Annotated in this window: 57 protein-coding genes and 1 riboswitch (1 of these 58 only partly in view); of the genes, 31 read left to right on the forward strand and 26 right to left on the reverse strand. The window is 35.6% G+C overall.

Annotated features, from left to right (window positions below):
- Window positions 1–208: 208 nt before the first annotated feature.
- Entirely contained in the window at window positions 209–3,109 is a 2,901-nt protein-coding gene (locus MOC86_RS01480; protein WP_268582432.1) for a type 2 lanthipeptide synthetase LanM family protein, read from the forward strand.
- A gap of 13 nt (window positions 3,110–3,122) precedes the next feature.
- The gene (locus MOC86_RS01485) at window positions 3,123–4,490 is read left to right on the forward strand and encodes a S8 family peptidase (protein WP_268582433.1); all 1,368 of its coding nucleotides are present in this window, start codon (window positions 3,123–3,125) and stop codon (window positions 4,488–4,490) included.
- A 31-nt stretch (window positions 4,491–4,521) separates the two neighbouring features.
- On the opposite strand, the gene MOC86_RS01490 is transcribed toward MOC86_RS01485, so the two are convergent.
- The 3 genes from MOC86_RS01490 to MOC86_RS01500 form a co-directional block, all read right to left on the reverse strand.
- Window positions 4,522–5,496, reverse strand: coding sequence for a metal ABC transporter solute-binding protein, Zn/Mn family (locus MOC86_RS01490; protein ID WP_268582434.1), 975 nt, complete (start codon window positions 5,494–5,496; stop codon window positions 4,522–4,524).
- A gap of 14 nt (window positions 5,497–5,510) precedes the next feature.
- A complete protein-coding gene (locus tag MOC86_RS01495) occupies window positions 5,511–6,677 on the reverse strand; it encodes a GTP-binding protein (protein ID WP_268582435.1) in 1,167 nt (388 codons plus the stop codon).
- A 102-nt stretch (window positions 6,678–6,779) separates the two neighbouring features.
- Entirely contained in the window at window positions 6,780–7,940 is a 1,161-nt protein-coding gene (locus MOC86_RS01500; protein ID WP_268582436.1) for an NAD(P)-binding domain-containing protein, read from the reverse strand.
- A gap of 243 nt (window positions 7,941–8,183) precedes the next feature.
- Here MOC86_RS01500 and MOC86_RS01505 point away from each other — a divergent pair, with 243 nt between their 5' ends.
- The gene (locus MOC86_RS01505) at window positions 8,184–9,161 is read left to right on the forward strand and encodes a permease (protein ID WP_268582437.1); all 978 of its coding nucleotides are present in this window, start codon (window positions 8,184–8,186) and stop codon (window positions 9,159–9,161) included.
- Between the two features lie 10 nt (window positions 9,162–9,171).
- Entirely contained in the window at window positions 9,172–10,122 is a 951-nt protein-coding gene (locus tag MOC86_RS01510) for a TIGR03943 family putative permease subunit (protein WP_268582438.1), read from the forward strand.
- 7 nt (window positions 10,123–10,129) lie between these two features.
- On the opposite strand, the gene MOC86_RS01515 is transcribed toward MOC86_RS01510, so the two are convergent.
- A complete protein-coding gene (locus MOC86_RS01515) occupies window positions 10,130–10,426 on the reverse strand; it encodes a hypothetical protein (protein ID WP_268582439.1) in 297 nt (98 codons plus the stop codon).
- A 287-nt stretch (window positions 10,427–10,713) separates the two neighbouring features.
- Window positions 10,714–11,358: a PAQR family membrane homeostasis protein TrhA gene (trhA, locus tag MOC86_RS01520; protein WP_268582440.1), complete on the reverse strand. Its 645-nt coding sequence runs from the start codon at window positions 11,356–11,358 to the stop codon at window positions 10,714–10,716.
- A gap of 231 nt (window positions 11,359–11,589) precedes the next feature.
- On the opposite strand from trhA, the gene MOC86_RS01525 reads away from it, so the two are divergent.
- From MOC86_RS01525 to rpiA, 3 genes are all read left to right on the forward strand, one after another.
- Window positions 11,590–12,114 (forward strand): DUF1643 domain-containing protein, encoded by a 525-nt coding sequence (locus tag MOC86_RS01525; protein WP_243514156.1) that lies wholly within the window; start codon window positions 11,590–11,592, stop codon window positions 12,112–12,114.
- A gap of 88 nt (window positions 12,115–12,202) precedes the next feature.
- On the forward strand, window positions 12,203–12,637 hold the full coding sequence (locus tag MOC86_RS01530) for a hypothetical protein (RefSeq protein WP_243514155.1): 435 nt from the start codon (window positions 12,203–12,205) through the stop codon (window positions 12,635–12,637).
- Window positions 12,638–12,789: 152 nt separating this feature from the next.
- On the forward strand, window positions 12,790–13,455 hold the full coding sequence (gene rpiA / locus MOC86_RS01535) for a ribose-5-phosphate isomerase RpiA (RefSeq protein ID WP_268582852.1): 666 nt from the start codon (window positions 12,790–12,792) through the stop codon (window positions 13,453–13,455).
- An 84-nt stretch (window positions 13,456–13,539) separates the two neighbouring features.
- Here rpiA and MOC86_RS01540 read toward each other — a convergent pair whose 3' ends face one another.
- The 4 genes from MOC86_RS01540 to MOC86_RS01555 all read right to left on the reverse strand — a co-directional run bounded on the left by MOC86_RS01540 (window position 13,540) and on the right by MOC86_RS01555 (window position 16,986).
- Window positions 13,540–14,034 carry a hypothetical protein gene (locus tag MOC86_RS01540; protein WP_061803402.1) on the reverse strand — a complete coding sequence of 165 codons (495 nt, stop codon included), beginning with the start codon at window positions 14,032–14,034 and terminating at the stop codon, window positions 13,540–13,542.
- A 164-nt stretch (window positions 14,035–14,198) separates the two neighbouring features.
- On the reverse strand, window positions 14,199–15,293 hold the full coding sequence (locus tag MOC86_RS01545) for a glycosyltransferase (protein WP_268582441.1): 1,095 nt from the start codon (window positions 15,291–15,293) through the stop codon (window positions 14,199–14,201).
- A 148-nt stretch (window positions 15,294–15,441) separates the two neighbouring features.
- The gene (locus MOC86_RS01550; protein ID WP_326847698.1) at window positions 15,442–16,158 is read right to left on the reverse strand and encodes a BclA C-terminal domain-containing protein; all 717 of its coding nucleotides are present in this window, start codon (window positions 16,156–16,158) and stop codon (window positions 15,442–15,444) included.
- Between the two features lie 192 nt (window positions 16,159–16,350).
- The gene (locus MOC86_RS01555) at window positions 16,351–16,986 is read right to left on the reverse strand and encodes a hypothetical protein (protein WP_268582442.1); all 636 of its coding nucleotides are present in this window, start codon (window positions 16,984–16,986) and stop codon (window positions 16,351–16,353) included.
- Between the two features lie 241 nt (window positions 16,987–17,227).
- Here MOC86_RS01555 and MOC86_RS01560 point away from each other — a divergent pair, with 241 nt between their 5' ends.
- On the forward strand, window positions 17,228–17,431 hold the full coding sequence (locus MOC86_RS01560; protein WP_026009588.1) for an alpha/beta-type small acid-soluble spore protein: 204 nt from the start codon (window positions 17,228–17,230) through the stop codon (window positions 17,429–17,431).
- A 75-nt stretch (window positions 17,432–17,506) separates the two neighbouring features.
- On the opposite strand, the gene MOC86_RS01565 is transcribed toward MOC86_RS01560, so the two are convergent.
- Window positions 17,507–18,097 (reverse strand): DUF4937 domain-containing protein, encoded by a 591-nt coding sequence (locus tag MOC86_RS01565; RefSeq protein WP_268582443.1) that lies wholly within the window; start codon window positions 18,095–18,097, stop codon window positions 17,507–17,509.
- Window positions 18,098–18,301: 204 nt separating this feature from the next.
- Here MOC86_RS01565 and MOC86_RS01570 point away from each other — a divergent pair, with 204 nt between their 5' ends.
- From MOC86_RS01570 to MOC86_RS01585, 4 genes are all read left to right on the forward strand, one after another.
- A complete protein-coding gene (locus MOC86_RS01570; protein WP_268582444.1) occupies window positions 18,302–19,369 on the forward strand; it encodes an MHYT domain-containing protein in 1,068 nt (355 codons plus the stop codon).
- Window positions 19,303–20,865: an EAL domain-containing protein gene (locus MOC86_RS01575; RefSeq protein ID WP_268582853.1), complete on the forward strand. Its 1,563-nt coding sequence runs from the start codon at window positions 19,303–19,305 to the stop codon at window positions 20,863–20,865. The genes MOC86_RS01570 and MOC86_RS01575 overlap by 67 nt, the downstream gene beginning before the upstream one ends.
- Before the next feature lie 509 nt (window positions 20,866–21,374).
- A complete protein-coding gene (locus tag MOC86_RS01580) occupies window positions 21,375–22,673 on the forward strand; it encodes a glycosyltransferase family 2 protein (RefSeq protein WP_268582445.1) in 1,299 nt (432 codons plus the stop codon).
- A 16-nt stretch (window positions 22,674–22,689) separates the two neighbouring features.
- On the forward strand, window positions 22,690–24,039 hold the full coding sequence (locus MOC86_RS01585) for a nucleotide sugar dehydrogenase (RefSeq protein WP_268582446.1): 1,350 nt from the start codon (window positions 22,690–22,692) through the stop codon (window positions 24,037–24,039).
- A gap of 370 nt (window positions 24,040–24,409) precedes the next feature.
- Here MOC86_RS01585 and MOC86_RS01590 read toward each other — a convergent pair whose 3' ends face one another.
- Window positions 24,410–24,877 (reverse strand): VanZ family protein, encoded by a 468-nt coding sequence (locus MOC86_RS01590; RefSeq protein WP_268582447.1) that lies wholly within the window; start codon window positions 24,875–24,877, stop codon window positions 24,410–24,412.
- A 171-nt stretch (window positions 24,878–25,048) separates the two neighbouring features.
- On the opposite strand from MOC86_RS01590, the gene MOC86_RS01595 reads away from it, so the two are divergent.
- From MOC86_RS01595 to qoxD, 11 genes are all read left to right on the forward strand, one after another.
- A complete protein-coding gene (locus MOC86_RS01595; RefSeq protein ID WP_268582854.1) occupies window positions 25,049–25,777 on the forward strand; it encodes a CpsB/CapC family capsule biosynthesis tyrosine phosphatase in 729 nt (242 codons plus the stop codon).
- A 354-nt stretch (window positions 25,778–26,131) separates the two neighbouring features.
- Complete coding sequence (gene galU / locus MOC86_RS01600) at window positions 26,132–27,022, forward strand: UTP--glucose-1-phosphate uridylyltransferase GalU (RefSeq protein WP_243514118.1); 891 nt, start codon at window positions 26,132–26,134, stop codon at window positions 27,020–27,022.
- A 485-nt stretch (window positions 27,023–27,507) separates the two neighbouring features.
- Complete coding sequence (locus tag MOC86_RS01605; protein WP_268582448.1) at window positions 27,508–28,236, forward strand: YveK family protein; 729 nt, start codon at window positions 27,508–27,510, stop codon at window positions 28,234–28,236.
- On the forward strand, window positions 28,229–28,927 hold the full coding sequence (locus tag MOC86_RS01610) for a CpsD/CapB family tyrosine-protein kinase (RefSeq protein ID WP_326847699.1): 699 nt from the start codon (window positions 28,229–28,231) through the stop codon (window positions 28,925–28,927). The genes MOC86_RS01605 and MOC86_RS01610 overlap by 8 nt, the downstream gene beginning before the upstream one ends.
- 97 nt (window positions 28,928–29,024) lie before the next feature.
- Window positions 29,025–30,782, forward strand: a complete 1,758-nt coding sequence (locus MOC86_RS01615) for a sensor histidine kinase (RefSeq protein ID WP_268582449.1) — start codon at window positions 29,025–29,027, stop codon at window positions 30,780–30,782.
- On the forward strand, window positions 30,757–31,494 hold the full coding sequence (locus MOC86_RS01620) for a LytR/AlgR family response regulator transcription factor (protein WP_268582450.1): 738 nt from the start codon (window positions 30,757–30,759) through the stop codon (window positions 31,492–31,494). Before MOC86_RS01615 ends, MOC86_RS01620 begins: the two co-directional genes overlap by 26 nt.
- A 132-nt stretch (window positions 31,495–31,626) precedes the next feature.
- Complete coding sequence (gene cstA / locus MOC86_RS01625; protein WP_268582451.1) at window positions 31,627–33,423, forward strand: carbon starvation protein CstA; 1,797 nt, start codon at window positions 31,627–31,629, stop codon at window positions 33,421–33,423.
- A 288-nt stretch (window positions 33,424–33,711) separates the two neighbouring features.
- Window positions 33,712–34,617, forward strand: a complete 906-nt coding sequence (gene qoxA, locus MOC86_RS01630; RefSeq protein ID WP_268582452.1) for a cytochrome aa3 quinol oxidase subunit II — start codon at window positions 33,712–33,714, stop codon at window positions 34,615–34,617.
- 57 nt (window positions 34,618–34,674) lie between these two features.
- The gene (qoxB, locus tag MOC86_RS01635) at window positions 34,675–36,627 is read left to right on the forward strand and encodes a cytochrome aa3 quinol oxidase subunit I (RefSeq protein WP_268582453.1); all 1,953 of its coding nucleotides are present in this window, start codon (window positions 34,675–34,677) and stop codon (window positions 36,625–36,627) included.
- Window positions 36,628–36,630: 3 nt separating this feature from the next.
- Window positions 36,631–37,248: a cytochrome aa3 quinol oxidase subunit III gene (gene qoxC / locus MOC86_RS01640; protein ID WP_268582454.1), complete on the forward strand. Its 618-nt coding sequence runs from the start codon at window positions 36,631–36,633 to the stop codon at window positions 37,246–37,248.
- Between the two features lie 2 nt (window positions 37,249–37,250).
- Window positions 37,251–37,568 (forward strand): cytochrome aa3 quinol oxidase subunit IV, encoded by a 318-nt coding sequence (qoxD, locus tag MOC86_RS01645; protein WP_268582455.1) that lies wholly within the window; start codon window positions 37,251–37,253, stop codon window positions 37,566–37,568.
- A gap of 238 nt (window positions 37,569–37,806) precedes the next feature.
- On the opposite strand, the gene MOC86_RS01650 is transcribed toward qoxD, so the two are convergent.
- Both MOC86_RS01650 and MOC86_RS01655 read right to left on the reverse strand, forming a co-directional pair.
- Window positions 37,807–38,280 (reverse strand): MarR family winged helix-turn-helix transcriptional regulator, encoded by a 474-nt coding sequence (locus tag MOC86_RS01650; RefSeq protein ID WP_268582456.1) that lies wholly within the window; start codon window positions 38,278–38,280, stop codon window positions 37,807–37,809.
- Window positions 38,281–38,452: 172 nt separating this feature from the next.
- The gene (locus tag MOC86_RS01655; protein ID WP_268582457.1) at window positions 38,453–39,394 is read right to left on the reverse strand and encodes a LytR family transcriptional regulator; all 942 of its coding nucleotides are present in this window, start codon (window positions 39,392–39,394) and stop codon (window positions 38,453–38,455) included.
- Window positions 39,395–39,720: 326 nt separating this feature from the next.
- Between MOC86_RS01655 and MOC86_RS01660 the strand changes: the two genes are divergently transcribed.
- Together MOC86_RS01660 and MOC86_RS01665 are read left to right on the forward strand one after the other, a co-directional pair.
- Window positions 39,721–40,110: a tautomerase family protein gene (locus tag MOC86_RS01660; protein ID WP_268582458.1), complete on the forward strand. Its 390-nt coding sequence runs from the start codon at window positions 39,721–39,723 to the stop codon at window positions 40,108–40,110.
- A gap of 111 nt (window positions 40,111–40,221) precedes the next feature.
- Window positions 40,222–40,986 (forward strand): MerR family transcriptional regulator, encoded by a 765-nt coding sequence (locus MOC86_RS01665; protein ID WP_268582459.1) that lies wholly within the window; start codon window positions 40,222–40,224, stop codon window positions 40,984–40,986.
- A 38-nt stretch (window positions 40,987–41,024) separates the two neighbouring features.
- Here the strand turns inward: MOC86_RS01665 and MOC86_RS01670 are convergent, their stop codons facing one another.
- The 6 genes from MOC86_RS01670 to kynU all read right to left on the reverse strand — a co-directional run bounded on the left by MOC86_RS01670 (window position 41,025) and on the right by kynU (window position 48,038).
- Window positions 41,025–42,425 carry a right-handed parallel beta-helix repeat-containing protein gene (locus tag MOC86_RS01670; RefSeq protein ID WP_268582460.1) on the reverse strand — a complete coding sequence of 467 codons (1,401 nt, stop codon included), beginning with the start codon at window positions 42,423–42,425 and terminating at the stop codon, window positions 41,025–41,027.
- A 118-nt stretch (window positions 42,426–42,543) separates the two neighbouring features.
- Window positions 42,544–43,899: a M20/M25/M40 family metallo-hydrolase gene (locus MOC86_RS01675; RefSeq protein ID WP_268582461.1), complete on the reverse strand. Its 1,356-nt coding sequence runs from the start codon at window positions 43,897–43,899 to the stop codon at window positions 42,544–42,546.
- Window positions 43,900–43,914: 15 nt separating this feature from the next.
- Complete coding sequence (locus MOC86_RS01680) at window positions 43,915–45,099, reverse strand: hypothetical protein (RefSeq protein ID WP_268582462.1); 1,185 nt, start codon at window positions 45,097–45,099, stop codon at window positions 43,915–43,917.
- 147 nt (window positions 45,100–45,246) lie between these two features.
- Complete coding sequence (gene kynB / locus MOC86_RS01685; RefSeq protein WP_268582463.1) at window positions 45,247–45,858, reverse strand: arylformamidase; 612 nt, start codon at window positions 45,856–45,858, stop codon at window positions 45,247–45,249.
- Between the two features lie 17 nt (window positions 45,859–45,875).
- A complete protein-coding gene (kynA, locus tag MOC86_RS01690; RefSeq protein WP_419146595.1) occupies window positions 45,876–46,715 on the reverse strand; it encodes a tryptophan 2,3-dioxygenase in 840 nt (279 codons plus the stop codon).
- A gap of 36 nt (window positions 46,716–46,751) precedes the next feature.
- Entirely contained in the window at window positions 46,752–48,038 is a 1,287-nt protein-coding gene (kynU, locus tag MOC86_RS01695; RefSeq protein ID WP_268582465.1) for a kynureninase, read from the reverse strand.
- Window positions 48,039–48,197: 159 nt separating this feature from the next.
- Between kynU and MOC86_RS01700 the strand changes: the two genes are divergently transcribed.
- Both MOC86_RS01700 and MOC86_RS01705 read left to right on the forward strand, forming a co-directional pair.
- Complete coding sequence (locus tag MOC86_RS01700; protein WP_268582466.1) at window positions 48,198–48,830, forward strand: TetR/AcrR family transcriptional regulator; 633 nt, start codon at window positions 48,198–48,200, stop codon at window positions 48,828–48,830.
- Complete coding sequence (locus tag MOC86_RS01705; RefSeq protein WP_268582467.1) at window positions 48,827–49,345, forward strand: hypothetical protein; 519 nt, start codon at window positions 48,827–48,829, stop codon at window positions 49,343–49,345. Before MOC86_RS01700 ends, MOC86_RS01705 begins: the two co-directional genes overlap by 4 nt.
- A gap of 22 nt (window positions 49,346–49,367) precedes the next feature.
- Here the strand turns inward: MOC86_RS01705 and MOC86_RS01710 are convergent, their stop codons facing one another.
- Window positions 49,368–49,856 carry a sigma-70 family RNA polymerase sigma factor gene (locus tag MOC86_RS01710; protein ID WP_268582468.1) on the reverse strand — a complete coding sequence of 163 codons (489 nt, stop codon included), beginning with the start codon at window positions 49,854–49,856 and terminating at the stop codon, window positions 49,368–49,370.
- Window positions 49,857–50,347: 491 nt separating this feature from the next.
- Between MOC86_RS01710 and MOC86_RS01715 the strand changes: the two genes are divergently transcribed.
- Window positions 50,348–50,902: a potassium channel family protein gene (locus MOC86_RS01715; protein ID WP_268582469.1), complete on the forward strand. Its 555-nt coding sequence runs from the start codon at window positions 50,348–50,350 to the stop codon at window positions 50,900–50,902.
- A gap of 99 nt (window positions 50,903–51,001) precedes the next feature.
- Window positions 51,002–51,820 carry a phytoene/squalene synthase family protein gene (locus MOC86_RS01720; protein ID WP_268582470.1) on the forward strand — a complete coding sequence of 273 codons (819 nt, stop codon included), beginning with the start codon at window positions 51,002–51,004 and terminating at the stop codon, window positions 51,818–51,820.
- A 29-nt stretch (window positions 51,821–51,849) separates the two neighbouring features.
- On the opposite strand, the gene MOC86_RS01725 is transcribed toward MOC86_RS01720, so the two are convergent.
- The 6 genes from MOC86_RS01725 to MOC86_RS01750 all read right to left on the reverse strand — a co-directional run bounded on the left by MOC86_RS01725 (window position 51,850) and on the right by MOC86_RS01750 (window position 56,406).
- A complete protein-coding gene (locus MOC86_RS01725) occupies window positions 51,850–53,124 on the reverse strand; it encodes an MFS transporter (RefSeq protein WP_268582471.1) in 1,275 nt (424 codons plus the stop codon).
- A 90-nt stretch (window positions 53,125–53,214) separates the two neighbouring features.
- The gene (locus MOC86_RS01730) at window positions 53,215–53,586 is read right to left on the reverse strand and encodes a PilZ domain-containing protein (protein WP_268582472.1); all 372 of its coding nucleotides are present in this window, start codon (window positions 53,584–53,586) and stop codon (window positions 53,215–53,217) included.
- Between the two features lie 74 nt (window positions 53,587–53,660).
- The gene (locus MOC86_RS01735) at window positions 53,661–54,242 is read right to left on the reverse strand and encodes a YiiX/YebB-like N1pC/P60 family cysteine hydrolase (protein ID WP_268582473.1); all 582 of its coding nucleotides are present in this window, start codon (window positions 54,240–54,242) and stop codon (window positions 53,661–53,663) included.
- 333 nt (window positions 54,243–54,575) lie between these two features.
- On the reverse strand, window positions 54,576–55,139 hold the full coding sequence (gene lepB, locus MOC86_RS01740) for a signal peptidase I (protein WP_268582474.1): 564 nt from the start codon (window positions 55,137–55,139) through the stop codon (window positions 54,576–54,578).
- 90 nt (window positions 55,140–55,229) lie between these two features.
- Window positions 55,230–55,586 (reverse strand): LapA family protein, encoded by a 357-nt coding sequence (locus MOC86_RS01745; protein ID WP_268582475.1) that lies wholly within the window; start codon window positions 55,584–55,586, stop codon window positions 55,230–55,232.
- Window positions 55,587–55,680: 94 nt separating this feature from the next.
- Complete coding sequence (locus MOC86_RS01750; RefSeq protein WP_268582476.1) at window positions 55,681–56,406, reverse strand: YgjP-like metallopeptidase domain-containing protein; 726 nt, start codon at window positions 56,404–56,406, stop codon at window positions 55,681–55,683.
- 237 nt (window positions 56,407–56,643) lie between these two features.
- A riboswitch (SAM riboswitch) is annotated at window positions 56,644–56,745 on the forward strand.
- 86 nt (window positions 56,746–56,831) lie between these two features.
- On the opposite strand from MOC86_RS01750, the gene MOC86_RS01755 reads away from it, so the two are divergent.
- Both MOC86_RS01755 and MOC86_RS01760 read left to right on the forward strand, forming a co-directional pair.
- Window positions 56,832–57,077 (forward strand): hypothetical protein, encoded by a 246-nt coding sequence (locus tag MOC86_RS01755; protein ID WP_268582477.1) that lies wholly within the window; start codon window positions 56,832–56,834, stop codon window positions 57,075–57,077.
- A 426-nt stretch (window positions 57,078–57,503) separates the two neighbouring features.
- Window positions 57,504–57,671 carry the 5' end (the start) of a M20/M25/M40 family metallo-hydrolase gene (locus tag MOC86_RS01760; RefSeq protein WP_268582478.1) on the forward strand. The gene runs 1,458 nt beyond the window's last position, so only the first 168 of its 1,626 coding nucleotides appear in the window; it begins with the start codon at window positions 57,504–57,506; its stop codon lies off the right edge, out of view.

Consider the following 57,671-nt stretch of genomic DNA (forward strand, 5'->3'; position numbering starts at 1 on the left):
AGAAAGAGCAATTTGGACAGTTACAATTCCCATTTCTCTAGCAGCATGCCCAACAACACAATGTGCATCAATCGTATCACCGTGCAACGACTAAAAAGCTAAAAATATGTATGGCCGTACATATCTTTAGCTTTGTCGCCTAAAATACGAAAACAGAATCGGGTGCCTTGATGCACCCGATTATTATGATAAATAGGATGTGATAGCTATGAAGTTGTTTTATAAATCTAAATTTTATCCCCCCCACTTTAACACAGTTTTCCTTGGAAATCAAAAATTTCAATTTACCCCCTTTACTGAAGAAGATGAATTCCCTTCATTTTATACTCATTTTACAGAGCGCTTTTCGGAAAAGTTAATGAAAGAGCTAGGACGGTTGAATCAGAGTTTTTTTGATTTAAAATCGTTATTGTATTCTCTAACCATTCAATATAAGAAGATGTTGTATAAATTGGCAAGAAAAACAGTTATATATGAATTTCACGAAATGTTTGATGAATTCCATAGAGAAGAAGATTTTTTCTATCGTCACTTTAATGACGCTTTCTCTAATTACAGTGCTGTGGAGAACATACTAAAGAAGTATCCTGTACTTAGTGAAATGATGGATAGGACTTCTAATCAATTTATCCAATACAGCTTATCCATTATAAAAGCATACATAGCTCATTATGAAGAAATAGCTGAAACATTTTATCAACAACTTGGTCGGCTCTTATCTATAAAAGTAGACGCAGGCGATTCTCATTGTGAAGGGAAAAGCGTAGCTATTTTAACATGTGAATGCGGAAAAATTGTTTATAAACCTCGTTCATTAGAAGGAGATCAATTATATCAAAAGATGATTAAATATTTTAATCATCAATATGACACCAAGCTGAAAACGCCTATTATGATAAGCAAAAATAACTATGGTTTCCAAGAGTATATAGAATCAACCTCTTGTCAGACACTTGATGAGGTATCAAATTATTATTATGAATTAGGAATGCATCTAGCGTTTATTTATGCTTTTCAAGGATCTGATTTTCATTATGAAAATATTATATGTAATGGCTTACATCCTGTCTTAATTGATCTTGAAACTCTTTTCCAAAGTACTCTTTACTTTACAGAGGAATCAAAGAAAGACTCTGTATTAAAAGTTTCATCTTCTATTAATCGTACAGTTTATAAATCTACTTTCTTTACTCATACAAGCTATCCGGAAGAAAACCATGTGTTAGATGTAAGTGGATTAACAAATATTGAACTTCACACTTTCAATAAGGAAGTCGTTGTGAACAATAAGACAGATAAGATTGCCGTGGAGTTTCAAAAAACTAAACTTGGAAGAGGAACGAACTTACCAATTTATAAAGATAATGGAATAGAGATATTCGGGTATGAACATGCTTTTGTAAAAGGATTTACGAAAGCCTATCAAGTTATAAAAGATGACAAGTTAATTTTACAGATGATTGAAGAACATTCTTCTTTTCCTGTCCGAATTATTGTACGTCCAACATATATATATGCTAAATTTTTAAGTTCATTGCTGCACCCTAAATATTTAAAGGAAAAAGAGGAAAGGAAAAGAATTCTTTCTCTTTTTCAAGGGTCACCGGAGAGTTTTGAAGCTTTTAAATTCCTCCATATGTTTGAAATGGATGACATGTATAAAGGGGATGTTCCTTACTTTTATACAAATTTTGATAAAGAGCAAGTCTACAGTAGTAGTGGAGAGAAGATTTCTTATAATCTCCTGCATTGTTGCCCTAAGCAAGAAGTAATCAATAAAATAAACTCTTTATCAACAAAAGATATGGAATATCAAATTCAACTTGTCAATATGGCATTAAGCAGTACAGAAGGAAATAGGAAAGGAAATCCAGAATTTTCTTGCTATCATCATGTTCATACAATACGTCGAGAAATATCGTGCAACACATTACTTCAGCAAGAGACAAATCGTATTTTGGAAAGAGCCATAATTCACGATCGATATATACAGTGGGTTTCTCCCCATCTTAGTCCAAACGGAAAGCTTGTATCAGGTCCTCTGAATTTTAATATTTATGACGGTCTCGGTGGAATAGCGATTTACTTGGCTTCATATGCTCAGACATTTTCTGATTCACGAGTTGATATAATACTTCCTCAAGTTCATAGTACAATCAACAAGTTAGTAGAAAAGAGTGTATATAGGGGGAACGCTTCTGCGTATTATGGTTTGCCTTCTTACTATTATTATAGTCACTATATGAAGAAGACAGGTAATCTATCTTGTGATTCTATAAAGGAGTATGAAGACTTTGCTGAAAAAGTAGTTAGAGACATTGAATCCTATAAAAGTTTAGATTTTATTGGAGGACTAGCCGGTTTATTAAAAGTGCTCGTGAACCTTTACAACGTAGAAAAGAGTGAAGTTGTAAAAAAAGCAGCGGAAGTTGTGAAGAATACTATTGTAAATAAAGCAATCACAAAGGATCAGCACCTTTATTGGGAAGCTGATCATAATCGTAATCTTACCTTAAGCGGGTTTTCACATGGAATAACAGGTATATGCTATGCATTGAGTGAATATGTAACGAAAGTGAATCATGATCCTTCGCTTATCTCGATCATTCAACAGGCTCTTCTTTATGAAGATCGTTTTTATGATGAGTCACAACATGCGTGGAAAGACAATAGGGAGAATTATTCTACTCATTCCGCTCCTCTATGGTGTCATGGATCAGCGGGAATTCTACTTGGAAGAGGTAAGATTAAGGATAACTTAGGAAATGAAGTGGAAGTCAACTACCTAGAAAAATCTTTGCAGAACACGCTCCATAGTGGAAATAAACATAATCAAGGCTATTCTCTTTGTCATGGCACATTGGGGAACTTAGATATCTTGAACGAAATTAGAAGCCTTGAGTCTTTTCGTCATAAAGAAGACGAGATTACTAGCACAATAGAGAAATGGCTTGTAGACTTCCGAAGGGATTTAGAAATGTACAATTTCCAAAATGGCATTAAGAATGATTTTTCGGGAGTAGGCTTTATGCTTGGAATCACAGGTCAGCTTTATGCGCTGCTCAGATTGAAAAATCCATCCCTTCCATCATTACTACTACTTGATTAAGGAGCGGAAAACAGTGAGAAAAAAGGATCTTATATCACTTCTTTTTTGTAGTATTCTCTTTTTATGTATAAATGCAAAAGTACAAGCAGATGGAACTTCTTACTATAGCGTATTATTAAGTAAACCAGAATATACAGAAGAGTTTCTAAGAGAAGCCCAACAGCACAATATGAAAATAACGTATGTGGTAAAGGAAATCGGATTAATCCAAATAAAGGCAAGTGAAGCTGAGATCCAGATGTTAAATGGAAATAAAATGGTCCGGACGTATAACTATTCTCTAAAAGCTTCGACATCTGCATTTTCTGCTAAACAGTCAGATGTCGTGGGAGCACCGAGCTCGCTTTGGGACAGACAGTGGGATATGAAAGAGATTACAAACAATGGAAAGAGTTATACCATTTCTGAAGGTTCTAAGGAAGTGGTAGTGGGAATTATTGATTCTGGAATTGATGAAGATCATCCTGCTCTTCAAAATAATATAACAAAGGGATCCAAAAATCTGGTTCCTCAAGGTGGGTTTCGTGAAACCGAACAGTCTGAAAAAGGCATAATAAATAATATTGAAGATTTAACAGGACATGGAACACATGTCGCAGGGCAAGTGGCTGCAAATGGAGTAGTGAGAGGAGTAGCACCGCAAACTAGCCTTAAATCATACCGAGTATTTGGTACTTCTTCTGCTGAATCTATTTGGATTATTAAAGGAATTATTGAAGCTGCAAAAGATGATGTAGATGTTATTAATCTTAGTTTAGGAGAGTATCTAACTTCTGAACATATGAATGAAGAAGGTGGAAGTTCGAAAAGTCAAATTGCTGAAATCATGGCTTATGAAAAAGCAGTTATGTTTGCAGAAGGAAAGGGAAGTGTAGTTGTAGCTTCTGTTGGTAATGATTCAGTTAATTTTAATAACAAGAACGAAGTATCTTCCTTCATGAAATCGCATTTTCAACTTAATGATGTTAAAGTGAAAGGACATCTTTTAGATGTACCTGCTCATATTAGCGGTGTAGTTGCAGTAACTTCAACAGGCCCTGCTAAAGATCTGTCTGTTTTTTCTAATAAAGGTCGTTATGTTGATTTATCAGCACCAGGAGGGGATATTAAGCTCCTTCAAGCATATGGAGTTGAGCAATGGAGGAAAATGGAGCTTTTTACGAAAGAACAAGTGCTTAGCACGTCTCCAAAGGGAGGATATATTTATATGGCAGGTACTTCTTCAGCAGCTCCAAAAGTATCTGGAACATTGGCGCTTATCATTGATCAATACAACTTAAAGGACAACCCTAAAAAAGCAAAGCAAAAACTCCTTCAAAAAAGCAAAAGATCTGCGGAAACAAATATAAAAGCTTTAAACACTTATAAAGCAATAAAATAAAACCCCAAGGATATATCCTTGGGGTTTTCCTTTATTTACTGTTCAGCGCCTTTTTCAAAGCTTCCAAGTTTTTATTCATTAGACTAAAGTAATCTTCCCCGTTTTCACGGTCTTGGTCTCTAAGTGTTTCCATATTATTTAATGTAAGAGACTCTGCACCGATTTCCTTACGAACAAGAGTGGCAATTTTATTTGTTACGTTTGCATCAAAGATAACGTATTTGATATTGTGCTCTTCTGCTGTTTCTACAATCTCCTTTAGTTCCTTTTGTGAAGGTTCTTGAGTTGGAGAAAGTCCAGAAACGCTTATTTGTTCAATACCATAGCGATCTTCCCAGTAGCCATATGCAGCATGTGAAACTAGAATTTCTTTTGAAGGAGCATTTTTAATAGCTTCTTCATATTTCTTATCAAGTTCTTCTAAATCAGTTTTTACTTGTTTAAAGTTCTTTTCAAACTCATCTTTTTTGCTTGGCTCTAGTTCAGATAATGCATTTTTAATATTCTCAGCCATAACGATGGAACGCTGTGGATCAAGCCAGAAATGAGGATCAAGGTCGCCATGCTCATGTTCATGCTCATGTTCATCACCATGTTCTTCTCCATGCTCGTGGTCATGATCATCATGACCAGCAATAAGGTCCGCTCCCTCAGTTGCTTTAATCATTTTCACATTTTCATCTTTTAGCGTTTTATTAGCTGCATCAGCAAAACCTTCAGCACCTGCTCCAGAGTAGATGAACGCATCAGCTTTAGCGATTTTTAGCATATCTTTTGTTGTTGGCTCAAAAGAATGAGCATCAACACCGTTAGGGATGACGCTTTTTACAGTAACATTATCTCCACCAATTTTCTTTGTGAAATCCTCAATCGGATAAATTGTTGTATAAATGGTTAGTTTTCCGTCGCTTTTCTTCTCAGAAGAACTGCTGTCTTCGTTTCCGCAACCTGCTAGAAATACAGCAGATAAAAGCATAACACTGCATAACATCATTAATTTTTTCATTGTATCTTCTCCTTTTATTGAATCAAGAATGAAGGAAGTGGATCATTGAAAGTAGACCAGTCCTTTTTCATTTCTTCATTTGTTAGTAAGCATGCGTCTAAAGTATTTATAATTTTGTTTTTGTTCATTTTGATTCCGATAAATACAAGCTCTGTCAGTCTGTCTCCATAAGTAGGGTGAAATCTCCTCGACAGTTCTATGTCTTCTTTATCTTCATCTGAAAGAGTATTTATCCATTTTCCTGCTTCACTAATTGTCATCGAACCGCCTGCTTGTGAGAGGAGACAGGCAACATCATTTCTTGTAGCAACCCAGAAAAAACCTTTAGAACGCGATATTTCATTAGGAAATGTTTCAAAGAAGTTCATCAGACGCTGAGCGTGAAATGGACGTCTTTTTTCATATATAAAGGAAGTAATTCCGTATTCCTCAGTTTCAGGAGTATGTTCATCGTTAAGTTCTTTTACCCATCCAGGAGAAAGGCTCATTTTGTCAAAATCAAAAGAACGAGTGTTTATAATATCTTCAAGAGAAACAGAGCATTGAACAGCTTCAATAATCTTAGCCTCTCCATTAAGCTTACGTAGTAGTGCTTTCAACTCGTCTTTTTTTTCTACTGATAGCAAATCGGTTTTATTTAGGATAAGAACATTTGCATATTCAATTTGCTCAATGAGAAGCTCAGAAATACCTCTATCGTCTGTACTATCCGATCCTTGATTTCGGTCGGAAAGATCTTCATCTGAACGATAATCTTTCATGAAATTTAATCCATCCACAACTGTAACAAGCGTATCTAAAAATGTCTTCACTGTAAGATCTATTCCTGTTTCTTCATCCTCATAAGAAAAAGTTTGAGCAACAGGCAGAGGCTCACTAATACCTGAGGATTCAATAATGATATAATCTAAATCCTGAATTTTAGTGAGATTTTCCACCTCATAAAGCAAATCTTCTCGAAGTGTACAGCAAATACATCCGTTTTGCATTTCCACTAGTGTCTCTTTCGTATGAGAGAAGTATTTTTTTTTTACAAGAGATCCATCAATATTAAGAGAGCTCATGTCATTGACAATAACTCCTAGTTTTAGAGAGGATTCATTATGTAAAATATGGTGCAATAATGTGGTCTTACCAGCTCCTAGATATCCACTTAAGACGGTGACTCCAATTTTTTTCATTTACGATTCTCCTTTTATAGAAAAATCGTAATTATTACGATTTGAACATTACAATAATACCCTTGCTACATGAAATTATCAAGGGGAAAAGATAAAAAAGTTTTATAGAGATTGTACAATTTGCTCTGCTGCTTGCCTTGCTCCTGAAATATTTCGAGAGATTGGACCGATTTCAAGCTCTGCCAATGCTCCTACAACATATAAGTTATGACTCCACTGTAGAGATGAACTAACAATAGGGTATCCACAGTCACTGCACTGTAAATTTTCTGTGTTTATTAGAGGAGTTAACCATTCTTTTCCTGGAAGAGAAGAAGAAAACCCAGTAGCTAATACAATTGTTCCTGTTTCATATTGAGCTGTTTTTCCATATAAAATGATTTTTGTTTCTTTTATGTTTGCCTCTTGAATTTCATCTTTACTAATTATTAAGTTGTTTTTTCGAGTTTGCTCCATTAATTTGATATAAATATCTCGGGGCATGGATCCTCTATGTCTAGCATCTGTAATAAAAGAACGGCGTTTTTGGTATGATGCTTCCTCTCTAAACATAAGTTGATTCTTTGGGCCAAGCCAAGCTGGGTCACTATCAAAATCAATAATACGAAACGGGTGCCGAGTAATAAGGTGAACACTGCGTCCTTGTTTACTTAGTTTAATAGCTAAATGTGCGGCACTAATTCCTCCGCCGACAATGGTAATTTCTTGACTTTCATTAAATGAAAAAGAAGAGTCAAAAATATGGCCAATAGATTGCGTATCCTTATTTTTCAATAATTTAGCCCATTCAGGCCAATAGGTTTGTTCGCTAACACCAATTGCAAGCACAATATTTAAGCCTTCAAGTTTTTTTCCTTCTTCTGTTATGACCATCCAATGTTTTTTTCTTCTAGAAAGAGAAACAACTCGTCCTTTATGCCATGCCTGTAGAAGATTGCTGTCCCGAATAAGATGCCTGCAATGTTCAGAGAAGGCATAGAGGGAAGGGCGTTTATAACGTCCATAGAAATCTTGTTTATTTAATGAGAGATTTTTCGAAACAAACTTCTGCAAGCTAAATGGCTCCACATCAAGATGATGAACAGACGGTGAGCGTAAAAATGGCATGTCAATTTTTTCTGTACAAGAGTGCCAATTTTCAAGCGGTGCTTTGTGAGGGTCAACAATAGCTAATTTCTCAATCGGAACTTTTCTCATTTGTACTAGAAAATGAGCCATTGTTGTTCCTTGAATTCCTCCGCCAATCACAATCCAATCTAACATAACAATATCTCCTTTTCCATTTTGTGATGTAAATCGTAATAATTACGTTTTATTTTTCATATTAGTTAAACTAACACACATTTTATGAATGAGCAATACAAAAAAGAGCATCATATATTTTTTGTATCTCCATATACATCTATTAACTATTAAATTTTAATAGAAAAGGTTCTTTGTTTTCAGCGTAAAGGGAGCTAAGTCATCGCCGTATACGAGACCTTTTTAATAGAAAGGATGAAAAAAATGGCTTTATCACGGCTTTCAAAAGAAGTACTAGGCGTCTTACTCATCTTATTTTTTGGCTATGCTTTTTTCTTTTTAGATGTTAAAGATTTTGATATGAACCTCCCAAAAGCTTTTCTGAATGTAAATACGATTTTCTTAAGTATACTGCTTGAAGCAATTCCTTTTATTTTATTAGGTGTTTTTGCTTCTGCAATCATTCAAGTGTTTGTAAAAGAAGAATGGTTAATGAAATGGATTCCTAAAAATCCTTATAAAGCATTAGCTTCAGGTGTTGTAGTGAGTGCACTTTTACCTGTGTGTGAATGTGCGATTATCCCTGTTGTCAGACGGCTTGTAAAGAAGGGAATGCCCATCCACGTAGGCGTTGTTCTTCTCGTAGGAGCACCGATTCTTAATCCCATTGTTTTCCTTTCTACTTTCTATGCTTTTCCAGGCAATAAAGAAATTGTGTATGGCCGTATGGGGCTTACGGTTATTCTTTGTTTCATCATTGGAATTGTAATGTACAAGCTTCTGAAAAATAAGCCTCAACTAAAAGACGAGGCTGCTGTCGAAGAGCCCCATCAGCATGGAAATCGATTAAGCCAAACATTATTTCATGCCATTGATGAGTTTTTTGATATGGGAAAATACTTAATTGCAGGGGCATTTGTCGCAAGTCTTTTTCAAACCTTTTTGGATAGAGGAGAACTTATGAGTATCGGAGGAAATGGTTTTATCGCCCCAGTGGTCATGATGGTCTTTGGGTATGTGCTTTCTCTTTGTTCTGAAGCAGATGCTTTTGTTGCTTCCTCATTTGTAGATACATTTTCAGCTAGTTCACTTCTTGCCTTTTTAATCTATGGGCCAATGCTTGATTTGAAAAATACGATTATGTATTTGGCCTTTTTTAAGAAAAGATTTGTGTTAATATTTATATCTGTTGTCACAATATCCGTTTACGCCATAACGGTTCTTTATAACTTTATTATGTAGGAGGTATAGCATGAAAAACGATGAAGAAGGCTTCCATTACTATATTCGAGGACTGCTCTTGATTGGTTTTGCTCTCTTTATTTTCAAACTGCTGCTAACTGGATATATTTCCTCTTTTGTTGCACCGAAAATGCTCGGTTTTGTTACTTTCGCTTCTTTTACTTTCTTTGTTCTAGGAGCTGTAGGTATTTGGCGAAGCGGTTCAGACAAAAAACAAAAGAGCTGTTCATGTCATCATAGCCGTAAAGCTCCTCTGTGGATTTATTGCCTATTCTTTTTGCCAATTGCAACAGGATTTCTATTTCCTGATCATGCTCTTACAAGCGATGTTGCTAAAAATCGAGGCGTAAAATTTGGAGCAAACGTCACAGAAAGACCGAGTGTAGAACAGCGTGAAGAATTAACAAGTGATGAATCTTTAGAACAATACTATAATGAAGTATTAAATAGAGAAGTAGAGGAAACACAAACCGAAGCTGGAGAGATTCCTCTTGAACACAAAGCAGGATTTGTTCCTCAGAAACCTCCTGAAGGATATTATGAAGAATTAAAAGAGAGGATGCTACAAAAAGACGTAATTACGATAACGGAAAAAGAGTATATCCCAATGATGAACATTCTCGAAGAACATGTTGAAGATTTTGTTGGGAAAAAGGTGAAAGTGAAAGGGTTTATTTATCGGGAGGATAACTTCAAAAAGGATGAGTTTGTGATTGCGCGGTTTGGATTGTCATGCTGTGTAGCTGATGCTTCCGTATATGGAACGCTCGCTAATGTTAAAGAGTCCAAAGAATTCGCTGATGATGACTGGGTTGAAGCAACAGGCACGATTGAAAAGAAAGAGTATGATGGTTTTATCTTGCCATCCCTCAAACTTCAAACAATTAAAAAGGTAGAAGCTCCTACAAATCCATATGTGTATGAAATGTACAAGGGTAATAAACTGATGACTCCAAAATAAAGGAATGCTAAAAGTTCTCCTCCTTAGTAAAAGGATAAACTCTCCAATTATAGTGGATAATAGAGCTATATTCTTTAATAACAACATAGTCTTGTTTGTTTGTTTTAACAATATAAGTGTATCTTCCTTTTTTCTCCACTTTCTGAACTTGCATCTTTTCAAACTTCTCAGAAAGAGTATGTTCGTTTAGAATACTTTCTGGATAAAACATTTGGATAGCATTAAATGGTGAAAAGACTAACAAATATATATAAAAGAAGAACAATACAATAATAACGATTAGCTTTCCTTTTTTTTGAATCATAATGTTCACACACCTGTATTTGTTTCCTAAATTGTATCATAGACACTGTTAGTCTTAGAATGTGTGAAGATGGTTCAAATAATTACAAAACGATAAAGACACTTACTTATTTCGTTAAAAAGAAATAAATGAGAGATTTTAAAAAATAGATAAATGAAGAGATTATATTAGAAAAATAATTGTAGGGTGGAATGTTACAATTAAACTTACAAAAGACCTTGTTTTAAATCAAAAATGACCCTTACAGAAAGAGGGTCATTTTTGATTTCCTAAAAAATTTCTAAATTTTAATGAGGAAGAACGTATAGCAATATCGCTAAGTAATGTGTGATAGTTCCGCCAAGAACAAAAATGTGCCATATTGCATGATGATAAGGAAAACCTCTCCAAACATAAAAAATACTTCCTATCGTATATAAAACTCCACCTACAACAAGTAGATTCAGACCTGGTCCTGCTAGAGAAGAAGCAAGAGGATCCCATGCTAGTACAATTAGCCATCCCATTGCAATATAAAGAAGCGTAGAGACAAGAACAAATCGTTTTACAAAGAAAATTTTAAATACTATTCCTGCTACAGCTAGTCCCCATACAACTCCAAAAAGTGTCCATCCAACTGTTCCTTGAATAATCACAAATAAAAACGGAGTGTAAGTTCCCGCAATAAACAAGTAAATAGAAGAATGATCAAAAATCTCGAACAAATCTTTAACACGTCCGTGTGGAAAACTGTGTACAAGAGTTGAAGAAGTATATAAAAGTAGCATTGTTGTCCCGTAAACAGTAAAGCTAACTATATGCCAAATATCCCCAAATTGAACAGAAAATACAATGAGCAATGTAAGACCAACGATACTTAAAATAGTCCCAATTCCGTGTGTAATTGCATTAGCAATTTCTTCACCACGTGAGAATGTGTGTGTTTCACTCAAGAAAATCATCCTTTCTTTTGAAGAAACGTTTCAGGTTAAATTCTATTATAGTGTACAACACTTTTTAATGCTACATACGTTTTTCCCACTTTCATATAGTGGCAATTTACATGTACATGGGTATAAAAAACAAATTGTTTTGGGCACGATTGAAAAGTGTCATTGTTTTCCGTAATGATAATAAGAATAAAATGACGAAAGGAAACTACTTTATAACGAGGTGGGTCTTTGATGAAGAGAGAAGCTATTTTTGATGAAACAGGAACATACAGATATTCGTTAAAACGTAAATGGGGAAATGATAGAGAGCGTAAAGTTGCGTTTATCACGCTTTATCCGGACAATGCGGACGAAGTTCGTGAAGATTACGTTACAAGCAAATGTATTACATTTGCAAAAAAGTGGGGGTTTAATGCTGTGGAATGCTTGAATTTATTTTCTTATCGGGCTCAAAAGGCAGATGATCTTAGTGATCTAGATAAGGAAGACGCAATAGGCGCTGAAACAGATCGATATTTATATTATGGAACAAGAAATGCTGATCTTGTTATAGCAGCATGGGGGAAAAATGTTTTTCATGATAGAGAAAATGACATAAAGCAGCTCTTTGAGGGAATGGATCTTGCATGTTTTAGTGGACAAGAAAATCATCCTTCTCAATTGCAGTTCATTTCATATGATACACGCCTTATGCCATTTGAATTAGAGGCTGAAGAACCATATCTTTTTTCAGCTTTTCCATCGTTATATAGATAAGAGAAAAGCAGAGTTCTAATCATCATCTTTTTTTCATATACAAAGGATGTAAAGCTTGTGTTGATTACAAAGGGGATGTGAATTTGTTATGAAAATTAGTGAAGTGCTCACAGGAATCGAAGCGCTTTATGAACAGATGACAGAGCAATGCTTTTCTCACATTGCTAAACATAAAGAAGAAATTAAAATAGATGCTCTGGCGCTTGTTGAGCTCGAGAAGTTGGTTAGTCATTTACAACATACAGAGTTATACAATCTGAGTTTGATAAAAACTATTCAAACGCTTATCAATCATGAGAGCTTTTTATATAAGCTTTCTATATTAAGAGAGCCAGAGCTAGAAAACATAGCGGAGAAAGCAGATTTTGTAGGAAACGAACGCCAGGATATTGAAAAAATTCTTCGTATTAGTTATATAAAAAAGCGTTCTCAGTATATAGAAGAGGCTTTAGATGATATAAAGAAACTCAAAGCATCCCTTGAGGAACTGCTTTATGCAAAGAAAGTACAAAAAGAAGGATAAGATTAATTTTAAAGCTTTGACGAATTTGGTCAAAGCTTTTCTTATATGAAATTATAGGAAAAGAAAGATGAAGAATAGAGAAGATGATTTTTCTTTTCAATAAGAACGATGTTATAATAATGATGAATTTTATGCGGAAAAAAGGTGAAGAAATGATTGAAAAGAAGGCAGTTGGAGAAGCAGCAGCACAATATGTAAAAGACGGCATGGTCGTTGGACTTGGAACGGGATCGACTGTTTATTATACGATTCAAAAGGTTGGAGAATATGTAAAAGAAGGAATGAACATAAGAGCTATTCCTACATCAGAAGAAACTAAAAAGCTAGCTCTTGATCTCAACATACCTCTTGTAACATTTGCTGAAGTAAATCACCTTGATGTTGTGATAGACGGAGCAGATGAGGTGGATTGTCATTTTGCGCTTACAAAAGGAGGAGGCGGAGCTCTTCTTCGAGAAAAGCTGATAGCTGATGCAACAGATTTATTTATCGTTGTGGCTGATTCAAGTAAAATGGTAGAAAAGCTTGGGAAGTTTCCTCTCCCTGTAGAAGTAACGCCGTTTTCATGGGAAAGAACAGCCCGACAAATTGAAGAGCTAGGTAGTATTGCAACACGTCGATTAAATGGAACAGAGCCTTATATTTCAGATAATGGAAATTATATTTTAGATTGTTCTTTTGAGATTATCGAAGATCCAGAGGGATTATCTCAGAAGTTAAACAGAATTCCTGGCGTAGTCGAGAATGGGTTATTTGTCAACATGGCTAAAATTGTTTTTACTGTTGAAGAGGGCAAGGTAGTAAAAAAGATGAAATAGCATAGGAGGACAGGTGTTAAGAAAAACGCTCCTTTGTAAATAAAAAGCTTGTAGAAGGAATTTCTACAAGCTAAAGTGTGTTGTTTAAAGTTCATATGGTTCCTGTTTTAATAGTTTTCCATCTAGCTCAGATCCTGTAGCCCGATTAATTTCTTTAACAAGATGTTTATACTGGTGAAGAGAGTTAAATTGGTTAGGTTTGGAGGTCTCACATCTGATCGAGGATGCAGCACCATTTCGATCAGTAAAGAAGATTGTGAGATTTCCATAATACCTATTTACACTATTTCCATCTGCACTTTTTTCTTTCTTAACAACTTTTGAGTACTCAGCCATTTCTACTCTATGTAGGGGAATGATGGCAACTTGATTAATCATCACCTTATCATGAAAAAGTTCAATCCGTCCTACTTTGTTTTCCTCTATTCCTTCAGCTCCATGAACATGACCATAGATCGTAGGTTTCATGCTGTCATCGTTGTAAGAAAACTCCTGTTTTTGCTTGTTTTTGTAGGAAACGTAAAGCACAGCCACAACGAGAATGACTGCGATGACTAAAATAAAAAATGCTACTCCCACCCTGATCACCTCATCTAGTAAGTTTGTCCGTTAACACATCTTTATCCAATCATACCATAATTCATTATAAATTCCGTAGATAGTTTATCAATGTTCAAAAATGTAATTATAAGGTTAGTTTAGTTAAAAAGTTCCTTAAGACATATGTCTTAAGGAACTTTTGGTTAGTTCTTGGAAAAGCGTTTTTCAAAGTATTCTTTGTTATATAAAACAGAAGGATTAGTAGGGGCATACTCTCTAGCTTTTTCGTTATGTTCAAATGCTTCTTCGATGTTGCCAATACGATCATAGCACACACAGAGCTGAATATGAGGGATCCAAGTATAATAATCTTTTTGAACAAACCCACCTGTATTTTCAGCTCGTTGTATATCTAATTTAGTTGCTAAATCATACCAGAAAATAGCTTTATCAATATTTTGCTGAGTTAAATAAATATATCCTAATTTACAGCAATGTTCGGCTCTGGGCAAATCATATTCAAAGGAGCGTAGTGCAGCTTTAATAGCTTTGTCTTGTTCATTTTTTCTTATAAATATTTCTGCTAATTTATCACAAGCTGAAATGCAATCTTCACTCCATCCAAGTCCGCTCTTTAGAAACTTCTCATAATGAGCTATGGCTTCATCGTATAAAGAATGATCAAAGCATTCATTTGCATAGTAGTACAGGTCACGTGGAGAAAAAGTTTTTCCATCTTTTAAATTTTGTTGGTAAATCTTTAGATTTCGATCACTTTTCTCTGTCTTTGTGCTGCGATGTGTAACGGCCGCATCTTGTCGAATGATCTTTCCTCCGACAGCTAAGTATTCATGCACAGCCCCAATCCATTGGAAGTTTCTTGAACGCTTTACAAGTCGATGTCTCTTAGATGAGAAAGTAACATTTCCACTACTATCAAAAGCGAGGTTATAAGGCATCATTACAGCATCTACTGATTGATCAAGTGTTTGTTTTAGCAGGAGAAGTTTTTGAAGATCATCTTTTAAAATAACGTCGTCTGCATCAAGCCATAAAATGTAATCTTTAGTTGCTTTGCTAAACGCAAAATTTCGAGCCTTTGCAAAGTGATGAACCCATTTGAAATCAAACAGCCTTTTCGTATAGCGGCGAGCAAGTTCTTTTGTTTTATCAGTTGAGCCTGTATCAACGATAATTATTTCATCACAAAGCTCTTTTACACTGTCCAGGCATCTTTCAATTGTATCTTCTTCATCTTTTACAATCATACATAAGCTGATGGAGACCATGTTGTTCACCCTTTCGCTTCTAAAAAGAGATAATGAAGAAAGGCGCATTGTAACGTTGCGCCTTTTCTTCATTACTTATTTTATTATTGTGAATAAAATTGGTGCCTATTTTTTCTGTGAATTTGCTACATTTTTTATTTCATATAAAGTTTGTTGACTATTCTACTCGAATAATGGTTAAGGTAGCTCCGGCTCCGCCAGCGATTAAAGTTGCGAGACCTACAAGCCCAAAAAATTGAAGAGAAATAGTACTACCTGCATCAAGTGGTACGATTACATCATTGTTGAAGCTGGTGAGACCAACTACTGGAGCAATAGTCGAAGGAAGATTTCCTGCACCGTTTATAACAAGTCTAGTGCTTACTAATAAAGCAGCTGTAATATTGATTTGGTACGTGATATAGTAACGTCCTGTTGTAGGGACAGTAAATACAGTATTTCCAGCATTGGCAGTAATCCCGCCACCAATGTCCTGTATAGGAAGCGCAATGTTTGTTCCGCCTAAAACAACAGCATATACTGATCCACCTGTGTCAACAGCATTTAGAGAAGTAGCTGTAACGGCTGTTCCAGTAGCACCTGTTGATCCAGTGAAGCCCGTAAGCCCTGTTGGCCCAGTAACGCCCGTCGCGCCTGTAAGTCCCGTTGGCCCAGTAGCACCCGTGACACCGTCAAGTCCTGTTGGCCCAGTAACCCCGGTGATACCCGTAAGTCCCGTTGGTCCAGTAACGCCTGTGACACCGTCAAGTCCCGTTGGTCCAGTAACGCCTGTGACACCGTCAAGTCCTGTTGGTCCAGTAGCACCCGTGACACCGTCAAGTCCCGTTGGTCCAGTAACGCCTGTGACGCCTGTGAGTCGTTGGTCCAGTAACACCCGTGGCGCCAGCAGCGGCTAAAAGCGTATAGTCTGGTGACGTATCCGGTGTGCCCATAGGCGCTGCAATATCAGTGATATAAAGACTACCGTTATAGGTAACGACTTGCCCAGCAGGATAAGAAGGAGCTGCCGCTGGATCGAAAGGAACGACGCCGTCAAGTCCAATGCCCGTCGCGCCCGTAAGCCCTGTCAGTCCAGTAACGCCCGTGACACCCGCAAGTCCAGTCCCGTTGGTCCTGTAATGCCCGTCGCGCCGGCAGCAGCTAAAAGCGTATAGTCTGGCGATGTATTCGGTGTACCTGTAGGCGCTGCGACATCTGAAATATAAAGACTGCCATTATAAGTAACAACTTGCCCTGCTGGGTAGAAAGGCGCGCCAGCTACACTAAAAGGAATAACGCCGTCAAGACCAATACCTGTAGCCCCTGTCGGTCCAAGTGCACCGGTATTCCCTGTTGGCCCATCCGTACCAGCTGAGGCAAGGAGCGTATAGTCTGAGGAAGTACTTGGTACACCGCTTGGTGAAGCAGTATCAGTAATATAAAGACTTCCCATATAAGTAACAATTTGTCCTGATGGATAGAAGGTTGCTTCAGCCGGATCGAAAGGGACTACATCTTGTAGCCCAATCCCTTGAGGGCCTTGAGGTCCCCTAGACCCTGGTGGCCCAGCCTCTCCTAGAGGTCCTCTAGGTCCTCTAGGCCCTGGTACTCCACTGACATCCTCACATCTAGACTTACATTTATCTTTACCCCTTTGATTTCTTGGTTTGTAACATCCACAAAATTCTTTTCTTCGTCTACAATTGTTGCAGCGAAATTCCATATATTCACCTCCAACAACATCGTATTCAAAGAACGTTAGAGGGTGTGTAAAAAAATGTATTTTATGAAATTCCATATTGTTGAGTTTTTAGTTGAGAGGTGAATTATGTAAGGAAAAAGAGAAGTAGTTAGAATAGTGGATATATAAGATGCAAAATTTCCTTTTCATCCAAACATTACATAGTATTGAGGATAGGAGAGAAAGACATATTAAAGGTATAGAAACAAAGGAGGTGAAAAACATGGCAAACAACAACAACAGCAGCAACAAACTTGTTGTAGCAGGTGCTGAACAAGCAATCGACCAAATGAAGTATGAAATTGCTAGCGAATTTGGTGTGCAACTTGGAGCTGATACTACTGCTCGTGCTAACGGATCTGTAGGTGGAGAGATCACAAAGCGTTTAGTTGCTACTGCTCAATCACAATTAGCTGGTCATAAATAATATGATTTGTAACATCGTTACAGAATCAAATATCATGGCTTAGGCTACCCGCTTAGCGGGTAGCTTTTATAATGTTTAAGAGGAAAAGGTTTGTAACACTGTCCATTCTTTTTCTAATTTATAGATGTTTTGTTGTTGAACAGGGATTTTATTTTTTTGCAAAACATGCTTTGTAGCATCAGGCGGCGCGTATCCAAAGAGAGATATGAATGTACTTGTATGCTTATCAGCAAAAACAAAGGTGCTTAAACAGCGATCTCTTTCTGATATGAGAGTGAAAGGAATAAGGCTTTTATCGTGATTGTTATGAGCAATAGAAGTAATCATCATATAGTTTGCTCCAACAATACTTGAGCGAGTGTGATGATAGACCCCTTTTACAAATTGACCATTTGAAGACAAAATAGTTTCTAATTTATCGTATGAAGCTTTTTGCCCGTGCTTATAAAAAATATTATCGTGAACATCATTCATAAAAGATCGATAACTATCAGTGTCCTTCCATATACCAATAATACAAGCATCTGTTGGTTCTACAATATTCCACCCACCAAATTGACCTAAAAACCCTTCAATATGTGTAAGAGCGCTCCAATGTTTTTGAGAATAAGAAAAAGCATAGCGTTTATCTTGCTTTACGAAACTGTTTATCACTTTGATTAACATTATCATCACCTTTAGATACTTTCTAGATAATAATTAGGAACTCCTTCTCTTCTATATAGAAAAGTCTAGGATTTATAAACAGGATATAGGAATGATCTAAAATATTTAAAATATACATTAGGAGGAGTTTAATTCTTAACAATATCTTTTTCTGACCGATATAGAAGTTAGAAATTAGTGCATGTTAAGAAAGGAAAGAACAATATGAACGATGCTGGGCCTTTTCACGGGCACTATAATGTGTGGCTTGTTTTTCTATCATTTGTTATTGCTATGGTTCCAGCCTATGCGTCATTTAGTTTTGCAACCCGACTTAGGTTTCAATCGAAGCAAGGAAAGCAAATTTGGCTGTTGAGCGGATCTTGTGCACTTGGAATCGGGATTTTGTCAATGCATTTTGTTGGAATGCTTGCTTATTCTCTACCTATAAATATGCCTTATCATATAGGATATATCATTGTTTCAATTCTTTTTGCAACGGGTGGCTGTTACTTGGCTTTAGCATATATTCATTATGGGAAAAAACCTTTATTTACTTTATTATTTGCAACTTTTTTTATGGGTAGTGGTATTGTTCTCATGCATTATATTGGAATGAGTGCGATGGCATCAGTTATAGTGTCATATACTTCCTCAAAAGTTTTGTTATCTATTTGTATTGCTTTCATAGCATCGTTTATCGCCTTGAGGGTAGCATTTTATACTAACTATAAACTAACATGGAAAGTGAAACTAATTTGCGCGGTTTTCATAGCAATAGCCATTACAGGGATGCATTATATGGGAATGAACGCGGCTCAGTTTTATCCGAAAGAAGTGGATACAGAGGTGGGCTCATATATCAATCCTGCTTTCTTTTCAGTTGTTATTGCTATTTTTATTATGACAATGTTTTTAATGATTTTCCTTACTATATATATGGACGAGCGGACTAAACACCAGCATACTCTTCAACAAGCTATTTTTCATTCTTCAACAGAAGCTATTTTCATTACGAATGAGGAAGGAAACATACTTGGTATAAATGAAAAAGGTGAAGAGTTTTTTCATATAAAAAAACAAGAAGTAAGTGGTGAACCTATTACTAATTTTTTGTCTTTTTTAACAAAGGTCTCATCCTCTCCTCAAGATCAAATTTATAGCACTGTATTTATTAACGATAAACAATATCGAATTTGCGTTAACATCACGAAAGCAACTTTTGAATTTATGGAGCAGTATATTATTTCAGTAAGAGATGTAACCGAAGAACATTTACAAAAAAACAGTTAGAAGAAGCAACGAATAGATATCGCAGTCTTTTCGATGTTTCTCCGCTTTCAATTGTTCTTCATAAGGGAGAGGAATTTATCTCTGTTAATGCTCGGTTCTTAAAAATGTTGCACTTTGAACATGAGAAAGAAATTGTCGGACGGAATATTACAGAATTTATAGATAAAAATCAGCGTCAACATATTAAAAATCGAATTGATCAATTTATGAAATTAGAAGACGAGGATAGCTTTTTTATAGATGAAGTGAAAGTGAAAACGAACCAGAATCATCACCTTTCAGTTCAAGCAACGTCGATTGTGATTATTATGAATGGGGAAAATTATATTCAAACAATTACTCATGATGTAACGGAAAATCATCGTGCTAAAGAGACACTTCAGTACTTGAACTCTCATGACAGTTTAACAGATCTACCAAATAGAACACTTTTTCATCAAATTGTTAAGCAAGATTTATGGAAAGTGCAACAAGAAAATAAACAAGCTTTTATGCTCTCAATTGATATTGATCGCTTCAAGCAAATTAACGATGCTATTGGTCATCATGGTGGAGATCAGGCATTAATTGAAGCAATAAGAAGAATAAAGAGCTGCTTGGGTAGCAATGATACGCTTTCTCGAATGGGGGGAGATGAGTTTATGCTGTATTCCTCACAAGCGAAAGAAGAAGTATTTCAGTTAGCAGATCGCCTTTTAGAGGTATTTGTACAACCATTCATTGTTAATAAGTACAAATTGTATCACAGTATTAGTATTGGAATAAGTGAGTTCCAAGAAGATGGAGTTACAGTCGAAACGCTAGTACGAAACGCAGATCTTGCAATGAACGAGGTAAAGAAGTTAGGGCGAAACGGTTGGAAATGCTACGAGCCCCTTATGAAGACATATGTAAATAGAAGAATGGAAATTGAAGATGGGCTTAGACAAGCGTTAAAAAGAAACGAGTTTGTGCTTCATTATCAGCCGAAAGTGAACATTATAAAGGGAGAAATCGTAGGAGTGGAAGCCCTTATTCGCTGGAATCATCCTGAAACGGGATTTTTATCTCCAGGCGAGTTTATTCCTATTGCAGAAGAAAGTGGACTTATTGTGCCAATGACGCAGTGGGTACTCAGAGAAGCGTGTTCTCAAGGAGTACGTTGGAAGGAAGAAGGTTTTTCTTCTTTAAAGATTAGCGTTAATATTGATGATTTCGGAGCAGGATATTCATCCTTTAGTTATTTAAAAAGACTTCCTATTCATACGTTAAAGATTGACCGTTCTTTTATTCAAAATCTTTATACAGATTCAAGAGAGGCAGCTATTGTGAGTTCTATTATTTCACTTGCTAAAAGTCTTGATCTATCCATTGTTGCAGAAGGAGTCGAGGAAAGAGACCAAGCTCTTATTTTACATCAGGAGAGATGTGATGAAATTCAAGGGTACTATTTTTCACGTCCTATCCTCCCTGATGAATTGAAGAAAGTATCTGGTGATATGTGGGAAAAAGATTAAAGATTGCCAAAAAGAAAATGTTTCTTCACTTAGCTTATAGGTCCTAATGCTTCATATGTTTATCACTAAGAGAGGCAAAAACATCTGTAGTCTTAGTTAGAAAGATTTAGTTTATAACAAGCAATCTGCGCATCTATGCGAAGAAATATTTTCATAGTAAGAAATAATATCGGAAGAAGTATGAAGATTTAAAAAAGGGAGTTCTCCATCAAGGAGGAGCTCCCTTTTTCTATGTGCTACAAGGAAAAGAAAGCTCTTAGAAAAATAAACAAAGTTCTTTATATGATGTATTTTTATATAATGATTAATCTTTTTTTGTGGTTAAGAGAGGAAAAAATATTCCTTTTTTAACCACCCATTCCAAAGGAAATTATGGGAATAATTACGTTCGTTTGTCTCGTTGACTATTTTTATCTCAGTATAATATATTGTTAGACATGAAAGTTGAGACCAAAACAGAGAAGTTTACTTTGTTTTGTGTACAAGCTTGTAAAGAGGAGGTTAAAGACGTGGATGTACAACCTTTAAAAAAAGAAAAAACGTTCAATTCTAATCGTGATACATATGCGCAAAAAACGATTGTAGTGGCGTTATTTATTGGGCTTGTGTGTGTATTGTTCTATGTAAATGCCACAATCAAAGGAGGATTCAACATTTTCCTTGGCATATATGGGAGCATTATGGTTACATATATGGTTGGAAAAATGGCGCTCTCTTTTTGGTACAATCCTAAAAAAGAAGAACCAATTGAGCAAAAAGTCTCGGCAATTATCCCCTGCTATAATGAGAGTCCAGAGTCAGTTATGGCTACTGTAGATAGTCTTCTTAAACAGGATTATCCAATTGAAGAAATTATGATTATTGATGATGGAAGTAAAGATATATCTGCTTATAAAGCAATGGTGGATTTCAAGAAAGAATATGAGAAAACAGCTCATAATACAGCTCTTATTGTTCATCGTCTAGAGAAGAATCAAGGAAAGCGCCATGCCCAAATTTGGGGATTTAAAAGGGCTAAAGGAAATATTATTGCAACAGTAGATTCTGATGCATATCTTTTTCCTGATGCTATTCGTGAACTTATTAAACCTTTCAACGACGAAAAAGTAATGGCCACAACAGGTCACGTAGGAGCTCGAAACCGAGAAGGTAGTTTGTTTACAAGGCTAATAGATATGCGTTATGACAATGCTTTTCGTGTTGAGCGATCAGCGCAGTCTGTTACAGGGAATATTTTAGTATGTAGCGGGTGTTTTAGTGCTTACCGTACAGAAGTGATTTTAGAAAACATTGAACATTATGAAAATCAAATGTTTTTAGGGGAACCTGTTCAGTTTGGAGATGATCGCTGTCTTACAAACTACGCCATCTTAAAAGGAAAGACTATTTATCAATCAACAGCACGCTGTATTACAGATGTACCATCAACACTTAGACAATTTATTAAGCAACAAGTAAGGTGGAACAAATCCTTTTTTAGAGAAAGTCTTATTGCATTAAAGATCGGTTTTAAAAAACCACGAACATTAATTTGGGTTCTTCTTGAACTTATTATGTGGTTTATGTTTGGTTTTGTCATTATTGGAAGCATTATTATTAAATCCGCCACAATGGGCTATATTTTGTTAGTTTATTATCTTTTCTACCTAAGCTTGTCGGCTTATGCAAGAAACGTTTTCTATGTTTTACGCTATCCACATATCTTTTTGTTAGCACCAATATATGGGTTAATTCATATTTGCATTTTATATCCACTTCGACTTTATGCTTTAGCAACAATTAAGTCAAATGGTTGGGGAACAAGATGAAAAAGGAGGGCTTTTTATGGCTACAACTGAAAAGATGCTTTCTACACTAAGTGAGAAAGCTCAAAATCATCATTACAAGCAATTATGGCAGAAAATTCAGTCTAAGGAAGCGAAGATTGGTATATTGGGACTTGGATATGTTGGTTTGCCAAATGCAGTAGAGAAAGCTGAGAACGGTTATTCTGTTATCGGATTTGATTTAGATGAAATCAAAGTAGAGAAAGTAAACAGAGGGATAAGTTATATTAATGATGTAACTCAGGAGGAACTTCAAAAAGTTGTACAGCACCGCTATTTGCAAGCTACCGATGATTTTTCTCAATTAAAAGAAGTGGACGTTGTTCATATTTGTGTTCCAACTCCTATTGATAAATATAAGCAGCCTGATTTAACATATGTAGAAAGTTCATCACTTTCTATTGCTTCACATGTTTCAAAAGGTACGCTTGTTATTTTAGAAAGTACAACATATCCGGCGACAACGAGAGAATACGTTGTAAAAGCTCTTGAGGAAAAAGGCTTCCTCGTTGGGGAAGATGTATTTGTAGCATATTCTCCAGAACGTATTGATCCAGCAAATACATCCTTTAATGTTAAAAACACACCTCGTATTGTAGGGGGAGTAACAGAGAAATGCACAAAACTCGCCTTAGAAGTACTTGGAGGAGAAGTGAGGGCTGTGTCTTCTCCAGAGGTTGCGGAAATGTCGAAGGTATTTGAAAACACATTTAGATATGTGAATATTGCACTTGCTAACGAGTTAGCTCTTGTATGTGAGCGAATGGGAATTGATGTATGGGAAGTAATTAATGCAGCAGCTACAAAACCGTATGGGTTTATGCCTTTTTATCCAACAGCAGGCGTTGGAGGTCATTGTATCCCTGTTGATCCGCATTACTTGTCTTTTAAATCAAAGGAATATGGTTTTAATACAAGGATGATTGATTTAGCAAATGAAGTAAATGGCAGCATGATTCATTATACTGTACGACGCATTCTTGAAATCTTAAACAATGAAAATAAATTTCTAAAAGACAGCAATATTGTTATACTAGGTGCTTCTTATAAGAAGAATATAGGAGATGCACGAGAATCAGCTGTTTATATGTTATACGAAGAATTAAGTACATTAGCAGCAAATGTAAGCATTCAAGATAATCATGTTGAATCTATAAAGATAAATGATAGAGTAGTTGAAGTAGAAAATGTTAATTATGAAAAAATTAAACAAGGAGATCTTGTTATTATTTTAACAGATCACGATGATGTTGATTATGAACGAGTTGAGAAGAATGCTCAGATTATTTTTGATACGAAAAACGTGTATCAATCTAAAAAGAACAATAAAACCTATTATAAATTGTAAAAAGTCGAGTTGAAAAACTCGACTTTTCTTGTTCAATATGTAACAAAACCTTAGCATTCAGTTCTTTATGCCTAGTTATTCGAAAGTGTTTTTATGGATCTTATTTACTCATTATGGTAAAAAAGAATCTTTTTTCCTATCCCGTATTTATTCCTTATCCTATATTATAGTGATAGTAACTTGCAATTGTAGGAACTTAACGAGATTTAGAAAATGGGGCTCATGTACTAAGAATATGGATAATAAATGATTAGTAAGCAAACTTTGTTAAAAAATAGAGAAGCTCGTAGAAATGAAATTCTTGTCGATAAATATCACAAAGAAAATCAATTTCAGAATTCGATATAAGCAAAAGGCTGCTAAGACATTTCTAGCAGTCTTTTGCTTTATGTATAACTGAACTGCGCTTTTTTCTTAATTTTACGGCCATAAGGATGAACAAAAATGCCGCTAGAGAGTCAAAAACTACGTCCATTATTCTTCCATCCCTATTAACAATAAAAGCTTGATGGATCTCATCAGTGAAAGCAAAAAGAGCAGCAAAAACTGAGGCAAGCCAAGGTGCTTTCTTATTTGGTTTTAAATTCAAAAGAAAAAGCAAACCAACTGATCCAAAAAAGAGGAAATGAGCAAGCTTACGTGCAATAAATTCGGCACTACTATCTATTTCCCAAGGATCATAAAAATCACTTGGAGGAACGAGGATAGTTCCTAGCGTTGCATTTGGTTTGAGCGATGGAGTGTGGACCCATGTTGTTGGATCTGTGGCTTTAATCCCTGGTGTGTTTGAAGCATAAAAGATGCTAACTAATAGGAGAAATAAAAGCAATTTACGCACGTTTTTCACAGCTTTCTATATAGAGTTTCCTTTCTATATTATCGATAAAAGTAAAAAAAAGCAATTTACAGAATTTGTCGAAAAAGAGAGAGGGAAAACTAAGTTATAGTTTAGAAGTTCGTGATACGATAAGTTAAAAAAAATTTATATATTAAGAGGTTGATGTTGAAAATGATCGATACCAATTGTCTATTAATAAGTCACTCGAAAATGAAGTCTTGTTCAAATACAGAAATGATTTCGAATGCAAGAGAAATGATTCAAGAAGGAATAAAAAACGTTATTGTATTGGTGAAAAATGAAGAAGAGGCTTTGTCTGTAAAAGAGCTAAACAGACTGTTAGTAAAAGAATCACTTCCTCTAAAACTTGAAATCATTAGCTTGTGTGAGATGAACGAAGCTCTTTTTTATGAGGTGAAGCAGGGGAATGTTTATACGTTAGGAAAGAGAGAACGCTATGTCTATATTGATTATGTAGGAGAACAAAATCAATTTGAAATTGAGAAAATTCTTTATAATCTGCAAATAAAAGGTATTGTTCCTATTATTCCTAATCCTGAAACAATGGAGATTTTTCAAAGTCAGCCAAATCTTCTTTATGAATATATTAAAAAAGGGGCGCTTTCTCAAATTAGCATAGCAAGTTTACTTGGTAAAAATGGGCGCAAAGCAAAGAAGTTTGCTGTTAAATTCTTAAATGCTAACCTTGCTGATCTTGCTGGCACAGCTTATATGGACGAGTACATTTCCCTTCAGGAAGGATATGAGCTTATAGCAAAAAAATTCGGGGAAAGTACTGCTACTAAACTTCAGCGTAATGCTTCATCATTACTCGTAGGAGAATCTATTATAAGAGAAGAGCCAGAGCGAATTTCTTCCAAGCGTTTGTTTATTCTCTAGTTGAATGTAAGGAAATAGTTTACAATAGAGAATGAATGGATGCTTTTATTACAAAAGTTTTTGTGGTAGTATTAGTAATGTTTTGTTTGGTTCCTTTTTACTAGTTCAAACGTTTTGTATTTCAGGTTTGTAATGTGAACAAATTAGGGACCTGGACATTTAAATACAAAACAATAGAGATGAGCAGTTTCACTTTTCTTCAGTAGAGAGATAAAATATAAAACATAATGCTAATACTTTTAAATGCATTTATTTTAAATTGCATTTCATAATCTACATAATATAGAAGGGAAAATCCTTCATATTTGAAATGATAGATTCTACTACAAAATACAGAGCTAATGGAGGAACATAATGAAAAAAGTCAGAAAAGCTATTATACCAGCTGCAGGCCTTGGAACAAGATTTTTGCCAGCTACAAAAGCAATGCCAAAAGAGATGCTTCCAATTGTAGATAAGCCGACAATTCAGTATATTGTTGAAGAAGCTATCGAATCAGGCATAGAAGATATCATTATTGTAACTGGTAAAGGGAAAAGAGCTATTGAAGATCACTTTGATAATGCTCCTGAACTCGAACGGAATTTAGAAGAAAAAGGCAAACAAGAGCTACTTGAAGAAGTTCGTAAAGCTTCTAATATAGTAGATATTCATTATATTAGACAAAAAGAGCCAAAGGGACTTGGTCATGCTGTATGGTGTGCGCGTAACTTTATTGGTGATGAGCCTTTTGCTGTTTTACTTGGGGATGATATTGTCCAGTCGCAAAAACCTTGCTTACGTCAGCTAATGGATGAATATGAACAAACACATTCTTCAGTTATTGGTGTTCAACAAGTACCAGAGGAGCAAACTCATCGATATGGAATCGTTGATCCAATTTCAAGTTCTGGTCGACGCTATCAAGTAAAGAACTTTGTAGAAAAGCCAACTCAAGGCACGGCTCCTTCAAATCTAGCTATTATGGGAAGATATATATTTACACCGGAAATTTTTATGTATCTTAAGAACCAAGAAGTTGGAGCAGGTGGTGAAATTCAATTAACAGATGCTATCCAAAAGTTAAATGAAATTCAACGCGTTTTTGCATATGACTTTGAAGGCAAACGTTATGATGTAGGAGAGAAGCTTGGATTTATCCAAACAACACTTGAATTTGCTTTACAAGATCCTGCCTTAAAAGAATCAATGTTAGAAACAATGGAACAGCTTTTACAAAAAGAGAAAATTAAAGTAAAAAAATAATCGTCCCTTACTTTTAAAACGGTGAAAAATGCACCCCTCCTTAGCAGCTATTCTCCGTTTTTTACTTTAATAGAAAATAGACTCCTCACTTTGATTTCGAAAAAGTAGGAGTCTATAAAATGCTTAATGAAAAGACTTATACATGTTATTTTCTCTCTCTATCCGTATCCTTTTTTAGGTTTCTTAAAAAATATACTCTTTTTGTTACGGTCTCACCTTATTTTCCTCCTCTTGAACAACACAAAGGGACCGAAGTTCGCCTACATATAATATGAAGAGAACGAAATACTGTAATAATATCAAGAAGGAGTAAAGTATTAGTATTTTAAAATTATAATTTATTTTTTTATAAACAAAATAAGAAGGTTGTCGATATTTAAGTTGTAGTAAAAAGGGATTTACCTATACTTTATTTTCCTATAGCTATTCTACTAGGACTGGAGTATAATACGATGTGTAAATTTTAACAAAACTAGGAGGTTAACATGGAAGAAACGATTAGTCTTCGTGAGCTGTTTGCAACGTTGAAGAAAAGATTAAAACTAATCATTATTATTACGTTAGCAGCAGGTTTAATTAGTGCCATTATAAGCTATTTTGTTTTGACCCCTGTGTATCAGAGTTCAACACAAATTTTAGTTAACCAATCAAAAGACGGTCAACAGCTCTATGAATCTTATCAAATTCAGACCAATTTACAGCTTGTGAATACATATACAGTTATCATGAAAAGCCCAGCTGTATTAGATAAAGTACAGGAACAACTAGATTATCAAGGTAGTTTAGCAGATAAAATTCAGGTTACATCAGAACAAGATTCCCAAGTCCTTTCTGTAACTGTGCAAGATAGTGATCCGGAACTTGCAGCCAAAATTGCGAGCACAACTGCGACTGTATTTAAATCAGAAATTGCAAAAATTATGAAGGTTGATAATGTTACAATCTTATCTGTTGCCCAAATCCCAGATTATCCAATTAAGCCTAATAAAATGCTAAATGTAGCTATTGCTCTTGTGGTAGGACTAATGGCAGGGGTTGGACTAGCCTTTTTACTAGAATACTTGGATAATACAATTAAGAATGAAAATGATATTGAAGAATTACTAGGACTTCCAGTAATGGGTGCTATTGCAAAAGTAGATGGGAGTGCTCATCCAACAAAGCAGCCAAAGTTAGGGCTTCGTAAGACAAGGAGGGAAACATACGGTGCTTAAAAGAAAAAAAAGTAGTGTTCAGCAAACAACAAAGCGTAGCTTAGTTGCTCATACAAAACCAAAAGCGCCAATAACTGAGCAGTATAGAACAATTCGAACAAATATTGAATTTTCTAGCGTTGATCAAAATATCCGCTCTCTTATGATTACGTCAGCAAGCCCAAGTGAAGGGAAGTCAACAACAACAGCTAACTTAGCAACCGTATTTGCTCAGCAAGGAAAGAGAGTATTGCTTATTGATGCTGACCTTCGAAAACCAACTGCTCATTATACTTTTCGTGCAGAAAATTTTAAAGGGTTAACAACTGTTTTAAGTAGAAAATCTACATTGGCGGATGCTATTCAAACAACGGAAGTAGCTAACCTAGATTTACTTTCAAGTGGACCTATTCCACCAAATCCATCTGAACTAATCGGTTCTCAAGTGATGAAAAATATGCTAGAAGAAGCATATGAAAATTATGACTTTATTATCTTTGACACACCTCCTATCTTATCTGTGACAGATGCACAAATTTTAGCGAACCAATGTGATGGAACAATTCTGGTTGTAAAAAGCGGTAGCACGGTTATTGATACAGCGCTGAAAGCGAAAGAACTTTTGCAGAATGCGAAAGGAAAACTGCTTGGAGTTGTATTAAATGAAAAGAAAGTAAACATTGGTGAATATTATTATTACGGCCAGAGCTAAAAGCTAGTCATATGACTAGCTTTTTTTATAATTAAAAGATTTATTTCCCTATATTTCGCAATTTTCGATAAACTAAAAAGGAAAGGAGTTAATAAGATTGATTCATCTTGTTCCATTAATGATTGAACGCGTTGGCATTATTGTGATTGCTGCTTTCATTCTTGCTCAAATGAAGTCATTTAGGCAAATTGTGCAACATGAGCAAGGAATAAAAGAAAAGCTATTCATTTTATTTATCTTTGGTGTCTTTGGAATAATTAGTAATTATACTGGAATTGAAGTTCATCAGCGTGAGATCACTACAAGAACATGGATTGATGAAATTGGAACAGAAAATGCAATTGCTAACACAAGAATTATGAATATTGTGATAGGAGGAATATTAGGCGGTCCTTTAGTTGGAGGAGGCGTTGGAATTATTGCAGGGTTTCACCGCTATTTACTTGGTGGCTACACAGCATTTTCTTGTGCTATTTCTTCCGTTATTGCAGGTTTTTTTGCTGGTATAGTAGGAAAGTATTTTAAAGGAAGAATTACAGCATCACCTTGGTTTGCTGTTACGATAAGTATGTTAATGGAAGTACTGCAAATGATTATCTTGTGGGGATCTGGTTTTAGGAGACTTGTTGAAACAATTGGAGTTCCTATGATTTTATTGAACGGTCTTGGAGCTTTTCTCTTTATGTTAATTATTATTTCAATATTAAGAGAAGAAGAACGAACGAAAGCTTTTCAAACACATCAAGCCATGAAAATTGCAGAAGAAACGCTTCCCCATTTTAGAAAAGGACTTAATAAACAGTCTTGTAAAAGGGTAGCAGAAATTATGTTGAAGAGAACAGAGGCGGATGCAATTGCTGTTACAAATGAAAAAGAAGTGCTTGCACATGTAGGAGTAGCGGAGGATCATCATATTGCTCTGGGAGATTTTGCTACAGAATTAACAAAGAAAGTACTAAAAAGAGGGGGGATTTTAACAGCTCATAGTAAAAGAGATATTTTATGTTTTCATTCGGATTGTCCTTTACAAGCAGCAGTAGTTCTACCATTAAAACTCCATGGTGTAACAGTTGGAACGTTGAAACTTTATTTCATTAGTGCAAATAAGCTAAATAAGGTAGAAAGAGAGTTAGCTGAAGGTTTGGCAAATCTTTTCTCTGTTCAACTCGAGTTAGCTCAAGCAGAAACTCAAGGGAAACTTTTGAAAGATGCTGAAATTAAGGCTCTTCAAGCACAAGTTCATCCCCATTTTCTTTTTAATGCTATTAATACTATCTCAGCTCTCTGTCGTGTCGATGTGGAAAAAGCTAGAGCTCTTCTTTTAGAATTAAGTCGATATTTCAGAAGAAACTTACAAGGAGCAAGGCATATTCTTATTCCTTTTGAAAAAGAGCTTCAGCATGTTCGTGCATACTTGTCGCTTGAGCAAGCACGTTTTCCAGACAAATATAAAATTAGGTTCGATATTGAGTCTACTCTTAAAGAAGCCCTTATTCCGCCATTTATTCTTCAACCACTTGTTGAGAATGCTGTTCGGCATGCTTTGTCGGCGCGGAAGAATGGGGGAGAGATTATAATAGAAGCTTATACAGAACAAGGAAAAATGATCATTAGTGTTCAAGATAATGGGCATGGCATTTCAAGTGAAAGGTTGTATATGCTTGGAAAAGAACCAGTGCATTCAAGTGAAGGAACAGGCACAGCCCTTTACAATATTTCTGAAAGATTGCAAGGGATTTATAATGAAGAGGCTTTATTTCAAATTAAAAGCACGGAAAACGGCACAAAGGTTACAATCACTGTACCATTGAAAGGAGACTATAAAAAAGATGTTGAAAGCTTTTATTGTGGATGATGAACCTCTTGCTAGAGATGAGCTAGCGTATTTGTTGAAGAGAAGTCGAAAAGCAGAAGTTATTGGAGAGACAGACTGTTTCGAAGACGCAGTAGAGAAAATTAAAGAGCTCGCTCCAGACGTTGTTTTTTTAGACATCGAACTAACTGAAAAAAGCGGTCTTGAGTTAGCGAACAAACTTCAATCTTTCAGTAAAATTCCAGCTATTATTTTTGCGACTGCATATGATGAATATGCACTACAGGCCTTTGATTTAAGCGCTTCTGATTATGTATTAAAGCCTTTTGAAGAGGCACGTATTCATCAAGCATTAGACAAACTTGTGAAAAACTATGCTGCCGGGGATTTAATAGTAGAAGAGCCAATCTCTCATTCTTTGAAGAATTCTGGCAAAATAGCGATATTAGAAGAGGAACGTATCATTCTATTAGATTTTAAAGAGATTATATATATAGGTGCTCTTGATGGTAAAACGATTGTAAAGACGTTTAATGATCAATTTGTTACAAGTGAGACGCTTGTTTCCCTTGAAAAAAAAGCGGCTGCCTTTTCCTTTATTAGAGTGCATAGAAGCTATCTTATAAACTTTCAACATATTGTAGAAATACAGCCGTGGTTTAACTCCACTTATAATCTTTTAATGAAGGAGCATTCAACTATTCCTGTTAGCCGTACCTATGTGCGACAACTTAGAGCACTTTTAGGTTTTTAATATGTATTTCAGAACGCTTTTTTGCTTTTTTATTTCTTGTTTAGAGCATTTCAGCATGAAAATCCAGTGAATGCGTTTTCATTTAGTATGATATATTTATATTATAAGAGAAGGCAAGAGGGGGATGGAGAAATGAATGCGATTACAATTATGATTGCTTCCATTTGTATTTTAATGATTGCCTACCGTTTATACGGTACATTTATTGCTGTAAAGGTTTTGAAACTAAATGATGATAAGCCAACACCAGCATATACAGAAGAAGATGGAAAAGACTATGTTCCTACAAATAGGTGGGTCACATTTGGTCATCATTTTGCTGCTATTGCTGCAGCAGGACCGCTTGTAGGTCCTATACTAGCAGCACAGTTTGGGTATTTACCAAGCATGATTTGGTTGCTTGTTGGAGCTGTGATTGGAGGAGCTGTCCATGATGCAGTTGTATTGTTTGCTTCGATGCGTAAAAAAGGTCAATCTCTTTCAGAAGTAGCAAAGGCAGAATTAGGACCTGTAGCAGGGTTTTGTACAGGACTTGCGATGCTTTTTATTATTACTATTACAATGGCAGGACTTTCAATGGTCGTCCTTCACGCACTTGAACGCAATCCATGGGGAACATTTGCAGTTGGCATTACGATTCCGATTGCAATGGGAGTTGGGTTGTACCATAAGAAGACTGGAAATTTAAAAGGTGCTGCAACACTTGGTTTTATTCTGATCATGGTTGGTGTTTTTATTGGACCATCGCTCCAAAATACAGCGGTTGGTGATTTTTTAACACTTGATATGAATACGCTTGCTATTATTTTACCTATTTATGCTTTTTTTGCAGCAGCACTTCCTGTTTGGTTATTGCTTGCTCCTCGCGATTATTTGAGTAGTTTTATGAAAATTGGAGTGTTTTTAGCTCTTATTATAGGAGTATTTATTGTTAATCCAGCTATTCCTTTTCCAGCTGTAACAGAGTTTATTCACGGCGGAGGGCCTGTTGTGGCCGGGCCTGTGTGGCCATTTATTTCGATTACAATCGCTTGTGGAGCTATTTCTGGGTTTCATGCTTTTATAAGCTCTGGAACAACACCAAAAATGCTTGATCGTTGGAGTGATATTAAAGTAGTTGGATTTGGGGCAATGCTTGTAGAATGTGTTGTAGCTATTATGGCTTTAATTGCTGCTATTTCTCTTCAGCCTGGTGACTATTTTGCGATTAATTCTACACCTGAAATGTTTGCAACACTCGGGATGAGCGTTGAAAATCTACCACAGCTTAGTCAAGCGGTTGGACTTGATCTTGAAGGAAGAACAGGGGGAGCTGTCACACTTGCTGTTGGTATGACGTATATTTTTACAGAAGTTCCTTGGTTTAGCAACCTTGCTTCTTACTTTTTCCAATTCGTTATTATGTTTGAAGCAGTTTTCATTTTAACGGCAATTGATGCTGGAACTCGTGTTGCGCGCTATCTAATTCAAGACTTTTTTGGTGAATTTTATAAACCATTAAAAAGAGTAGACTGGCTACCAGGATCTATTTTTGCAAGTGCATTAGCATGTATTATGTGGGGATACCTTCTTTTCTCAGGAGACATTAGTTCTGTGTGGGCTCTTTTCGGAGTTTCGAATCAGCTTATGGCTTCCATTGGATTAATTGTTGGAGCAACGGTCATTTTAAAAATTGCGGACAAACGCTGGTATATGCTAACATGCCTCATTCCACTTGCTTACTTATATGTTACTGTTAACTATGCAGGATATTGGATGGTGAAAAATGTTTATCTGAATCCAGATGCGACAGGATACAGTGTTTTAAATGCCATCCTTTCAATTATTATGCTTGTTCTTGGTATTGTTATTGTTGTTACAGCAATCAAGAAGTGGATGGAGCTGTGGAACAATCCAAATCTAAAGGCGAATATCAAATCTGCAATGTGATAAAAAGATTTTCATTATAAGAAGAATATTTTTAATAAGATAGAGATTCTTTAGCCTATGCTAAAGAATCTTTTTTTGTTTTTTTAGTGATCAAACTTTAGAGATTAAATCTATTGATTCGGTCTTTTCTTGATCTGTGGTATAAAAAGTCTCTAATTGGACAATTATGATTACTATTCGTGAACATTCATTAAAATATTTAGTTTCATCATTATTTCTATCTTTCGGCATCTAAAAATCAAAGGAATTCATTTCACCATTTTTTATATAAGGAAAGGAGACACATCGATGAAAAGGTTTCAAAACATAAGTCGAAAGAGAGGTTTATTAGCCGCGTTAGCTTTTGTCTTATTATTAAGCGGCTGTGATATAAGGATGGGAGTCCTAAACCCAAAAGGACCTGTAGCTCAAACTCAATATGACCTTATTATATGGTCAATTATCTTTATGCTTATTATCGTAGTGGTGGTTTTCGTTTTGTTTACTGTCATTCTTATTAAGTATCGCGAAAGACCGGACAATATGGATTACGAACCACCTGAAATACATGGAAACAAATTTCTTGAAGTTGTCTGGACAGGAATTCCGATTATTATTGTTATTGCTCTTTCTATTCCAACTGTTCAAGCTATATTTGAACTGGAAGAACCACCTAAAACGTCAGCAGAAGAACAACAAAAGCCTTTAGTTATTCACGCTACATCAGCAGACTGGAAATGGATTTTTAGTTATCCTGAACAAGGTATTGAGACGGTCAATTATGTGAATATTCCAGGAGACCGACCAGTTGAATTTAGGTTAACATCTACAAGTTCAATAACGGCTTTGTGGATTCCAGAGCTTGGTGGACAGAAATATGCAATGGCTGGGATGGAAACAAAACTTTATCTACTGGCTGATAACCCAGGAACATATATGGGACGTAATGCAAATTTTAATGGAGAAGGGTTCGCTAAGATGGAGTTTGAAGTAGAATCCCAAACTGATGAAGATTTCAAAGATTGGGTAGCAGAAGTTCAAGATACAGCTCCAAAGCTTACAAAAACAACCTATAACAAAATTTTAGAGCAAAGTCATGTTGGGCGTATGACCTATTCAAATACCCACTTAGACTGGGTTGATCATGCAGCCCAAAAAACTTATTACAAAGATAAGGGAGAACATGACCCACATAAAAGTCATATGGATCATTGATTTCCCTCCATATAATCAAGATGCCTTGGTAACACAAGGGAAGGAGGAAGCTATAAAATGAAGCTTGATGAATTTTTTGTCACAGGTGAACCTTTAATCTACGGTGCTTATGTTTCTATTGCTGTGGCAACTTTAGGGATTATCTTCGTTTTAACCTATTTTAAAAAATGGAAATGGCTTTGGACAGAATGGATTCCAACAGTAGATCATAAAAAGATTGGTATTATGTACATCATTGCCTCACTTCTTATGCTTTTTCGCGGTGGTATAGATGGTATGTTAATGCGTACACAGCTCGCACTTCCAGAACTAAAAGTTTTAAGTTCCTCACACTATAATGAAATTTTTACAACACATGGAACAATTATGATCTTATTTATGGCTATGCCCTTTCTCATTGGGTTAATGAATATCGTTGTACCCCTTCAAATTGGAGCACGTGATGTAGCCTTTCCATTTTTAAATGCTATTAGTTTTTGGTCATTTTTTATGGGAGCAATGCTCTTTAATATTTCCTTTGTTATTGGGGGATCACCTGATGCAGGATGGACAGCTTATATGCCACTAGCTGGGAATGAGTTAAGTCCAGGCCCAGGCCAAAATTATTATTTATTAGGATTACAACTTTCAGGGATTGGTACGTTAGCTACAGGGATTAACTTCTTAGTCACTATTTTAAGAATGCGAGCTCCAGGTATGACATTAATGAAAATGCCAATCTTTACATGGTCTACGCTTATTACTTCAATCATTATTGTTTTTGCCTTTCCGGTGTTAACAGTAGCATTAGCATTGATGACCTTTGATAGATTGTTTGGTTCTCACTTCTTTACCTTGGCAAACGGCGGTATGCCAATGATGTGGGCAAACTTGTTCTGGATTTGGGGACATCCTGAAGTTTATATTGTAATCTTACCGGCATTTGGTATATTCTCTGAAATTATTTGTACTTTTGCCCGTAAAACGTTATTTGGTTACAAAGCTATGGTGTTTTCAATGATTGCAATTGCAGGATTAAGTTTTATTGTATGGGTCCATCACTTTTTCACAATGGGGGCTGGGGCTGGAGTTAACTCATTTTTCTCCATAACGACAATGGCTATTTCTGTGCCAACAGGTGTTAAGATATTTAACTGGCTTTTAACCCTTTATAAAGGACGAATTAAGATGACTGTCGCCATGATGTGGTCACTAGCGTTTATTCCAAACTTTGTTATTGGTGGGATAACAGGAGTTATGCTTGCCATGGCATCAGCTGATTACCAATATCATAATACTTATTTTTTAGTAGCCCATTTTCATTATGTATTAGTCGCAGGAACTGTTTTCGCTTGTTTTGCAGGTCTTTATTATTGGTATCCAAAAGCATTTGGGCACATGCTTAATGAACGTTTAGGCAAGATTAGTTTTTGGTTGTTTATGATTGGGTTTAATGTCTGTTTCTTCCCCTTATATTTTGTAGGATTGATGGGAATGGCACGTCGTATGTACACCTATTCACCAGGACTTGGATGGACAGGCATAAATATTGTAGCAACAATTGGAGCATTCGGAATGGGATTAGGATTTATTGTATTAGTGTATAGCATCTATTACAGTGCACGCTATGGAAAGCGTGATGTAACAGGTGATCCATGGGATGGTCGTACATTTGAATGGATGATTCCATCACCACCGCCACATTATAATTTTGCTAAAATACCGAAAGTACGTCGTCTAGATGAATATTGGTATTTGAAAAAGGAAAAAGGCTTCAAGGAAGCACGTGAAGTGAAAGAGGAAGAGTTAAAACCAATCCACATGCCTAACAAATCTCATGTACCGGCCATAATGTCAGTGTTCTTTTTTATTGCTGGGTTCGGTCTTGTTTGGGAATGGTATTGGATGGCTATCCCGGGTTTAATCGGAATTCTCGCTTGCATGGTTGTTCGTTCCTTTGATTATAATGATGGATTTTATTTAAGTGTTGAAGAAGTTAAACAAGCACATAAAGTTGGGGAGGGCAATTAGCATATGGCAGAGTCTACACAGATACATGACAAGAATGTCCCACTTGAATATTCAAAAGCTGAAGATCGAATGACTATCCTAGGCTTTTGGATCTTCCTTGGAGCTGAGGTTGTATTATTTTCAACTTTATTTGCGACATATTTAGTGTTACATTCACGTCCTGCAGATGGTCCCACTTCTGCTGAGTTATTTAAGCCAGAGATTGTTCTGATTATGACATTTCTCTTGTTAACAAGCAGCTTTACAGGAAGTATGGCTATTCATTATTTACGTGCTCAGAAGATGAAGAAAATGATGATTTGGTTGTTACTCACGATGTTGCTTGGGATTGGTTTTTTAGGATGTGAAATTTATGAATTTCATGAATATATTGCCCTTGAAGGTGTATCAATTAAGACAAGCGCCTTCTTATCTGGATTTTTTGTGCTCGTTGGAACACACGGACTTCATGTAACGCTTGGAATCGGTTGGTTAACGCTTGTTTTAATCCAATTAACTCAACGTGGATTTACACCGAGAACGGCCCGTAAAGTCTTCATAATCGGTCTTTATTGGCACTTCTTAGATATTGTTTGGTTGTTTATCTTTACGTTAGTTTACTTATCAGGGATGGTGTTGTAACTGTGAATGAAAAAGAAAATGTACAAGAAGCTCATAATCGGTTTCCTTGGAAACTTGTAGTTGGGTTTGTGTTATCAATCGTTCTGACACTTTTGACAGTATGGGTAGCCTTTAGGTCCGGTTTTCAAGATAAAATGGTTCTTTCCCTTATGTTACTGTTGGCCTTCTTACAAGCGGGAATGCAACTTGTCCTATTCATGCATGTAAGAGAAGGATATGGAACTGTGCAAGTTAGTAACATGGTTCACGCTTTTTTTACAGCTATTATCATTGTAGCGGGTTCTGTTTGGGTAATGTCATTTGGGATGCATAATCATTAAAAACCTTCATCAATGTAAAAGAGTTGAGTTTGTTAGTAATGATTTATTACTGAGTATGTATCCCTTTTAATGATATATTGAAAAACCTTAATTAGTGTTTATTCATTAGGGTAATCCGCATGTGTTATAGAGTATGTTAGTAAGAAAATAATGTAACAAATGTAGTGTATATCTAACAATTAAGACATAAAAAGCCCCTTGCCATGTTGCAAGGGGCTTTCCTTTGTTATGGAATACCTTATCTCAGCTTTACCTGATCTTTTTCTCTTTCCCCTTCAAGAAGAGAAGAGAGCATGGCTATGAGTGTTTCTTGTTCATTATTGATGTTACCAAAAAACTCCTCATCAACAGCTTCTACAATAGGCAAAACATCTTTTACTTTTTGGGTCCCTTGCTTTGTTGTAGACAAGATCATCTCACGTTTGTCAGATGGGTTCTTTGAACGTATAATAAGTCCTTTTGCCTGTAGCGTTCTTACTACATCAGATACCATCATAATATTCGTTCCAGTAAAATCTGAAAGCTTTTTTTGCGTTACATTTTCTCCATGCGAACTTAAAAATTCATTCGCAGATAGTAGAATGAACTGCACATGAGTTAAATTAAAGGGACTAAGTTTTTTCGTAATTAGTCTCTGCCAAGCTCCAGTTACTTTCCACATCAGAAATCCAGGCCTTTCTTTCGGCACATTAAAGCGTGATTTCTCATTCACGTGATTTATCACCACTGTCTCTACAAATGTCATACAATGATTGAGATAAAGTGAGATAAGGTTTATTCCATTATGACAATATACCCTGTTATTTATTTATTAAACTACTTTTTGAAAATCATTGTATGCTAAATAATAAAAAAGAAGATCTCTAGGAGAGAGAGCTTCTTTCTTATTGTTTAATATTCAAGTGTTCTTTGAGTTCTGTTGAAAGCTTTTCACGTTCTGCCTCTGAAACAACATAGTAATAAACACCGTCTACTTTTTGTCCTTCCCCATTTACTTGAAGCTGTTCTAAGCTGTGTCTAGCTTCCTTGTAGTTGCTTTGGATATCTTTCATATTATCAAATGTTAAGTTCGTTTTTATATTTTTTCCAATGGTATCTAGAATCTCTCCATAGTTGGCAAGGGTGTTAAAACTAGCACCTTTTTTAATTACAGCTTGAATGATTTGACGCTGACGTTCTTGGCGCCCAAAGTCACCACGTGGATCTTCATAACGCATGCGTGAGAATTTTAATGCTTCTTCCCCATTTAAAGAAATTTGGCCTTTTTTGAAATGAACACCATCATACGTGAAATCAAGGGAGTTATTTACCGTTACTCCTCCTACAGCGTCAACAATATCTTTGAAACTTTCCATATTCACTTGTACATAATAATCAACAGGAACATCTAAAAAGTTTTCAACTGTATCAACGGCCATATTAACCCCACCATAAGCATAAGCATGGTTAATTTTATCTGTTGTGCCATGGCCGATAATCTCAGCTCTTGTGTCGCGTGGAATGCTGACCATTTTCATTGATTTTGTTTCAGGATTCACCGTCATTAAAATCATGGAATCTGAGCGACCTCTGTCACCTTCACGCTCATCTACCCCTAGTAAAAGAATAGATATTGGATCTTTTTCAGAAAATTTCACACCTTCATCTCGTTTCTCAGAAACTTTACGATGTAGTGCTTGATGTGTGCTATCAAGTGTATTTGCAAGTGAATGGTACATATAATAAGCAAATCCAAGTCCGCCTAAAATCAGGAGAATAAAAATAATAATGATTGTCTTTAAAAGCGTTCTTTTTTTCTTTGGTTTCTTCTTTGCTCTGCTTTCCATTATGTGTTAAGCCCTCATCTTTCCTATAGGTAGAAACAAATTCTTTCTTATTATATTACAAGACTTCCTAAAAAAGAAAGTAGTTTATATAGGTATAAAGAATGTGAGTTTTGTATTTTTTTTACAAATATGAAGTTTGATATGTGAAAAAAATACATTATCAATAGGTTATTTGATAAAAAACAAATTCCTTTTAAAAGAAAGAAGGATAGTAAGGGATAAGGTTAGAATACTAAATAAAGAGGGAAGTTCTGTTAGTTAGAAACACTTTCGTTTTTAGATGTGGAACATCTTTCATCATGGGATAAACATATAGGAGGTTTACAATGCCATTACTTAAATTTGATGTTATTGAAGGAAGAGATGAACAAAGTTTAAAAAATCTACTTGATGCAGCTCATCGTGCTATGCTAGAAGCATTTGGCGTACCTGAGCGCGATCGTTACCAAATTGTTCATCAACATCCACCACATGAATTGATTATTCAAGATACAGGGTTAGGATTCGAACGTAGCCAAAACCTTGTTGTTATTACAGTTACAAGTAAAGAGCGCACAGAAGAGCAAAAACAAAAGTTATATAAACTTTTAGCACAAGAACTTCATGAAAGCTGTGGAATTCGTCCGGAAGATATTATGGTTTCAATTGTAACAAATGGAGATGCAGACTGGAGCTTCGGAATGGGTGAAGCGCAGTTTTTAACAGGTAAGTTATAAAAAAAGAGTATGAAAGAAGAAACGTTAATCGTTTCTTCTTTTTTTATATAAAATACTTTGACATTCACGTAACGTCAAAGTGTATCGTTAATTTGTAAGGAGGGAGAAGAAATGGAATATACCGTTCAAAAGTTAGCCCGCTTAGCTGGTGTAAGTGCAAGAACACTTCGATATTATGATGAAATTAACCTTTTGAAACCAGCACGCATAAATTCCTCAGGATATCGAATTTATGGGGAACATGAAATCAATCAACTGCAGCAAATCCTATTCTATAGAGAGCTAGGTCTTCATTTGGAAAAGATTAAAGAAATTGTAGCTTCTCCAACTTTTGATCGTTACAAAGCATTAAAAGAACACCATCTTGGGCTTCTTGAAGAAAAAGAACGGATAAACAAACTTATTCAAAATGTAGAAAAAACAATATATGCAGAGGAGCAAAACGAGAAGATGAATGACAAAGAGAAGTTTGAAGGATTTAAAAAAGAGCTTGTTGAAGAGAATGAGAGAAAATATGGAAAAGAAATTCGTCAAAAGTATGGAAAAAAGGAAGTAGAACATTCAAATCAAAAAGTACTAAATATGACGGAAGAGCAATATAAAGAACTAACGGCTACTGAGAAGGAAATGTTCGAAAAACTAAAAAAAGCGTTTGAAGAAGGCGACCCACAAAGTAAAAATGCATTAAGAGCAGCGGAACTCCATAAAAAATGGCTTCTTTATTATTGGAATAGCTATAGTAAGGAAGCTCATAGAGGTCTTGGTGAGGTGTATGTATCAGATGAGCGATTTAAGCAATACTATGATCAACATGGTGACGGATTAGCTGAGTTTTTAAGAGATGCTATTTATGCGTACACTGAAATGGAAAAATAGGCAATATAAAAAACGGACACAATTTTTGTGCCCGTTTTTTAATGGATAAGGAGGTCTGCTTTTGTTCCTTTTTTAAGTGAAAAGTTAAATTCTTTTTCATCCTTATAATGAGGATTAGCGAAGATGGACTTTTCATCGCTATTTGTTAGCTTTTTAAATTGGGAAAGAGAATAAACTTCTTGCTTCTTCCAAGTCCAAATAGCATCCTCGCCAATTCGAGAATCATATACGTTACGATTCAAATGATCGTTTTTATTTTCTTTAAAATCATTGCTAATAAAGATACCTGAAGAACTTGCTGTAAAGACATTCTTCTCAATTGTATTGCCCTTTGTATTATATTGAAGAAGAAGTTGCCCACCGCCTAATTTTTTAAGATCGTTCTTATATAAAACATTGTGAGTGATTAAAGAGTTTTTAGTACCTCCCCGTTTCTTGTCATATCCACCAATAGAGATTCCTGTGTAGTCATTATTATATAGGGTATTATGAGAAATCGTAATATCCTGAGCATCTTTCCCTTTATGCTCTGAAGTAGCTTCAATGCCAATATCGCTTTTGTAAACGACGTTGTTGTTGACTGTAAGATGATGTCCTCCATCAATATAAATTCCACCAGCTGCATAATCTTCACCATAAGCAGGATTGCCATAACTTGAAATATGATGCACAATATTATTTTCGATTTTTCCGTTTCTTACGTAGTCATGTTTTTTGGCCGTTCCTTCATAGCCAATTAAATCAATGCCAATATTATCAGAATATCTTACTGTATTGTTTGAAACAGAGAAGTTTGAAACGTTCCCATTTAACACAAGTGATTCACTTGATCCAAGTGTTAGATGCTCTAGTAAGTTTTCTTTAATAGTAAGGTTTGTAATCTCTTTTGTTCCATAAACCGCAATACCGTGAGCATTGCCATCTTGTCCTGTTGTTTTTATATGATGAACTTTGTTAGATAGCAGTTTAATTCCTGTTCCTTCCCCTGTAACATAAATCCCCATAGGAGTTTGATCTGTGAGAGAAGTAGATAAGTTGCAAATCTCAAGACCTTGAATCGTTATGTAGCTCTTATCTTGAATTTTAACGAGTGCTGTTTCTTCTTCTTTTTCGGGAAGATCACTGCCATCTAAAATGACGTGTTCTTTTTTATAAGGGCGAAATAGGATAGGAGATGTAGATGTACCACTATGTTTAATTGTAAAGGCTTCTTTATATATCCCACCTCGAATAAAGACCGTTGTTCCTTTCGTTGCTTCCTTGCTTGCTTTTTCAAGGGTTTTGAAAGGATACGCTTTTGTTCCTTTATTATGATCATTTCCCTCAGTTGAAACATATAAGCTGCGTGTTTCGGGTGGGGAAGATTGGCGCTTATTTGAAACGGTAACGATACTAATAATAGCAGCGACCAATATGATAAAAAACAGGCTTTTTTTCATTCGTAAAATTCCTTCCTTGAATTTTTTAATCTCTTCATATTCTCATAACTTATTTCTCGTGGCTATGTTTTTGAAAGAATAAAAAACCGGTAGAGTAAATAACTCTACCGGTTTCAATCTACATTTCACAACCTAGCGCATGAATAACATGACAAGTACACTTAATCCCATTTAAAAAGTAATCAATGCCAATATTTTCATTTGGAGAATGATTACGCTGATCAAAATTAGCATAAGGAACAATAATGGAAGGAGTTTTTAGAATTTTTGTCCAAACATAATCAGGAAGTGAACCACCCAAACTTGGTTGAATAAGAGGTTCTTTTTTATAAGCTCTTTCCATTGCTTTGGCAATTACTTTTACTTTTTTCAAATTTGCTGGAGTTCTGGAAGGAAGCATAGAGCCTAACATGTTTACTTCAATACTTGGATCAACGTTATGAACATGATGGACAATTTTTTCATAAATATCTGCCGGGTCTTGATCAACAACAAGACGAATATCCATTTTCACTGTCGCATGGGAGGGAATAATGGTTTTTATCCCATCTCCTCCATATCCACTCGCAATACCACCAATATTAAAAGTCGGTTCCATTGTTAACTTATGATAATAAGTTACGCCATCCATATTCAAATCAGTATACCCAAGCTTACTAGCTATATCTTCCTTATCAAAAGGCAGCTTTTGCAGAAGTTCTTTTTCTTGTTGAGATGGTGCAATAATGTTGTCGTAAAAACCCTTAATAAGAACCTTTCCACCGCTGTTTCTCATCGTTTTGAGGACGTCAATCAATTTCCAACTTGGATTTGGAACAATGTTTCCAGCGTTCCCTGAGTGATTATCCCAATCAGCTCCATATGCCTTCATTTCAATAGCAAGAGCTCCACGTACTCCTAATAGCATAAGAGGAGAACCACTGCTATGGGAAGACCCATCTGAAGTGTAAACAAGATCTGCTTTCAAGAGATCTTGGTGTGCTTCTACAAAAGAAGCAAGATTAGGGCTTCCTTTTTCTTCTTCTCCTTCAAAAACCAATTTTAGGTTAATAGGAAGCTGTGAGAAATGCTCTTTATATGTTTTGATAGCCATAAGCTGAGCAATTAGTTGTCCTTTATTATCTCCTGCTCCACGTGCGAAAATTTTCCCTTCTCGTATTGTTGGCTCGAATGGGGAAGACTCCCATTTATAAAGCGGTTCTGGAGGTTGTACATCATAGTGACCATAAATAAGCAAAGTAAAAGCATTAGGATCTGTTATTATTTCTCCATATACAACGGGATGTCCATCTGTTTCAATAAGGCGAGTATGGATTCCGATGTCATGCATCATATTTCGCAGAAGTTCGGCGCATTCAGTAATTCCGATGTTTTGTGTACTAATGCTTTCTTGACGAAGAAGTGTAAAGAGATATTGTAGATACTCCTTTTCTTTTGTTTCAACTATTTTTTCTAAGGTGTTTAGTTCATCCATTCTTTTTCTCTCCTTTTATAATGTTTGAATTAAAAAGCTTGCAATGATAACTGATGCGACTGTAACAGTTGTAAAACCACCGATAAGCATTGGAGGAGAGAGTGCATCTAATAAGAACTTTTCCTCTTCATCTGTACGTCCAAGACTCCGACTTACTTCTTGACATAAAATGTAATCAGAAGGAAATCCAAACATAGCAGTGAGAGCCAGGGCCATTCCTTGATAAGGGTTTACTTTAAGCAGCTTTGAACAGAGAAAACTTCCGATAAGAATCCCGATTAAGCCTAAAATGATAATGGTTAGAATTTGTGGAATGAAATTTATGAATGTTTGCAGGCTAACTTCACTCATAGAGTCAATAACAATAAAAATAGCTCCTATCATGGCCACACTAGAGGCTTTAGCATTATCCATAATATTCTGTTCGAAGAATCCAATCCGTGCTCCGATAATCCCAATTAATAAACACCATACCGTGTTATGAAGGCCCGTAAAACTTTCTAATAAAATAGCAAGAGCTCCTCCAACGAAAAGTTTAAAAAGAAGAATGTTTGCTGTATTAAATTTAGATTTTGGAGATGAGATATTTGAGCTATGATGATGCTCTGTTTTTTGTACAGGTGCTTCTAATGCTACTGCTATTTCTCCATTTTGAGAAAATTCATCTCTTAAAATAAGAGCATATTTCCGTAAAAATAGAGTTGCTACCGGAATGCCAAAAAGCTTGTGGATGGCTAAGATAAGAGCAGGAATAGCTACTAAGTAACCGAATCCTTGTTCCTTTAATTCAGTTGACGTAATAATGAAAGCAACGATTCCCCCAACAAGTGGACCAACTCCTGAAACTGCTGTTTCATAACCAAATATAAGTGTACTAATCGGAATGACGAGTAACACGGCAAAGAAGATGCCGCTTAATGCAATAAGGACGGCTTTATATTGTCTAAACATCATTTTTAATGGAATGAGTGTTCCTAAATGAACAACAAGTGGGGTAACAAGTAAAAATCCAATTTGGTTAAATGATGAAGTATCTACAATGTCTTTTGGAAGTACACCAGTCCAGATAAGAATTAAAAATCCAATAAGTGTAACAAGAAGCATAGGAATTTTTGCTTTTGTTACAATCGACACAACTTCTCCTAGTGCAATTAGAGCAAGGATAAACATTGTCGCAATTACTGGCTCCTGAATGGCCATTTCATTGCCTCCTCTAAAGGTTATTTTCTACTAAACATCATGTTTTATAATATATTGAAAGTAGTAAAGGTAGGTATGTAAGGGGAGTAGGTGCAGAAACAAAGGGAAAGGAAAAGAAAAAATTCCATTCCCTATCTCTTTAGAACTCTACTTTTTCTCTTTTTTTAATAGGGCACGCACAGGACTACCGTCTCCTTCTACAAGAGGAAGGGGAAGAGCGATAAGCTGATAGTGTCCGGAAGGAATATCATCCATTATCAGTCCTTCTAAAATATGAATACCGGAGCTTGCTAACTTATGGTGATTAGGCAGTGTTTTACTTTCCATGTGATCAACAGAAGGCAAGTCAAAACCAATAAGAAGTACTCCTATACTAGCAAGATAGTCAATGGCTTCTGACTCAAGCGTTGGAATTTCTTCTGGATAGACAGTACGATTCTGCCATGCATCAGTACGTATTAGGAGTCGTGTTACATTATCTAAATTTAATTTTTCTAATTCTTCTTTTTGGATTAATTGCCGATTTGGTAAGTGAACAACAACTGCAGAACCAATATATAAGTTAATGTCTAAATCAATTACTTTTTTCCCTTCATTATCAAAATGAAAAGGTGCATCAATATGAGTGCTCAAGGTGAGTTTGCCGATATTAACAGACCCACTTTCTTCTTTTGATACATCCACTTCATATGAAAAAGGGGTATCTCCTGGCCATACAGCTATATTGTTATCAAGTCGCTGTGAAACATCTATCCACATCACAATTCCTCCATCTTCTAAATTTTTGTGCGAAGGCTCCACAGTTCAGGGAAGAAATGCTGATCAAGTGCTCTTTTTAAGTACGTTACCCCAGAAGACCCTCCTGTTCCAGTTTTATGACCGATAATTCTCTCAACTGTTGTCACATGATTGAAGCGCCACAATTGCTGTTGACTTCCAATGTCAACAAGCTTTTCAGCTAGCTCATATAAATCCCAATATTGGTTAACATTGCGATAAACTTCAAGCCAAGCCAATTCGATGCTTTCATTTGGCTCATATTGTTCGGAATAGTCTCTGTTCAGACATTGCTCGTCAATTGGTAAGCCACGCCTAGACATAGCTTTGACTGTTTCATCATATATACTTGGCTCACGAAGTGCTTGCTGCATTTGATTGAAAAGATTTTTATCATGTTTGTAGACAACTAGAGTATGAGCATTTTTGTTTCCTAAAGAAAATTCAATAAGACGATTTTGGTACGACTGAAACCCAGAAGACTTTCCAAGGTCGTCTCTAAATTCCATATATTCAGCAGGCGTTAAAGTTGAAAGGATGTTCCAAGATTGAATGAGCTGTTGTTGAATACGAGAAACCCGAGAAAGCATTTTGAAAGAAGCTTCTAAATTATCATTGCGTATACAGCTAATAGCGGCCTTCACTTCATGCAAAATAAGCTTCATCCATAGTTCACTTGTCTGATGAATAATAATAAATAACATTTCATCATGATGACCAGAAAGTCTTTGCTGACTATCTAAGATTTTATGAAGATGAAGATAGTCACCATAAGACATTTCCTTTTGAAAGTCAGTTTGAATATTTTGCTCTGGGCGAGAATTGTTTTTTGACGTCATATTTTTCATTCCTCCTATGAAATTTAGCAATTGATATTAAGCAATAATTTCACGTTCATTTTTATATTGTTTATAATGCTCTTTTTGCATAATTTCTTTTAATGTTTGAACAACATTCCATATTTCTTCATAGGAGGTATAGAGCGAAACAGGAGCAAGACGAATGATATTTGGTGACCTAAAGTCAGGTATGATGCTGTATTCTTTAAGGGATTTACAAATGCGAGCGGCTTCTTTATGCTCAAGGCTTAGATGACCTCCGCGTTCATTGGCATTTTCAGGACTTCCGATAGTAAAAGAAAAAGGTGATAAATAATAGTTTACAAGTTTGATAAGATAGTCTGTCATGGCTACAGACTTATCACGAATCTTTTCAATGCCAGCTTCATGAAAGATTTCAAGAGACCCAATTAAAGGGGCGAGGCTTAGCAGGTGAGGAGTGCCAATCTGGTAAGCACTAGCTGTGTCAGCAGGTGTCAATGTATGCTCCATATCAAACTGTTTTTCTTTACTAGAACTAAACCAACCAGCAAGACCTGGAGAAGTGCCAAGATGTTTATGATTTACATATAAACCTCCAACAGCTCCTGGTCCGCCATTAAGATGTTTATAATTACACCAATAGGCAAAATCAATGTCCCATTTATTGAAAAGGTGAGGGATAGCACCAATAGAATGACAAGCATCAAAGCCAACTAAAATGCCGCGTTTATGAGCTTCTTTTGTTAATGTCTCCATATCTAGAATTTGGCCGCTTCGATATAGGACAGTAGGGAGGATCATAATAGCAATATCTTCAGTCATCAATTCGATAATGTCTTCCGTATATAAAAAGCGACCGTCTCTGCTTTTTACTCTAATAAGATGTGTTTCAGGGTCATAACCATGTGTATGCAGTTGACTTTGAATAGCGTAAATATCGGAAGGGAAATTAAGTTCATCAGCTAAGATTTTAGTTCGTGTTCCTTTTGGGTGATAAAATGTAGAGAGCAACTGATGAAGGTTAACGGTTGTTGAGCCTGTTACAATCACTTCTTCAGCAGAGGCACCTATGAGTGGAGCCAGTTTTTCACCGAGGTTTTCTGATAACGTAAACCAAGGATGCTTGCCTGATGACCAACCATCAATTCCTAAGTTCTTCCAATCATCAACAACTTCCAAAAGAGTTCTCTCAGCTCTTTTAGAGAGAAGTCCTAATGAATTTCCATCCATATAAATGGAGTCTTCCTTCAAATAGAATTCTTGTCTAAAAGAAGCTAGAATATCCTGTTCGTCAAGATTTTTAGCATATTCGAGTGTGGGTTGAAACGAAGAGAAAGGCATGATTAATCAATCTCCTTGCTACATTATTTTTAGAAATCATATCAACAATATGACATGATGTCAATTTAATTTTCGGAATATTTATTTTATTTCCGAGCTTCCTATACTTTTCTTTTATTTGTGAAACTTATATGCTAATAGAAAGAGGAGGAAAATGCGATGAAAGAGCATGAAATAGAAGATAAGCGTCATCTTCGATCGCTTGTTACACGCCGAAAAATTTTAGAAGCGTCAAGATATATATTTTTGCAGGAAGGATTTCAAAAAACGACGATTTCACAAGTAATAAAAAAAGCAAAAGTAGGATATGGAACAGCATACGTTCATTTTAATGGAAAAGAAGCGTTACTTTCTGTGTTAATGGAGGAAGTAATGAATCAATTTTATGAGATTGCAGAAATGCCTTTTTTTCCAAAAACAAAACAAGAAGCTAAAGAAATTATCGAAAAACAAGCATATCGTTTTCTCAAGATGGCTGAAACAGAGCGGGAGATTATGAGGGTTTTTCAAGAAGCCATTGGTATGTCAGATGTTATTGCACATCAGTGGAAAGATATCCGAGAACAGTTTATTGCACGTATATCAAAAGACATTCTTTACGTTCAGGAACATCATTTAGCAAGAGGTGATGTGAAGGCACATATTGTGGCAAAAGGATGGTTTTTTATGAATGAAATGTATTTATGGGAAATTGTTCAAAATGAACATGATGGAAGTGTGGAAGAAATTTCACGAACTATTGCTTCTTTATATGTTGATGGTCTATACGGTGAAGAGGAGGAAAAGAAATGAACATTAGTCAAAAAGTGATAAAAGAAAGAAAAAGAGAAGTAATAGAAGCGATCTTAGACATGAAACAAAAAGAAGTTCATCGGATTCGCGCTCGAATCCCTATAGAATATGCATCAGAATTTTGTCTTTATAGAGCATCTAAAAAGCAATTTCATGATGAACTAGATGCTTATATTACACTTTGGGTGCAAATGTTGTACGATGATGAAGAATGGACATATAAGATAGATGAAGAGGTTGCAAATGGAATTTATACATACTGGATTCAAAACAAAATGAAAGACTATACCTTTCAAAGACTAGATGTAAAAGAAGTAAAAGAGTATATTTTAGGTGGAGCAGCAGTGATGATCAGAAGTGAAAATATAGAATATGAATATGGAAGGCTCTCTCCCTCTTTTAGGCTAAATGGGCCCATTATTTCCTCATTAGAACTTCGCTATATGAAGAGCTATGCAGGATATAGAGAAATCTTTTTTGAGTCAGAACAAGAGTACGGGCTTTTTGTAGAATAAAAAGACCTGTACTCTTATTTTATTATTTTTTATATTTATTTCGAAGCTTTCTTTTGGCAAGCTTTCCCCACGTTTTTACAGTTTGAGGGGAAACATTATAGCGGGATGCAATATCTTCAAAGCTCCTATCGTTTATAATCCTCTCTTCAACATAAACTTTCTCACGCGGGGTTAGGCATGTACAGTATTCGGCAAGGAGAAGTTTTTGAAGAATCTGATCTTGAGCAGGTTCTGCTATCAGTTCTAGAGTATCGTGTTCCATTTGGACGCTTCGCTGTAGAAAGAGGCTTTGTTTATAAAGTATCTTTAACACTTCACCGCGTATTGTCTTGTAAGCAAATGTTGTGAAAGTTCCTTTGTTTTCTTCAAATCGATTTGCTGCATACCAAAGGCCGATAAGAGCAGTTTGATAATATTCTTCATAATCTAATTTGATGTGTAACTTGTGTAAAATGGAATGAATCATTGAATCATATTCTGCTTTTAATGCTTCGAATTCATTGTTCTCCACTGCTAAACTCCTTCAGTGCAAAAGCTTTTGCATATATTGCCGCGGTAATTTCACTGTACATAATAAAAGACGAAAAAGCTAAAAAGCTAAAAAAATGTTAAAAATGTTATCTACAAGAACAAAATTAGGTAATAATCACGTACATTAAAAGCCTAAAATGAAGAGAATGATATGAAATTTTCTTTGTGCTGAAAAAATTTATCCTTTACTTTGAAAGCGTTTTCAAATATAATGGTTATAGGTTGGGTAGCATGCGTGGCTACCATGGCATATGGCGAAGGCGGGGCCAATGCACAAGTTAGACATAAGAAAATCTTCTGATTATTGCCTACACTCAGTAACACTGCAGGTTTAAACCTTCTCATTTCTCACGGAAGAGTCCTCTGTTAATGCTCAGCAGAGGGCTTTTCTTTATTGTCTAAAACTGCTGTTTTGTATAAAAAAAGAAAAGGAGGAAAAGATATAAAAAAAGAATATAGTTGAGGATGTATATGATAAGAAAACTGTTTATGAAGCGGGAGTTCAATCGGAAAAAACTGTGGCTTTATTTTATCCTTGATATTGTAGCATTAGCTTCACTTATCTTAAATTCATTTATAAAGGTTCCACCTGGTTTTGGGGGAACTAGTTTGTTAATATTTTTTCTTTTACTTTTAGGATTATGTCTTTTTTTACTTGCTGAATTTGTCATTCTTATTCCCAAAACAAATGAATCGCTTCCAAGCATTTTTACTGGTTCAGCATTAGTGATTTCTTTAATGATCATTACGTATGCAGATATTTATTTGCAAATTTATCATCTAAAAGGTGGACAAACCTTTTCGGGAACGTATCTTACAGGTGAAGATTTCCTTTACTATAGCATTACAACATTTACAACAACAGGCTATGGCGATGTCTCATCAACACATATTGTTTCAAATGCTGTTGCTTCTCTTGAAATGATGACAGGTTTTATGAGTAATACCCTCTTAATGGGGACATTGACAGCAAAGCTTGTTAATAAAGGAATCAAGGTTAAAGGAGACGATCGTTCTAAAAAATAGCAGATGAAGCATAAACATAATAAATGTTTGTTAATCTGTTCACCTATAAATGATACAATAGAGAGAATGGAGCATATTGAGAAAGGGAGATAATTAAAGATGAGTGAAAACATACGTTTACATAAAGATGCGATTGAAATGCTTAAGGAGACGAGCCGTACCTTTTTTATTCCAATTACGTACTTGTCAGAAGGTTTAAAAGAAGCTGTCGGCTCTGCCTACTTATGCATGAGAGCAATTGATGAAATTGAAGATCACCCTGAATTGGAAAAGAAAGCAAAAGCAACATTGCTTCGTTCCGTAAGTTCCCTTTTACGAAAAGGCGTTTCGAAAGAAGAATTAGCAAAGCTTTTCGCTCCTTATCAACATATTCTTCCTGAAGTTACGCTTAGGTTAGCAGACTGGATTGAATATTGTCCTAAAAAAGTTGTAGATCAAGTGCTAGATGCAACGGCCATTATGGGAGAAGGAATGGCTGATTGGGCTTTGAAAGATTGGGAGATTAAAAGTGAACAAGATTTAGATGACTATACGTACTATGTAGCAGGCTTAGTTGGCGTTATGCTTTCAGACATTTGGAAGTGGCATTCTGGTATCGAAACAGATAAAGATCTAGCAATTGGATTTGGACGTGGACTGCAGTCAGTGAACATTCTAAGAAATAGAAGTGAAGATTTAGAAAGAGGCGGCATTGATTTCTTTCCAGAAGGTTGGGAAGTCGCAGATATGTTTGCATATGCTCGTCGCAATTTAAAGCTTGGTGAAGAGTATACAAAAGCAATCAAATCTGGGCCAATTCTAGATTTTTGTAAAATTCCACTTGCTCTTGCAAAGGCTACACTTCAAGCATTAGAAGAAGGAAAAGAGAAGATGACGAGACAGGATGTTAACAGTGTTGTAAATCGCGTTGTTGAGTAAAAAAAGGAACCCAGGCTCTGGGTTCTTTTTTATGTGCTATTGTCAATGCCATCTTGGTGAATTGGCTTTTTGGCTGTTTCAGGAACAAATAAAAGCCCAATCACAGCTATAATAGCAACTCCTACAAGAAAGAAGGAAGGAGTAAGCGAACTTTGAGATAAGGAAGTAAGAGCTGTAATAATAAAAGGAGCTCCTCCTCCGAATATAGCTGTGGAGATATTATACGAAAACGAATATCCGCTGTTGCGAACCCGACTTGGAAATAAAGGCGGAAGAGCTGCAGGCTGAGCACCAACGAAAAGCGAAACAAGAATTCCTAATAATAAAAAGCCAAAGAGAGGTCCGAAGTTTCCTCCATCCTTGATGAGCCAAAAAATAGGCACAGCACTTATGATAGCTAGGACACTTGCTAAAAACATAAAAAGTTTGCGTCCAAAATGATCGCTTAAAATGTCAACAAAGGGAATAAGAAAAATCATAAAGATCATTCCGATGATGGTTATAAGTAAGGAACTGCTTGCCGAAAGTCCAATTTCGGTTTCAAAGTAAGAAGGGAGATAAGTTAAAAGGGTGTAGTATGCTCCATTTGCAAAAGCAATACAGCAAAAAGTTGTCAAGAGAGGTTTCCGAGCAGTTGAGAACATTTCTTTAAACGGTTTTTCGGATAAAGAATCTTCCTTCTGTAATTTAGAAAAAACGGGTGTGTCATCTACTTTTGTACGTAAATACATACCAATTAAAGCTAAAGGTAGGGATAAGATAAACGGGATGCGCCAACCCCATAGATTCATAGCATCTGCATTTAAGATGGAGGTAAGAAGAGCAACAGAGCTTGCTCCAATGATATAACCAAAAAGCACACCAGATTCAAGGAAACTTGTAAATAAACCTCTTTTTTTATATGGAGCAGATTCTGTCATAAAAACGGTAGCTGCTCCATATTCTCCCCCTGCAGCTAGACCTTGAATCATTCGCATTACAACTAACAAAATAGTAGCCCCTACTCCAAATGATTCATAACTAGGAATAATTCCAATAGCTGCTGTTGAAAGTGACATAAGAACAATTGTTATTGTCAAAATCTTTTTTCGACCTAATCGATCTCCAATAGACCCAAAAATAATACCACCAAGCGGTCTAAAAAAGAAGGAAATTGCAAAAAGAGCAAAAGCATATAAAAAGGCAGTTGTTGTGCTGCCAGAAGGGAAGAACTGAGTACCGATAATTCCTGCTGTGTAGCTATCGTTGCTTATTTCATTTTTATGTTCGCCTGATTTTTGACCATTTCTCCTTTCTCCTTTCAATTGTCTTTCTCGTTATTTAGCCTTATAGAACGCTTGATAAACAGAAAAATCAAAAAAAAGAGTAATGTACAAAACTTTTAGCTTTGTACACTACTCTTTTTTTAAGCGTTTCTGGTAAAGTTTAATTTCATCAATAATTTCTTGGCGTTCATCTTCCTCATTTTCAAGTGAAATTCCATATTGAAAACTTTCTTGAACAGGTCTTTTCCAAAGGATTGTCCCATTGTAAGAAAGCTTAGTACTATTTATCGTGAAAGAAACGTTAATTTCAATTTTTTGATTGGTTTCAATAGGAAGTTCTAATGGCGATTGAAGGCGCAGTCCGTTTGGGCTTATGTCAATAACTGTGACGCTGTCGCTTCTGCTTTGCACCTGTTTACCATTCCATCGAATAATAGAAAAAAGCCCTTTTACCGGTGCTTCGAATTGAAAGCGAAAACCTTCATTACGTCGATACTGCATCTAGCTATTCCTCCCACTGCTCTATTCACTCTTTATTATAAAAGAGTAGGGAAGGAAAAGGAATTTATTTTCTTTTACAGAAGGCGAAAGAGAAATGTAATGCTTTTATCTTTTGCAATATGCTCTGGAAAAAGAGGGCGATGCTGTAATGGGGCAAGGGTAATATTTGCTTCTTTGTAAAGGATATCAATATGTTCAGAGCAAATATATTGGTTGTTTTGTTTATAGTTAGGAACTTTAAATACAATACGAAGTAGAATTTTTAGAATTTCAAATTTATCATAGTGTCTATTTAGAAGGGAAATCCCTTTATCAATTAGTCTTTTTTTCTCTTCTTCTGAGACGTTATCGCTCATAAATTTATCATGTCTAGCGATAAATAGTTTACCTCTATAGCTTTCATTTTTATTTTCATAATTTTTAAAGTAGTGGGAGAGGGGAACAATACGTACACCATCATCCTCAACACTTTCCATTACTAGAATACGATCTTCCCATTTGACAATAACCCCAACATGACTGAAAGCAGAACGTGAAAAAAATCCAATGAGACGACTTATTATATAATGACCAGAGCAAAGTAAGATATCGCCTGTCTGAACTTTTGATAAAGCTTCTTCATAAGAATAAAAAGGCAAATTTTGAATAATAATCATCTCCTTTGCTGTATTATATCGATTTTTTCATATTTGGTATGGGGGAAATGGAAACAATATATAGAAGAAAAAAACCATTCACATTGAATGGCTTTCTTTATATAGAGCTTATTTTTAATTTCGTAAATAAGGTGTTTTTCATTGGAATAGAGCCGTTTTCAGGAAGCTAGGCAGTCAGAAAACAGATTACTAAAAACGCAATAAGGGAGCGGAAAAGTAGCATTAAAATTCCTCCTTGCTCTAATTGCTTTTGCTACTTTTAGTATAAAGGAAAAACGTAAATTCGGTATCAAAATAATATTACAGTTATGTAAAAAAACAGGGAGGTAAGAGTTAATGCATAAAACTGATCTCATTCAGTGGCCAATATCTCATGTTCACTTCCCCAACAATATTATCGATTTTAATAAGCCCAAAATGGCGCCCATCATTGCTTATAGGACGATTATCGCCTAATACAAGGACATAGTCTTTAGGAATCTTAGCTAGACCTACTATTTCTTTTAGGGTGAAATCATTCGTTACTTGTTCATATGGTAATTTTTCTTGCTTTGCTTTGCTTAAATAAGGTTCAGCTGTTTTTTGTCCATTGACATAAAGAACATCGTTTTTGAACGAGATATTTTCACCAGGCAGGCCCACAATTCGCTTTACAAGATATTCTTCCTTATGCTCGGGAGACTTTAAAACGACGAGATCTGCTCGCTGGGGCTTTCCATACTTATAGTTTACTTTATTGACGACAATTTTGTTTCCATCTTTTAAGTTAGGTAGCATTGAATCCCCTTTTACTGTATAAGGTTGGAAGAAGAAATGTTGAATAAAAAAGGATAAAATAATAGCTAATATGATGGTTTTTACATAAGACCAAAGTTCGCTTTTTGTACTTTTTGTCAAGCTACAATTCGCTCCTTTTAATAAAGATAGTTGGATGCTATGCAACACAAAGAAGGCTAGTACATTTCCCTGTACTAACCTTCTACATCTTTATTTATTTAGCCTGCTCTTTATACCAACATTTTTATTTTCGGAAGAAGATATTTCTTTTTCCTTCTTTTTTGCGGCCGTTGTATGGTCTTTGTCAGCTTCAATAGAAGGAGGTACTGATGCTCCATTTTTTTGAAGTTGACGGATTTGACTCTGAAGACGAATGATTTTAACCAAACTCAATGATACAGCTACAACGCCACCAAATACAGCAGAGCCAAGAATAACGAGAATCAGTGGCCAGTCTTGTGTACCAAATACGTAGTTAAACTGAACGGGTTCATCATTTACAATAGCTAAAATAGCAACGATAAGAGCAAAAACAAGAGCTAAAATAAAATAGCGTTGTCCTTTCATAAAAAAATTCTCCTTTTTAGGTGGATCAGTATTTTTATGTTTATACCCCTCAATTATAAGTATGAAACCATTTCAGCTCTACTACTCCTTTAATTTATAGAGAGAGCGTATGTTCTTTTAGCCACTCTAAGCGTTCATTATAGTCTTCAAAAAGGGAAGAAGGATTTTGTTCCACTTCTTTCGCGATAACAGCTTCAATTGTTGCCATTGGTGCCATAAGCAAATGCCAATCTGCTTTTACATCTCCGTTGTTGTAAGAAACAAGGTTAGGCGATTCTTCCCATGTGATAGAAGCTACATCGTTTGTTAAAAGAGGGTTAAGGCTTTTTAAAATATCTTTTGTTTTATCATGGCCTTTTGTTATGTACCATTCTTTTAACATAGTAAAGATTTCTTCATTCGTTTTTGCTTCATCCCAGCTTGTTGGAGTTTGTGCTGTGAATTTTGAATATTTAAAAGCGAAAGATGGAGTATCTTCAGTTGTTTCGATGTTTAAACGGTACTGACGTCCAAGGTAAAAGAAACGCTCTCCAGATTGAAACGATTTCTTTTTATCAGATTTAACAACGTTTTCTGCTTCTGTTATTTTTTCTTCATCTTGAGTATGATTTTCCTCAGAAGTTTGAACGTCTCCTAGCTGCTCAGCAATCCAGTCGGCTTTGCGAGCTAATACAAATTGAAGGTTGCTTTTTGTAAAACTTTTCGGTACAGTAAGCAGAACCCCTTCATCTTTGCAAACTGAAATTTGAACGTTTGTTGTATTTTGAACTTGGTGAATCGTGTAATTGAAACTATGCTTTTTTGTTTTAAAATGATACATATTGAAACTCCTTTCTACAAATTTTCATTGTATATGTAAACTAAGGTGAAGGTCAAGGTTACACCGATAACTTCTTATTAATAATATCAGGAAATCGATACATATGCTCAAACTGTTCTTTCATTTTTACTCAAAATGCTCATTTACAAAGTGAAGAATAGTTGGTATAATTCCATTATTCACAAACATATATTGTTTATTAAGACAGTCAACTTTATTAACAATAGAAAAATATACAACTTATCAAGAGTGGATAAGAGAACTGGCTCAATGATTCCACAGCAACCTGCGTATGCAAGGTGCTACTACCAGCAAAGCAAACGCTTTGAGTGATAAATGTGCAGAGAAAAGATGCCAATCGCTTTTAGCGGTTGGCATTTTTCTTTTGCCTTTGTCGAAAAGTATATTAAAAGGAGAGAGATAAAATGAAACATGTCGAGTGGAAAGCTTATGTTGAAAAAAATTTAGAAAATGTGGTGTCAGAAGTTTATATTCATTCCCTTGAGACATTTATTCAAATTATCGCTAAAGATTGTGACTGTACATATTCAGTAGCTATTGATTATAAGGACCTACAGAGAAGTGATGATGAGAGAGTGTCTAACCTTCTCTTAGAAAAGCTTCAGAGAGTCGGCTTTGAGCATAAAGAAAGAGTGCTTGCCTCTTATTAGAAAGCGAGAACGAATCTAGTATTCATCACGTATAATAAAGTGAGCAAACTACCTCTATAGGATGTTTGTAAAAACGCTATGAGTAGCACAAAATAAATTTGTCAAAATTTTTTAAAAAATATACATCCTAAACAGTCAAAAACTGTGTTATCTTATATAAAAGGTAAATTGAGGAAGGAGCGACGGTCATGGATTATTCCATTGAATATGGAAACGATCAAAGCAGTGAAGAACTAATTGATCATATCTTGGACTATTTAGAAGCAAAATAAGAAAAAAGAGCAGCCTACAAGTGAAAGAGCTGCTCTTTTTATTTGGTTTTCTTTCTTTAAAAAGTGGTTGACGTAAAAAGAAAGATAGCGGAGAATGGGCTTAATTATAGCAGCATAAACATTGCTTTCTAAAACGTCGAACAGGGGGGAGAACATGAAAGGGCAAACTTACTTTCAAACAAAACAACAGCTCATCGACCTTCTTTGTGAACTTGTGTCCGTTCCGAGTATTACTGGAAGCTCTGCAGAAGGAGAGATGGCCAAGTTTATTCATCGTAAGCTTCTGCAACTTCCATATTTCAGAAAACACCTTTCTTATGCT

Origin of the sequence: Priestia endophytica, from assembly GCF_026790145.1 — a bacterium.
Lineage (GTDB): Bacteria > Bacillota > Bacilli > Bacillales > Bacillaceae_H > Bacillus_I > Bacillus_I endophytica_A.

Bases quoted from the DNA above. Each gene is read 5' to 3' on its own strand.
- MOC86_RS01480 (WP_268582432.1), top strand. From the start codon at position 209: ATGAAGTTGTTTTATAAATCTAAATTTTATCCCCCCCACTTTAACACA.
- MOC86_RS01490 (WP_268582434.1), bottom strand. From the start codon at position 5,496: ATGAAAAAATTAATGATGTTATGCAGTGTTATGCTTTTATCTGCTGTA.
- MOC86_RS01495 (WP_268582435.1), bottom strand. From the start codon at position 6,677: ATGAAAAAAATTGGAGTCACCGTCTTAAGTGGATATCTAGGAGCTGGT.
- MOC86_RS01500 (WP_268582436.1), bottom strand. From the start codon at position 7,940: ATGTTAGATTGGATTGTGATTGGCGGAGGAATTCAAGGAACAACAATG.
- MOC86_RS01505 (WP_268582437.1), top strand. From the start codon at position 8,184: ATGGCTTTATCACGGCTTTCAAAAGAAGTACTAGGCGTCTTACTCATC.
- MOC86_RS01510 (WP_268582438.1), top strand. From the start codon at position 9,172: ATGAAAAACGATGAAGAAGGCTTCCATTACTATATTCGAGGACTGCTC.
- MOC86_RS01515 (WP_268582439.1), bottom strand. From the start codon at position 10,426: ATGATTCAAAAAAAAGGAAAGCTAATCGTTATTATTGTATTGTTCTTC.
- MOC86_RS01525 (WP_243514156.1), top strand. From the start codon at position 11,590: ATGAAGAGAGAAGCTATTTTTGATGAAACAGGAACATACAGATATTCG.
- MOC86_RS01530 (WP_243514155.1), top strand. From the start codon at position 12,203: ATGAAAATTAGTGAAGTGCTCACAGGAATCGAAGCGCTTTATGAACAG.
- rpiA (WP_268582852.1), top strand. From the start codon at position 12,790: ATGATTGAAAAGAAGGCAGTTGGAGAAGCAGCAGCACAATATGTAAAA.
- MOC86_RS01555 (WP_268582442.1), bottom strand. From the start codon at position 16,986: ATGGAATTTCGCTGCAACAATTGTAGACGAAGAAAAGAATTTTGTGGA.
- MOC86_RS01560 (WP_026009588.1), top strand. From the start codon at position 17,228: ATGGCAAACAACAACAACAGCAGCAACAAACTTGTTGTAGCAGGTGCT.
- MOC86_RS01565 (WP_268582443.1), bottom strand. From the start codon at position 18,097: ATGTTAATCAAAGTGATAAACAGTTTCGTAAAGCAAGATAAACGCTAT.
- MOC86_RS01570 (WP_268582444.1), top strand. From the start codon at position 18,302: ATGAACGATGCTGGGCCTTTTCACGGGCACTATAATGTGTGGCTTGTT.
- MOC86_RS01585 (WP_268582446.1), top strand. From the start codon at position 22,690: ATGGCTACAACTGAAAAGATGCTTTCTACACTAAGTGAGAAAGCTCAA.
- MOC86_RS01595 (WP_268582854.1), top strand. From the start codon at position 25,049: ATGATCGATACCAATTGTCTATTAATAAGTCACTCGAAAATGAAGTCT.
- galU (WP_243514118.1), top strand. From the start codon at position 26,132: ATGAAAAAAGTCAGAAAAGCTATTATACCAGCTGCAGGCCTTGGAACA.
- MOC86_RS01605 (WP_268582448.1), top strand. From the start codon at position 27,508: ATGGAAGAAACGATTAGTCTTCGTGAGCTGTTTGCAACGTTGAAGAAA.
- MOC86_RS01620 (WP_268582450.1), top strand. From the start codon at position 30,757: ATGTTGAAAGCTTTTATTGTGGATGATGAACCTCTTGCTAGAGATGAG.
- cstA (WP_268582451.1), top strand. From the start codon at position 31,627: ATGAATGCGATTACAATTATGATTGCTTCCATTTGTATTTTAATGATT.
- qoxA (WP_268582452.1), top strand. From the start codon at position 33,712: ATGAAAAGGTTTCAAAACATAAGTCGAAAGAGAGGTTTATTAGCCGCG.
- qoxB (WP_268582453.1), top strand. From the start codon at position 34,675: ATGAAGCTTGATGAATTTTTTGTCACAGGTGAACCTTTAATCTACGGT.
- qoxC (WP_268582454.1), top strand. From the start codon at position 36,631: ATGGCAGAGTCTACACAGATACATGACAAGAATGTCCCACTTGAATAT.
- MOC86_RS01655 (WP_268582457.1), bottom strand. From the start codon at position 39,394: ATGGAAAGCAGAGCAAAGAAGAAACCAAAGAAAAAAAGAACGCTTTTA.
- MOC86_RS01660 (WP_268582458.1), top strand. From the start codon at position 39,721: ATGCCATTACTTAAATTTGATGTTATTGAAGGAAGAGATGAACAAAGT.
- MOC86_RS01665 (WP_268582459.1), top strand. From the start codon at position 40,222: ATGGAATATACCGTTCAAAAGTTAGCCCGCTTAGCTGGTGTAAGTGCA.
- MOC86_RS01670 (WP_268582460.1), bottom strand. From the start codon at position 42,425: ATGAAAAAAAGCCTGTTTTTTATCATATTGGTCGCTGCTATTATTAGT.
- MOC86_RS01675 (WP_268582461.1), bottom strand. From the start codon at position 43,899: ATGGATGAACTAAACACCTTAGAAAAAATAGTTGAAACAAAAGAAAAG.
- MOC86_RS01680 (WP_268582462.1), bottom strand. From the start codon at position 45,099: ATGGCCATTCAGGAGCCAGTAATTGCGACAATGTTTATCCTTGCTCTA.
- kynB (WP_268582463.1), bottom strand. From the start codon at position 45,858: ATGTGGATAGATGTTTCACAGCGACTTGATAACAATATAGCTGTATGG.
- kynA (WP_419146595.1), bottom strand. From the start codon at position 46,715: ATGACGTCAAAAAACAATTCTCGCCCAGAGCAAAATATTCAAACTGAC.
- kynU (WP_268582465.1), bottom strand. From the start codon at position 48,038: ATGCCTTTCTCTTCGTTTCAACCCACACTCGAATATGCTAAAAATCTT.
- MOC86_RS01700 (WP_268582466.1), top strand. From the start codon at position 48,198: ATGAAAGAGCATGAAATAGAAGATAAGCGTCATCTTCGATCGCTTGTT.
- MOC86_RS01705 (WP_268582467.1), top strand. From the start codon at position 48,827: ATGAACATTAGTCAAAAAGTGATAAAAGAAAGAAAAAGAGAAGTAATA.
- MOC86_RS01715 (WP_268582469.1), top strand. From the start codon at position 50,348: ATGATAAGAAAACTGTTTATGAAGCGGGAGTTCAATCGGAAAAAACTG.
- MOC86_RS01720 (WP_268582470.1), top strand. From the start codon at position 51,002: ATGAGTGAAAACATACGTTTACATAAAGATGCGATTGAAATGCTTAAG.
- MOC86_RS01730 (WP_268582472.1), bottom strand. From the start codon at position 53,586: ATGCAGTATCGACGTAATGAAGGTTTTCGCTTTCAATTCGAAGCACCG.
- MOC86_RS01735 (WP_268582473.1), bottom strand. From the start codon at position 54,242: ATGATTATTATTCAAAATTTGCCTTTTTATTCTTATGAAGAAGCTTTA.
- MOC86_RS01745 (WP_268582475.1), bottom strand. From the start codon at position 55,586: ATGAAAGGACAACGCTATTTTATTTTAGCTCTTGTTTTTGCTCTTATC.
- MOC86_RS01750 (WP_268582476.1), bottom strand. From the start codon at position 56,406: ATGTATCATTTTAAAACAAAAAAGCATAGTTTCAATTACACGATTCAC.
- MOC86_RS01755 (WP_268582477.1), top strand. From the start codon at position 56,832: ATGAAACATGTCGAGTGGAAAGCTTATGTTGAAAAAAATTTAGAAAAT.